Origin of the sequence: Brucella sp. NBRC 113783, from assembly GCF_040372265.1 — a bacterium.
GTDB classification, from domain to species: domain Bacteria; phylum Pseudomonadota; class Alphaproteobacteria; order Rhizobiales; family Rhizobiaceae; genus Brucella; species Brucella teleogrylli.
The window spans coordinates 1-57,671 of the sequence record NZ_BAABRX010000007.1 but is presented as its reverse complement, the minus strand read 5'-3'; the positions used below and the strand labels follow the sequence as shown (position 1 = coordinate 57,671).

The following is a 57,671-nucleotide window of genomic DNA, read 5'->3' as shown; positions in this document are numbered from 1 at the left end:
GGCACGCCATCATTGGTTCAATCAGTGAACGGTGAAGTACTGGTCGGGATGCGACTGTACGTCGTCGGCACTGGTGTTCACGAGGGTAACGCTGTCGCCATTGCCGAGATCGACAACGACATTGCCACCAACCTGCGTGACGCGATCGGCAAGATCGTCCGCGGACGAAATGTCGAGGCCATTGATACCCTTCTGAATCTGAAGGATGTCCTCGCCAGGATTGAAGTCGAGAATGACGTCGTTTCCGCCGCCACCATTGAACAGGAACGTGTCGCTCCCGTTGCCCCCGATAAGGATGTCGTTTCCGGCGCCGCCATCAAGGATGTCGTTGCCGTTGCCGCCATACAGGATATCGTTGTGCGCGCCGCCATAGAGCAGGTCACTGCCGTTGCCGCCCTGGAGAATGTCATCTCCATTGCCGCCAAACAGCACGTCGCTGCCATTGCCGCCGCTCAGGACATCGTTTCCTTCATTGCCGTAAAGAATGTCATTGCCATTCTCGCCGAATAGGGTGTCGTTCCCCGTACCGCCGAAAAGAATGTCGCTGCCATTCCCACCGAAGATGGTGTCATTGCCATCCCCTCCGAAAACGAGATCATCACCGCCATGGGCACGGATGAAATCGTCAAAGCGGGAGCCGAACAACACGTCGTCGTAGGCGCCGCCTTCTAGAGTGGCCATCTGCTTCTCCTTGTGTTCCGTTGGGTTTCACAAGCCGGAATGCTCCGACCATTATGCTCGTAGTAGTCTGATACGTATCTTTGATAAATACAACATCGGAAAATGGTATAATTATAGAAATGCCGTGTAACAATTTATTACGGAAAATTTATATTCCAGAATTGTGAACTTCTTTTAAAATTACTTTTGTATCAAATATAATTTGTATTTGGATTATATTTAAGCGCAAATTGCTTCAAAATTTGAAACGTCACGGAATTGTCAAGAAAATGCCTGTTTTTCAAAACGATGCCGCCGCGCATCGTTTCCAATGCGCGGCGGCGATAGAATTTGAAATTGCGTACTTAATTCAAACTATACTGTAGAACGCATTTTCTAAATGTCCGGGTAAGAACGCGCAGTTTCGACCTTAATCCTCGCGGAATGCGCGGTTCAGACTGTCGGTGATCGGCGAAACAATATAGTCGATTGCGCGGCGTTCCTTGTGCACGATGATGACTTCGGCGGGCATGCCCGGATACATACGGGCTGTCGGATTGGCGGACAAAGAATCCGGATTAATCTCAGCGCGGGCCACGAAATAGGCCGTGTTGGTTTTGTCGTCGATCGTCTGGTCGGCGGCGATATAGGTCAGTTTGCCATCGAAGGGCGCCATGGACCGCTGATTATAGGCAGTCAGCTTGATCTGCGCCTTTGAACCCACCGCAACGCTGTCGATATCGTTGGGGCTGACTTTCATTTCCACCAGAAGCGGTTCATTTTCAGGAACGATATCCATGATCGCTTCGGCGGGAGAGATGACCCCGCCCGGTGTGCGCAGGCGAATATTGGCGACGATGCCGTCCTGCGGGGCGAGCACCTCAACGCGACGCATCACGTCTTTCGCCGCGATGATCTGCTCTTCCGCGTCAGAAAGTTCGACCTGACTGGTCGTGATTTCACCGGCAATCTCCGATTGCAGGTCGCTTTCAATGCCGGAAAGGGCGAATTCTGCGCCTGCCTTGGCTTGTTCGGCTTTGGCCTTGTCGCCGGTATATTCACCCCGGTCGCCCGCAAGCTGGCTCAACCGGGTCTCGATTTCGGTCAGCTTGGATTTCTGCGCAAAGCCTTTTTCGACCAGGCTGGCGATTGCCTTGCGTTGCTCTTCGATCAACGCGATCTGGCGGTCGGTGGCGGCGATCTGCGCCGTCGATGCCTTGGCCTGTTCGGTATATTGCTCGATGGTTTTCTGCTGAATATCGATCTTGCTACGCTTCTGGGTCTTCCGCTTTTCGAAGAAGATCTGCTCGGCGCGCATGGCATTTTCTGCGTTCTCGCCACCTTCCGCGAATTTATCGGGGAAGGTGATTTCGGTTTCACCGGCCTGCTCGGCCCGCAGGCGCGCCAGTTTGGCGATGAGGCCGATCCGACGGCTTTCCAGCGATTTCAGCTGTGAGCGGGCCTTGGTGGCATCGAGACGAAGCAGTGGTTGGCCAGCCTTGACCAGATCGCCTTCCTGCACCAGCAACCGGTCGAGAATGCCACCTTCCAGATGGCTGATCGTCTTGCGCTTGGAATCGACGATGACGGTTCCGTTGGCGACAGCGGCACTGCCGAGCTCGGCAGAATAGGCCCAGGCGAAGAAGCCGCCAAAAGCGACGCCGATAGTGGCGAGGCCCGCGATGATCAGGCGGCGCAGCGGAGACTGGTTGTCCTCGCGTTCCAGATCATAGGCCCATTCGGGTTTGACGCTGCCGAAGCGGGTAAGTGCCGTGTGGTCTGACGATTCTGCACGCGGCGCGAGCAAATTCGAAACACGGCGCGGAATGACGGATTTTCCGGTCATGAGTTTACGGCTCCTGCCTGCGGATTATTGTTGCCGGGCGTCAGCGACGCCACAACGTCGGTGCGCGGGCCGAACTGGGTGATACGGCCGTTTTCCAGCACCAGCAGCTTGTCGGCAACCTGCATGATGGTCGGGCGATGGGCGATCATGATGACAATGGCACCGTCGTCGCGCGCATGTTCGATGGCGCGCATCAGGGCGCGTTCGCCGATGGCGTCGAGATTGGAATTGGGTTCATCAAGCACGATCAGACGCGGGCGATTATAGAGGCAGCGCGCAAGGCCGATGCGCTGGCGCTGGCCGCCCGAAAGCGTCAGCCGCCCATCACCGACCGGCGTGTCGTAGCCGAGCGGCATGCGCCCGATCATCTCGTGCACATCGGCAAGACGGGCGGCTTCCAGCACACGATGTGGATCGCTGTCGCCCATGCGCGCAATGTTGTCCTTGATTGTGCCGTCCAAAAGCGAAACCGACTGCGGCAGGTAACCGGCGATCTCGCCGAACGAACCGCGCTCCCAAAGATAGACATTGTTGCCGTCGAGGAAGACACCGCCCGAGGTGGGTTTAACGATGCCGATCAGCAGGCGCGCAAGTGTGGATTTACCTGCAGCCGAGGGGCCGACGACGCCCAGCACTTCACCGGGCGAAATTGAAAAGGAGATGCCCTTGATGATCGGAACTTCAACGCCGGGCGCGGCATAAATCAGCTTGTCGATCACCAGATCGCCATTGGGGCGCGGCGTCGGCATGGTCTGGCGCACGGCGAGGTTTTCAGACAGGAGCGACTGAACGCGCTTCCAGCTTGCTATGGCGCTGACCCACTGACGCCAGTTCTCAACGATGCGGTCGAAAGGCATCAGCAGGCGACCGATGATGATGCTGGTCGCGATCATCGCGCCGGGGGTGATTTCCTGCTGCATGGCAAGCAGCGTACCGATGCCGAGCGAAGCAATCTGGATGATGAAGCGCGCTGTACGTGCAATAGACGACAGGGCTTTCACGCGGGTGCCGCCGAGGTCGAGCACTTCGAGCGCCTGCATCTGCACAGTGCGCCAGCGACGGGCGAGAGCAGGCAGCATGCCCATAGCCTCGATGACTTCCGCGTGGCGCAGGCTGCTACCGATTTTCGTCACGGCTTCGATATTGGCCTGATTGGCCTCCTGAATGAGATTACGCGTCAGGAGATCGGTCAACAGACCGCAGGCAACCAGAATGACGACCGCTATCACGCCGATCACGCCGAGCATCGGATGGAGCAGAAACAGGACGCCGAGGAAGATCGGCGACCATGCCGCGTCGAGCGGGGCATTGATGGCGGGCGAGGTCAGGAAGCCACGCAATTCGGTCAGGTCGCGCAGGGTCTGCGTCGCTTTCGGCAGCCCCTGATCGACCGAGGCCTGAACGGCGGCGGTCAACACGGCCAGGTTGAGACGGCGCACAAGCGCGGTGCCCATGGCCTGAAACGACAACGCCCGGATAAACTCCAGAACGCCGAATACGATCATCGCGCCGACCGCGAGAATCGTCAGCATGGTCAGTGTATCGAGACTGCGGCTGTTCAGGACGCGGTCATGAACCTGCAACATGTAGAGCGGTACGGTGAGTTGTAGCAAATTGATACAGGCACTTAAAAGCACCGCATAAAGCAGCCCTGACAGGAACACGCGCCGGGCCCGGTAAATTAGGCTTTTCGGCGAAATCCCCACTTCATCGGTGGCTTTTTTGCCGACGGAGCTCTTGCCATTTGGGTTCTTTTGGCCAGTATCGTTCATACGCGGTCTGCCTTGGTATGGTCACAGGTCGTGGATATCCCTAAAGAGAGTCACCCTTCTATCAGTATTATTCAAGTAATACCGCTCAGAATGTGACGGAAAAAAGTTATTACGGCGGGGAAATGCGAAAGGAGACAAGAAAATCTAATTGAAAATTTCTTCAAAATTTGAAGTAAAATTGAAAATGGAGAGTAAGAGATGCAAAAACTTCTGCACGAGGGAGTGGAAGTCGAAACATCAATTGACGGATACTCAGCCGTCGATTTTCCTGAAGTAACCGCCGAGAAACAGGAACGCAGAAATCCGGTGCATACAGTCGTTATTACACATTTCGAACTGGCCCGGATGATTGAAAGAGTGAACCGCCGCTTTGTGAGCCTTCTGAAGACGGAGCTTACCAAGCTGGGGGTAGAGGACATTGGCCCGGCACAGACGCTTGTTCTGATGGCGATCGGCGATGTTGAACTCACTGTGGGTGAACTACTGGATCGCGGGCATTATGTCGGGTCCAACATTTCCTATTATTTAAAGCAGCTTACCGATGGTGGTTATGTCGATCGTGTCGCCTCCCAGCGAGACAAAAGGTCGGCGCGCATTCGTCTGACAGACAAGGGCGAACGCCTTTGCATGAACCTGAGAAACGCCAGCAGGGACTATCATCATATCCTTGCTCGCGATGACGATGATCTTAGAAATCTCGAAATCGCATACCAGACTTTACACAGGCTGGAATTGCTGTGGGGCAACGCCGCACGGTATGGCATTTGATGTTGATCGACGAAAAACGACCAAAAATCGTACACGTTTTGTGACATGCATATAGCTTTTGTGCACAGACGTGGATTTGGTCAGTTCGCTGCTTTCGCCGGACATCTGGCCGAGAGCGGACATGATGTAAGCCTGATTTGCGAAACGGTGGACCGTCGCCTCCCTGCGGTCCGCGTCATTCGCCACAGAGTTGAATCTGGTCCTCGCACCGATGGTGCGATGGCCAGATATCTCGAGGTTCCGGATCATCATACCCGGATCGGTTACCGTGTCGCCGAAACGCTTGAAGCGATGGCGCGATACGGTCAACCGCCGGACATAGTCATCGGTCATATCGGCTGGGGCAGCATGATGTTCGTCAAGGACGTGCTGCCCTCGACGCCGGCGCTTGGCTATTGCGAATTTTTCTATCGGGCGCATGGTGCGGATGTCGGCTTTGCGCCCGACGACAAGCCTGATGTGGAGATGCGGAAGCGGCTGCGGCTTAGAAATATGGCGCAGCTCGTCACGCTTGAAAGCATGGATGGCGGTTTCAGCCCGACACACTGGCAGAAGAGCTTATATCCGAAGGCTGTGCAAAATCGCATCGCCGTCGTGCATGAGGGCGTCGATACCAAGGTTTTCTATCCCGACCGCCATGCATCTTTGCAGCTAACCGACGGTCGCGTTTTGAAGGCCGGAGAATCGCGCGTCATCACCTTCGTGTCGCGCGATCTCGAACCCTATCGGGGCTTCCCGCAGGCGCTGGAGGCCGCGGCGAAAGTCATTCGCCAGAACAAGGACGCCATCTTCGTCTTCGTCGGCGGAGACGGGGTCAGCTATGGAACGCCGCCGCCGGGTGGAGGATCATGGCGCGAACATCTGGTGTGCAATCACGACTTGCCGCCCGACAGGGTGGTGTTTCTGGGGGCCATCCCCCATGCAGATTTGCGCAAGCTCTACCAGATATCGACAGCGCATATTTATCTGACCTATCCGTTCGTGCTGTCCTGGTCGGTGATCGAGGCCATGGCGTGCGGCGCCCTCATCATCGGGTCCGACACGCCGCCGGTGCGCGAGGTGATCCGTGCCGGTCAAAATGGTCTGCTTGTTCCATTTTATGACACGGATGTGCTGGCTCAAACAGTGCTGGATATCCTAGCCCACCCCGATGCTTGCCTTCAAATGCGCGCGGCGGCACGCAGAACCGTCGAAAATCGCTTTCGGTTGTCGGAATGTTTACGTCAGCAAAAAACGTTGATCGACGCAGTATTGAATGTTCGATGAGCAGTATGTGGCGACAATCGGGCATTCAAGGGTTTGTTTTATAATATAATAGCCCGCAATTCTGCGTATTTACGACGTATAATGAATATAGATGCATATTGTTTCAAATTTTGAATTAAACCGCTTCCAATTATTCGCAATATTATCATATAGTTGATGCTATATCCCTGTTGACAATACATTGTCTGTATTTTCTCATTGTACTTGTAAGCCGAACCTCCCAATCGGCCATCAGACAATGGACGACTATGTTGAGCACACCACTTCCTGCGATCTCGGGGCGGAAGAACCGCCGCTATGCCATTGCTTCGATGCGTGATCGTGAAGCGCTGGAGGCGACTTCTCTGGGCGACGTGACTGCTTTCGTCGAAGGCGACGGCAAGCGTCTGCGTCTGGCGAATACATTTCCACTCATCGCGGTTGCCGCTTCCGATGAAGGCGCCCACGAACTGAACGCTATACTGCAGCAGCTTTATCGCATGCGCACCATACCGGAAGTGCCGGTTGTGCGCGTCGATGAGGCAGGGCCTGAAACCGTGCCCATGCTGGTGACCCAGCTGCTGGAAAGCAGTCTGGACCGCCTTGTCGGGCATGTCAGCAAGGTGCATGCAGAACTTGCCATGCTGCGACGTGAGCGCGAAACGATGTTCGAGAACTATCGCGCTATCGAAGACGCCTTTCATGCGCGCAACTGGGATTCTTCCACCGAGATATTCAGCCACGCGCCTTTGGTCGATCCCAAGGACGAAGGCTTTGCGCGCCTGCTGCGCGAATCTGAAATCGAACAGCTTTTCCCGGTGTCGAGCTATGCCGTGTCGGGCTTTGCGCTGCATTTCCGCGATCTGCCCGCCAACCGTAACGGTCAGCTGATCGTCACCCTGGACTATCTCGAAAACGGCGAGGGTATCGCCGAATGGCTGGTGCCTTATGGCACGCTGCATTCGGAGTGGAACTTCTTCTCGCTCCCGAAAGCCTGTGACGGCAGCCATCGAACGTTGCGGCTTCGCATCGCGGCGACGGGCGGCGTGCCGCCAGAAATCTCGCTGGGCAATGTGATCGCCAATGAGCGCTATGCCGCGCGTGCGCGCATTCCGCATGCCGATCTCGACATGCGCCCACTGGCGCTGCGGATTTTCACCGGTCTGCCGGGTGTGCGTCCGGCATCGCTGCCAAACGCCATCGTGCCGACATCGATGATCAACGGTCGCAAGGTGGATGATTACCGTCTGCCGATTGAATTGCTGCGCAATGTCACCAATGTTTCGGTGACACCGCTTACGCCGGATTTCCCGACGGTACGTTTTCTGGAACACGAAGACGCTATCGGTTGCCACCCGCTTGCAGAGGGGATCACCGCCGCTGCCATCCGCCGCGTGGTCGCGCCGGGGACCGTGCGGATTTCGGCCCGTGCTGTGATCGATCACCCCGAGGGCCAAGCTTGCGCTGTCGGTCTGCTGCTCGTCAATCTGGCATCGGATGCGCAGGAAGAAATCGGTGCGCTGGCTTCCATGGACCGGCGGCGTTCGCAGGTGCTGTTCAGTGGCTGGTCGGAAGTGGCGCCCAATCGTCCCATCGACATCAATTTCATGCTGGAAGAACCCATCGACCGCACGATGGACCTCATCGTGCTGAGCAAGGCGGCAGGCGATTCCGTCGATTTCTCATGGCTGAAAGTGTTCAACTTCCGGCTGGTCAAGCACATCGAAGCCAGTCCCGCCCAAGAGGTGCTGAAAGAGGCCGCGAATGTACGATAGATCGAAGGATTTGATCGTCATCGCCATGCCGCTCTACGGCCATGCGGCGCTGGCGCTTGAGGCACTGGAATCGATCCTCGCGTCACAGACCGTGTTCCGCACGCAGATTGTTGTGTCGGTCGATGGCGATCCGCGCCGCGAGGTATTCGACAGTCTGGCGTTTTATTCCGCAGCCCATCCGAATATCCATGTGATATTCGGCGAAAACGCCGGCCCGGGCGGCGCGCGCAATCGCGCTGTTGAATACATTCTCGACGAGATGCCGGACGTCAAGGCGGTCTATTTCGTCGATGCCGACAATCGTGTGCAGCCGCACACCATCGATACGCTTTACCGCAAGCTTCTCGCGTCGAATGCGGGCTGGGTCTACACGAATATCGATACGTTTTCGGTCAACTGGCGTGCCCATTATGGCGACAGCTATTCGCGGCTCATCCACTGCATCACGGACAATATCTGCGATACGGGGTCGATGATATCGGCGGATGTGTTCCGCAGCGGTGTGCGCTTCGATGATGACCGCCAGAACGGATTTGAAGACTGGGAATTCTGGCTTTCGGCGATTGAGGCAGGCTTTGTTGGTACGCCGTGCCATGACACCGGCTTCGAATATCGTCTGCGCGCAGAAAGCCGCTTCAAGGAAGCCAATCGCGACCGTTCCGGTTCGATCAATTTCCTGCGCAAGCGACATAAGGCGCTGTTCCGTCGTCCTACTCTGGTTGGTTTCGAGCATGAGGAATGCCCGCGCTATGGCGTCATTCGCGCAGGCGAGGGAACCGTCAGTTTCTTCACCGATCCGAGCCTCGGTGCGACCGATCTCAAATTCGATGATGCGATCCGGGCCTTTTGGGGCAGTGTGTCGGAACCCGATAATTTCCATTTCCCGCCATTCCTCGCCTCATCCAATACCGAGACGCTGAAACTGCTGGCGCGCTCACGCTTGTTCCCGAACATTCTGTCGCGATTGGAGAAGCTCGCTGAGCAGGCCAATATCGTTTTCGTGGAACTGACGAATGTCGAAAACGAGCGGCGGATCGATACGGAAATCATGCCATCCGGTACGCGACAGCCGCATGCTGATCTGATTTTCGTTTCGACCCGACTGATCCGGGACATTATCGAGAACGATGCGCTGAACTGGTTCGCCTCGCTCGGCACGCAGCAATTGTGGCCCACATCGGCGCGTATGAAAGTGCGCTTTCCATTCCCGCGGGTGCGCCAGCGTCGCGCTTTGTCGCGACCGGAACAATCCATGCTCAATCTGGTCACGTCGATTGCCACAAGCCCGCTCAAGCAGAGCGCGGCAATGCGCTGGACGTGGCGTCCGCGCCGTCTGCCCGCTTTGTCGGACATGTATCAGGTGCTGCGTGACGAGCTGGGCGGCGGGCCTGTCCTGCCGCTCGGCCATAATCCAGCGAAGAAAAAGACGGCTGCCGTTCTGGTTCCGAACGCATCGTTTGGCGGCGCGGAAAAGGTGGCCTATGCCGCAGGCCGCGAATTGAAGAATCAGGGCTTTGAAACCCATCTCTTCGTCCTCGGCAATGAACGCATGGACGTGCTGGACGAGTTCGACCAGTCCTTCGATTATCTCCATTTCTGGAAGGATGGTATTCCGGCCTGGGGCGATACGAACCGTTTTCTGGGGCAGGATTTCATCACCGAGGATCATCCGCTCGACTGGAGCATTCTCCGTGGTCAGCTTTCAGGCTTCGATCTGGTCGTGAACAACCACGTCATGGCCGCACATCCGCTGATGGGCAAGCTTCGATCCGAGGGAACGCGCACGGCCTGTTATCTCCATGTGGTGGACGAAACGGTCTTCCGCCGTCAGGCTGGACAGCCTTATGCGGCCATCGCCTTCGAACATGCCTATGATGCGTTTCTCACCTGTTCGGATCAGCTGAAAATCTACCTGCACAGTTTTGGCGTGCCGTTCGAGAAAGTGTTCTCGGTGCCCAATGGCGCCAGCTTCTCAATCGATGCGAAGCAGCGCGCGCAGGTGACAGCAGCCCGCAAGGAAGGCCGAAAAGGCCGACCTCTGCGCATCCTCTATATGGGCCGCCTTGACCGCCAGAAGGGCATCGACCGGCTGCACGACGCGATCATGAAGCTGCGAGAGCAGGGCATTTCCTTCGACGCACAGGCAATTGGTGGAGAGATTCTGTCCGACGATCCGAGCGCATCCTGGATGACGAAGCTGCAAGAGGCGGGCGTTCGCGTGTCGCCGCCGGTCTTCGACGGCAAGGACATCGCAAACCATCTTGCCTGGGCCGATGTGCTTCTGATGCCTTCCCGTTGGGAGGGCGCGCCATTGATGATCGCGGAAGCGCAACAGCTTGGCTGTGTGCCGGTTGCAACAGCGGTCGGTGCGGTTGACGAGCTCATTAATCATGGCCGTGACGGCATCCTGATCCGCAATGGCAATGATGCGCAGATCGTCTCCGACATGACGCGTATCCTGACCATTCTTGCGCAGGACAGTGACGCCTTGATGCGCACGGCTGAAGGCGCGCTTGCCTCGGCGGCGCACCGCACATGGAGCGCTGCGTTTTCCGACTTCACGGACTGGGCCAATGAAATCAGCCCTGTCTATCCGAAATCCCGGTCTTCCCAGCCGGACGTTGCAGATGATGCCAGCGCGATTGCCGTTCTCCCCGGCCGCGCAGTTGCCTGATCATACCAGAAAGGTCGACCTATGAGCCGCCCAGCCAACCCACGAATTCTCGTCACCGGCATTCCGAGCCATTTGACCCGCCTCATCCAGCGCGCGGACAAAGCGCAGGTTTATTATTCGGAAAAGCAGCGGGATTCGGAATCCAAGGATAACTTTATCCAGGAACTGAAGAACATCAGCAACACGGGTAATTATCTGATTGGAGAGGGCGCCATGACCGCCCTTCTGCCATCTGCAAAACATGTTCCCTTCTGGCATCTTTATAACTGCATCAATAACGGGACTGGTCTCGAAGAGATCAACAAGGAATTCGACATCTGCGTCTTTACCTGCGCCAATCTGTTGCGCAAGGGCCTGTCAGCGGATGCTGAAGCACTCGTCCTGTCCAAGCTCGACATGCCGGTGGTGATGCTCGGTATCGGCATTCAGAATCGTCCGGACATTGAAGGTGAAGACGGTCTGCCAGCAGGCACGAAGAAGCTTCTCGAAGTCCTGAAATCCCGTGAGCATTATTTCCTCACGCGCGGCGAGAATGCCGCCGGTTATCTGCGCGATCAGGGCTTTTCCTATGTTCGCCCGGTTGGCTGTCCGTCGCTCTATTTCCGTCCCGACAATATGCGCAAGGCAATCAGCCGCTTGCCGGATGTGAAAGTGGGCGAGGGTCGCACCGTCTTCACCGGCTATATGGGCGCGGAACTGGAAACCATCGGAGACATGAATGCACTTAGTTCCGATGATGGTCGTTCGGCCTATGTCGTGCAGGATGAGCTTTTGCATTTCGACATGCAGCTTGAGCCAGACGCCAATGGCCGCGCCTACGATTCGACCACAGGCGAACTGGTCGGCCCGCTCACCTATAAGGGCTCCGGCGATCTCAAGAAGAAGATCAGCGTTCACGCTTTTCTCGACACCAATCAGTGGCGTGCCTGGTGCTCGACCATGGATTTCTCCTTCGGTCGCCGTTTCCACGGCAATGTCATTTCCATGCAGGCTGGCGTGCCGAGCCTGATGGTGGCTGTCGATGATCGCATGCGCGAAATGCTGAATTTCTCCGGCCTGCCGAAGATCGACGCCCGCGATCTCAACGCCGCCAACGACCGGCGCGCATTCGTGAGCGATCATATTGCGGCGATGAACATCCCCGACGTGATCGAAAAATATTCGGACCGCGAACGCAACTTCCGAAGCGCCCTTTCAGAAATCGGCATTGGATAGCTCCCAATCCACGAGCCGTTTTATAACTCCAGCGAAGATGGATCATCATGCGCATAATGATTACCGGCATTCCGTCATATTTGATGCGGACCGTCGAAAGTGTTTCCGGGGCGAGCGTGAAGCATCGCCCCTATTTCGAACCTATCCGCACGAAGAAGGATGTGATCGATCAGGTCAAGAAGATTGCCAATACAGGTAATTATCTTATCGGTGAGGGCGCAGCCAACGCCGTGCGCGGCCACGACGTGACCTATGTTCCGTTCTGGCATCTCGCCAACAGCCTCAATTCACCGGACACCTATGCAAAGCTCAATGAGAGCTTTGATCTTTGCCTGTTCGCCTCGGCGAATCTCTTGCGCCCGGGCTATGCGGCAACGACCGAATCCTTCGTCTTTGAAAAGCTGAACATGCCGATTGTCGTCATGGGTATCGGTATTCAGAAGAAGGAAAATCTGAAGGAAGAGCTGCCGGAAGGCACGCGCCGCTTCCTTGAAATTCTGCGCCGCAAGGAAAGCTTCTTTCTGACCCGTGGCCATTTCACGGCGGAATTCCTGAAGGATGCGGGCATGAAATATGTCCGTCCGACCGGCTGTCCATCGCTTTATTATGCACCGGACCAGATGAAACGCTCGCTGAGCCGTCTGGCTGATCCAAGCCTTGCGGACGCGCAGAAAATCTCTTTCGGCGGCTATCTCGGCAGCGTTGCTGATACGATTGTGGACGCGCATGCGCTGCTCGAAAAGGACAGTGTCGCAAGCTATGTCCTTCAGGACGAAGTGATCGTCTACAACATGAACATGGCGGGTGAAGACCACTCCGAAGCCTATGATCAGGCGGCAAGCCGCATCACGGCGCCTGTCGAATACAAGCATATGGAAAAATGGCAGCGCAAGAATGAGCTGCTGGTGTTCTTCGATACGCACAAATGGCGCAGCTGGATTTCCAGTCAGGATTTCGGCTTGAGCCGCCGCTTCCACGGCACGATCATCGGCATGCAGTCCGGCATTCCGGGGCTGATGATCGCCGTCGATGACCGAATGCGCGAAATGCTGGGTTTTGTCGGTTTTCCGCATATTGATGCCAGCGTGTGGAACCGTGAACCGCAGAAAAAGGCTTACCTGCGCGACTTCCTTTCGAAGATCGATGTGCCCGCCGCCATCAATCGTTATTCGGAATGCGAAGCCAATTTCAACGGCGCGCTGAAGGATATCGGTATCCGATGAAACTGACGGTCAGGAGCACCGGGGGCAGCAAACGGGCAATTGCAGCGCTTTTGGGTGCTGTCCTGCTCAACATCGTGCCGAACGGTGCTCTTGCCGATACGCGCTTCGGCGTCAACCGGGTCAATATGGCCTGGTTGCCCGCTGGGGAGCGCGAACAGATCTTCGACCAGATGGTGAAGAATGGCGTTGTTGCCGTGCGGCTTTCGCTGACGCGGCCAATCGACCAGAGCATTGATGCAGTGCGGCTTGCGCATGAGAAGAAGCTCGCAGTCCTGCTGGAAGTTTCGCTGAACAATGTGGACTTCTATCCGGAAGGCACAAAGCCGCGTTCAGGGCGAGGCCGTATCTGGGACATGTACCGGCTATCGGATATTGATCCGAAACGCTTTCAGACAGCGATTGGTGATGCGTTGCAGAAAATCGACGCGCTTGGCGTGAAGCTGATCGGTGTCGAGACCGGCAACGAAATCAACTGGGGCGCCTATAATGGCGATCTGGCCATTCTGCCGAAGGAAAAGACAAAGACCGCTCGCTCGCTGAGCGAAATGGAAGAACTGCCTCTCGTGGAGAAGGGCGCGGAGAAATATGTCGAACTGCTGCGCGTCGTTCGTACCGAACTGGCGAAAACCAGACACAATGCGGGCGCAAAGGTGGTTTCAGCGGGGCTTTCGGATATCCCCTTTGCCGACGCAGATCGACGCGGGATCGATACGGTCGATCCGGCGGCCTTCACCGATCTTCTGAAAAAGCACGGCCTCGATACGGTGGCCGATGGCTACGGGATTCACATTTATCCCGGCAGCAGTGGAACGCGGGCGGCGCGGGCCAAGCATGTCGATAAGGCGCTTTCCTTCTGCGGCGGTGCCGATGGAAAGCCGTGCTGGATCACGGAATGGGGCTTTGCCAACAAATCCAAGGCCTGCCCGGCAGATGACAATAACCGCCAGCAACTGGTCGAGAAAGCGCGGGAACGCTTTCGCCAGATGATGGATAGCGGCCAGATCGCGGCTGCTTATTATTTCGATTGGGATGAGGGAAATTACGGCGTCTGGCGCTGCGGGGCTCTGACCCCTGCAGGTCAGGCCGCAACGGTGACGAAATGAAACTCAAGACTGTAATCATTGGCGGTTCCAACACCGTCATGCTGCCCGGCTATCTGCCGACCCTGCTTTCAACCATGGCGCGACGCGGGGTGGAGTTGGATATCGTTGCCGATCTGGCGGTCGGCGGTACGACGAGCGCGCTCGGTCTTTATCAGCTGAAGATTTTCGAGCAGCTGGAAGACTGCGAATTGCTGCTGATCGAATATGCGATCAACGACGCTTTCGTCTATGGCGACGAGCGCAGGCCCTTCCGCCATTGGGCGCGGTTCTATGAAGGGATTATCCGCTATGCATTGGAGCGCAATCCGAACCTGCGTATCGCAACGCTCGTCTTCGGTGCGCGCAACGGGTCTTTCCTCAATTCGGTTCCGTCTATCGATGCGGGCATCAATTACATCTCGCAATGGTATGGCACGATCTGCGCCGATGTTTCGCGCATGCTGATGCAGCAATATGGTCGCGATGCCGTGACCAACCCGTCTTTCTATCTCGATCAGGGGCATTATTCGCGGCCCATCGCCACCACCATCGTCGCCAACCTGATTGCTGATGTGCTCGAACCGGCGCTCTCCGCGCCCCATCGTCCAAAGGCGCTTCCCTTTGCAATCGATCCCGACCACTTTGCCAATGCACGCGCCTTAAGTGGCGAGCAGCTATGCAAGCGGCTGGGGCGTGTTCCGGTGGAATATAGCAACCGCCGCTTTTCCATTTCCGCCCTGAACCTCGGCAATGAGCGTATGCGCTTTGAAGTGGACAACGGCCAGTTGCTGGCGGTCGGCTATGTCTGCGATCCACGCATTCCGCCGCTCGATGTCAAGATCCGCGACGAGCTGCACCGCGCAGCGATGATGAAGGGTGGTGTGCGCGACGGAACGTACAAGTTTCTCGTCTCCATGCTGAGCTTCGAATTTCTCTACGGCACCAATCTTCTCGACGCGCGGGGCAATGTCGCGTTGACGCTTTCCGGTGCGGATAGCGATGTCGAACACAAGCTGCATGTGCCGAAGGATAGCGTTCGTCAGGATGAACTGCCAGCCGAACCTGTTCTGCCGATCACCGGCATATTGTTTTCCGGCAATCTGAAAGTCATGTCGCTGGAGAAAAAGACTGAGGTTCGCGAGGTCGTCGCGGAAGCGGCGCAATAAGCGCTATTCCACGAAAATCTTCACGCTTGCCGCGCGGCCTGCGGCGTCGATCACGGTCAGGGTCGAGTAGCCCGTGCCGTCCGGTTGCCATGTGGCGGTGCGGCGGCGTTCCGGCTCTGCCACGGGCTTGCCGTTGGCGAGCCAGCGAAACGGTGCGCGCCCGCCCTGCAATTTCAGCACCAGCGGCGATGCGGTTTCAGTCAGTGCTTTTAACTCCACATGCGCGCCATCGGGCGGAAAAATGATGCGCGGTGCGGGTTCGGTTGCGGCTTTCAGCACAGGGAGCGGATCGCTCGCCGACGAAAACCGTGTCTGCGTAACAGGCAAATCGGCACGGGCCGTGCGGAATGTTCCGGCTGGCGCGCGCGGCAATGGCACGGAAACCACGCCCGACTTGACGAAAGCATCGAACAAAATTGGCGCGGCGGATGCATAACCGGCAAGCCCTGGCACGGAACCGCCATCGGCGCGCCCGACCCAGACGCCGAGAACATAACGCCCGTCATAGCCGACCGACCATGCATCGCGATAACCATAGGATGTGCCGGTCTTGTAAGCGAGGCCACGGCGGGGTGCCCCTTGAGGAGGCACGACACCGGCCAGAATATCGCCGATCTGCCATGAGGCTTGTTCTGTGAGAATAGGGCCGGACGGTTGCGTCGGCTCTGCCATTTCGGTTCCGTCGCGCAAGGCGGCTCCACGTCCGCCATTGGCAAGGCCGGTATAAAGCTGCACCAGATCGCGCAGGCTGATCCCGGCGCCGCCAAGCCCGATGGCGAGACCGGGTGATTCGTTCTTGGGCAGTTGCAGGCTGACACCCGCCTGCCGAAACCGCGTGGTCAACCGGGCAGGACCGATAGCGTCCAGCAGGCTGACGGTCGGGACGTTCAGCGACATTTGCAGCGCCTGACGGATACTGACATCGCCCTGATAGCTCATGTCAAAATTGCGCGGGCGATAACCGGCAAAGTCCTGCGGGCGGTCTTCGATGATGGTTTCCTGCGCAATCATGCCCTGTTCGAAGGCCAGCCCGTAGATGAATGGCTTGAGCGTCGATCCAGGCGAGCGCACGGCGCGCGTCATGTCGATCCAGCCTTGCCGTCTGCCATCGAAATAATCCGCGGACCCGACTTCGCCGAGAATATTGCCGTTGCGGCTATCGGCCAGCACCATGGCCACTGACACTGTGGGTCCAAGTTTTGATGCCGCCTCGCGGGCCGATGCTTCGAGACCCCGTTGGACGGATTTCTTCAGCGTCAGTGTGTGGCGGGCTTCTGTCGGCGCTTTCTTGAGCGCCAGATCTGTAAAGTGTGCCGCAAGGGCGGGTAAAGCATGACGGGCGGCGGAGATCGCCTCGCGCTTGCCGCGTTCGGCTTCGTCGTTGGTCAGAACATCGGCCTGAACCATTCGCGTCAACACGCGATCACGCGCCATGCGTGCGGTGCTGGCGGCGCGGTCCGGACGACGACGTTCCGGCAATTGCGGCAGCGCGACGAGCATTGCGGCTTCCGATGTGGTGAGCCGCAGTGGCTCCTTGCCGAAATAGGCAAGCGATGCTGAGCGCACGCCTTCCAGATTGCCGCCATAGGGGGCAAGTGTCAGATAACGCTCTAATATCTGGTCCTTGCTCAAACGGCGCTCGATTTGCATGGCGCGGGCAAGCTGGCGGAATTTGGAGCCGAAGCTGCGGCTTTCGCGTGGTTCGATGAGCCGGGCCAACTGCATGGAGAGGGTGGAGCCGCCGGACACGATGCGTTGGTTGCCTGCAAGCTGCACCGCTGCGCGCGCCAAGGCCCAGAGATCGATACCGCTATGATCGTAAAAGCGCTTATCCTCATAGGCGATCAGCATTTTCACGAATTTCGGATCGACATCTTCAATGCGTGTATTGAGACGCCAATAGCCGTCCGGTGTCGCATAGGCGCGCAACAATTCACCGTCACGGTCCATCACTTCCGTGGAAATGGTCAGGCGTTCAGGCAAGGGTGGAGGAAAAGCGCGGTCGAGCCAGTCAAGGCCGACCGTCGCAACGGCGGCGATGCCGAGAACTACGGCACCGCCAATTGCTATTTTCCAACGCCGTTTCATATCTTATCCGAAAGCCCGTCCTACGGCGCAGTGACCTCCATCATGCCAGTCGCCGTGCGCGCAGCATATTGCGGGCGATACATGTCCTCGACGGTCGCCGCCGGATGGGTGTAAAGCCCCGGCGTCACTGCACGTACGACATAGGCAAGAACAATCTGCTTTTTCTCACCTGCCGAGCGGTCAAACGCAGCGACGAAGCGATCATCGCGGAATTCGAGATGCGCGGCCTGCGTGCTTTCGAGCCATGGGAAGTTGCCGAGATCGGCACTCGAAACGAGGCCCGGATTGTCGAGTTCCAGACCGGCTGGCAGAAGATCGGTGACCAGCAGGCGCGACTGCCATTGTTGCAGATCGTCGATCTTCAACACCACGACGAAACGCTCGTTCTGATTGATGCTGGTGATGTTGGCTTCCTGTCCATCGAGCGTGTAATAGGCACGCTCGATGTTGAAGCCTTCGCCACCGGCAGGCAGCGATTGCGCGGGCGGCGCAACGGCTGTTACAACCGCGTCCACTGCATCACTGCCCCTGTTTGTCAGAACAAGCGGTTCAGCTTCCAGCGCGTTGCCATTGACGCGTTCGGAGAAAGCGCCATCATGGGCCGTGCCGTTGATATCGAGATTAATCGCTGCATTGTTCTCCTTGAGACCACGGGCTGCGAGCAGCATCCACGCCTGATCCTGCGTGCTGAGATATTTCGCCTGGTCGCGTTCGTAACCGACCAGCGTGACAAGCGAAGGCAGCACTTTCGGCGCAGGCTTGCTTTCGGCGGCCAGCGCCAGCATGGCCGCGCCATCACGCAGCCGCGAACCATAATCGGAGCGATTATAGTCAAATGCCGTATTGGTGCTTGCCCGGTCGAGAGCGACGTTGAACACCCGGTCCGAACGCTGCTGGTCGCCATAAAGCGCCAGTCCGGCGGCCAGTTGGGCAATCGCCATCGGGCTTGCAAAATTATCGAGCTGCGTATCCGCGTAATAACGCAGATCGCCGACCGAAGCCTTCTTGTTGCGCGCCAGCACATAGAGCGAGTAGGCGATTTCGTTGCCTTTTTCCTTGGCGTCGGTCGTATAGCCGAGCGCATTTTGCAGGTTCGACAGCGACGAGAGCAGGGCTTCCTGCGGAACCACATAGCCCTTCTCGCGGGCACGGGTGAGGAAGTCGGTGACATAGGCGTCAAGCCACAGGTCGCCGGAACCCGGTCCCCACAGGCCGAACGAACCGGACGAAGACTGATAGCTCAGCACGCGATAGATGGCGTCCTGCACGCGCTTTTTCAGTTCATCCTGATCGCCAAGGCCAGCACTTGCTTCGGAGCCTGCCGCCATCTCGCTCAGATAAAGCAAGGGCAGGGCGCGGCTCGTGGTCTGCTCAGCACACCCATAAGGATAGCGATCAAGCGCCATCAGAAGCGACGGCACGTCGAACGCCGCGCTGCGGGTGACGCCGACGCTCACGAAAGCACCGTCGAGCAGGCTTTCGGAAAGCAGGCCGCCATCGATCTTGAGACTACCGCCATTGGCCGGAAGGCTGACCACCTGACGTGTCGTGACTGGCAGATCGACGGGACGCACCGGCAGCGAAAGCTTCTGTTCGATGGCCAGTCCGGCATCATTGGCAAGGCGTATCGTAATATTGCCCTGTCCGGTCTTCTGCGCGTTGAGCGGCACAGCGACGGAATGGCGTTTGCCACCGGCCAGCGCAAGCGTGTCGGGATAAGAGCCGATTTCCGTGCCGAGATTGTCGCTCGTTTCGACGCTAAGACGGTAATTTCCATCGGGCGCGTCCGTATTGGCGATATCGAGGCGCAGTGTCGCCTGATCTCCCGGCGCCATGAAGCGCGGCAGACCAGCCGTAATGACCACCGGATCGCGCACGATCACATCGCTGGAAGCGTGACCCACGGCCTTGACTGTCCAAGCTACGGCCATGACGCGGACAGTGCCGTTGAATTGCGGAATATCGAAATCAATGGTTGCCTTGCCATCGCTATCCAGCTCGACCGGGCCGGAGAAAAGCGCGACCAGCTTTTCAGTCGGCGGGCTGCCTTCAGCTGCCATGTTGCCGCCGTCGCCGCCGGTGCGCAGCTTGCCGGTGGTGCCCAGCGAACCATCGATAAGGCGTCCGTACATATCGCGCAGTTCAAGACCGAGCTGGCGCTGGCCGAAGAACCAGTTGTCCGGATTAGGCGGCTGATAGCGCGTGAGGTTCAAAATGCCGACATCGACAGCGGCGACCATGACATAGGCCTGTTCGCCGCCTGCATTTTCCACAGAAACGGGAACCGAGAGCGTGCCGCGCGGAGTGGCTTTCTCCGGTGGCGTCAGCTTGACTGCCAGTTGCTTGTCGGCAGGATCAACCTTCAGCCATTTGAGGCCAATAGCACGGGCGGGCATGCGGCTTTCTTGCGCGCTGCCCGGACGGAACAGCGTTGCAGTGACGTAAGCGCCAGCACCCCAGTCCTCGCCGACTGGAATGTCTATGGTTGCGCCATCCGCCGAAACGCTTTCGCTGATGGTCGTCAGCAGCTTTTCTGCGCCGATGGTGATCAGCAGTTCACCGGCAAAACGTGGGCTGACCTTCAGCTTGGCGGTTTCACCGGCTGCATAATGATCCTTGTCGAGCGCGATTTCGAGGCCGTCGGGCGTTTCCGTCGAGGTTGCGGCCACATACCAGCCCGCGTCGAATTCGTAGCTTGAAGCCGGACCCGAAGCATCCCCCGTCTCGATTTCAAGACGATAGCGGCCCCAGTCGACCGGCTGAGTGATGCTGGCTTCCACATCGGCCTTGAGGTCGATCTTGCCGGTTGCGATCGACTTGGTGAATGTGACCGGCTCGTAGTTCCAGCTATTGCCGCTGCGATACCATTGGTAATTGCGCTCGACTTTCACCAGCGACCAGACCGCGCCGTCAATGTTGGTGCGGTTGCCCTTGGCGTCGGAAGCGATGAAGCTGAATTTTGCGGTGCCGCCTTGCGGTACTTCATCGCCGGAAAAATCTGGCCGGATACCGATCATCGATCCTTGCGGACGAACGGCAAGGTCAAGCTTGCGTTCCACAGCACGACCGCCGCTTTCGCGCATGCGAACGGTGACGGCTGCATTGATCAGACGGGTGGTGGATGGCAGGTCGTCAATCACGACCGGGAATGTCGCCTTGCCATCGTCGCCAACCTTGGGCAGTTGGTCGAGTGGCAGACGGGTAGCTTCGCCCTGACCTTCATCGGCCAAACCGAAATAATAGCCCTCGAAACGGTCCCAGTCGCGCTTGGTTGAAAGCGTGACTTCGCCTTCCAGCGCCAGACCGGCTGCGGGCGCACCATAAAGGAAACGTCCATCGACGGTCACATTGGCAGCTTCGCCGCTCGCAATTTCCGGCTTGTCCGATGTCAGGTCGAACTCGATGCGGTCTGGCACGAAATCTTGAACCAGGAACATCTGCGATGCGACCGCCGGTTGCTTGGGGTCGGTGTAGATATTCAGGTTCCATGTGCCACGCATGGCATTGGCGGGCAGTGTCAGGTCGACGGAATGTCCACCAACCTTGCTGCTGTCCGAGACGAGGCGGCGGTCTTCCACGCCGTCTGGGCGCGTGAAGATGAAGGTCAGCGGCAGATTGTCCACGGCGAGCGACGCATCGTCCCGGGCAAGGGCAGCGGCATGAACCACTTCGCCTGCACGATAGATGCCGCGTTCGGTCCAGGCATAGACGTCGAGCGCCTTGGGCGCTGCACGACCGGTGACGCCGCGATCTGAGAGATCGAAGCCAGCACGCGCCATATCGAGGAAGACGAAATCGTCTTCGCCCTGATTGGCCATCATGACGGCGGGAACCATGCCGCCGGAGCCGCGGGTGAGACCGGCGGTAAAGGTGGCGCGACCGTCGCTATCGGTTGTCGCTTCACCCAGCACTTCATTGTTGCGGGCCAGCAGCGTCAGCTTGACGCCGGAAAGGGGCTCAGCCGTTTCAAGTGATCGCGCGAAGACATTGATGCCATCCTGACCGGCATAGGTCGAAAGGCCGATATCCGATACGACGAACCATTGCGTTGCCTTGGTGTCATAGCTTTCACCGCTTGCCTTGATCGGTTCTGCCGTTAGCACATAAACGCCCGGTTTGCGCTGCGGCAGTGCTTCATCGATGGGGAAACTGGTGGTGGCTTCCTTGTTCAGCTCGCCGCCAGCCGTTTCGATCTCACCTTCCCAGACGGGCGCGCCCATCTGGTCGGAAACCGTACTGACATCATAGCCGTCGAGCTGACGCAGAAACTGATAACCAGACAGAAGCTGCGCCAAGGAGCGGTCGCCGATGCGATAGAGCTTCACCTTGGCCGCATCCATATTCACGCTGACCAGCGGAATGCCACGACGCGCCTTGGCAGGCAGCACAAAGCTGTCGCCAGTAAAGCGTACCGAGGGTGCGCGGTCCTGCACATAGACAGACAGGGTTACCGGCGCTGGCAGCGTTTCGCCAATGGCGGCAGGCAAGCCGGCGCGGAACGTCACGCTATAGGTGCGGCCGTGTTCCAGACCTTCGACACAAATCTGGCGATCCTTGGCTTCAATCGCCTTGGGCGCAGCGCTATCCAGCGTCACGAAACTGGAATAGTCGGCACCGCTCTTGACCAGTTCTTCGGAAAACTGGGCGCAGATGCGCGGCGACGCATTGTCATTATCGACGCTGTGGTCAACGATGCGGAAACCCTTGCGGGCCTTGAGGTCTTCATAGGCAGCGCGAACGGAAGCTGAATTGACGAGATTGAGGCTCGCATCATAGGCCTGAAGCGCAGGGCGGGACAACTCGCGACGGTCAAGCGCCTGCGCCATCGCGTTCAGCGCGTCGGCGCGCGCGGCCTTGCTGCGCGAGGTCTGATAGCCGTTCCAGGCTGCTGATGTGGCGTCGCGTTTGAACTTGGCCGTCTCTTCGCTGTTGGAAGGCTCGGTCGCCAAAGTGGCGAGAGCAAGCCCGGTCCAGAGCGCGCTGTCGTCAGGAGCAGCACCCGCTGCGGCTGCAAACTTTTCCATCGCCGTGCGCGGGTCGCTGTTGGCGAGCGCCGTGGCTGCATCGGCCTTCAGGGTGCTGAGGCCCTCGCTGCTGTCGGCAGCCAGGATAGAGGTGCGGAAACGGCGCGCTTCGTCGACAAGATTGTCAGCGAAGAAGGTGATGGCCGGTGGGGCACCAATGTCAGCTTTGGCGGTGTCCTTGGCCGCGCCCGATACAACCTTACCCGCAATGGAACCGACAGAGGGATTGAGCTTGTTGAAATCCGTCTTGAGGAAGCACCACTTCACCTTCGGATTATAGGTGAAGGCACGGCAGGCATTGTCACCGAGGCAGGTGCTCTTGCACTGGTCCAGCGTGAGGTTCTTCTGGGTGCGCAGGTCGAAGCCGAAATAATCGCTATCTTCAGTTATCTCGATACGGCGCGTTTCAGCGGCGTTCGAAGGCGCAGGCGCAATCGCAAGCCCTGCGGTCAAACCGGTGATTGCAGCCAGCGTCAGGAAAATCTGTGCCGATAGCGCACGCCCGAGTTGCCGTTTGAAACCGTTAAGCATCTGCCTCTCCTTGCGATTTCATGCCCGACCAATGTCCCCTGGAAGAGCGGAAAGAATCCGCGTCATGTGAAGCTTGCGCACAACCCAGAGTCAAGCTGCTTCGCTAATATATACAATGTTCTATTATCATCACCCGCAATTATGACGGCTGTTCTGCGGCGTGCAAATTGAATGAGACGTGTCGCGATTGAGACTGAGCATTGCTCCCATCGCCGTTACGTTTTCACTTCTGACATCTTCGTTTGTTGTCCAACCTGGAGGAGGTAGACATGAGCAGGAACCGTGGCGTCGTCTATATGCGACCCGGAAAAGTCGAAGTCCGTGATATCGAAGACCCGGTGCTGTCTGCACCTGATGGGAGGAAACTCGGTCACGGCGTCATTCTCAAAGTCATCTCGACCAATATATGCGGGTCGGACCAGCATATGGTGCGCGGTCGCACGACGGCGATGCCCGGACTTGTGCTTGGTCATGAGATTACCGGCGAGATCATCGAAAAGGGCGCAGATGTCGAGATGCTTGATGTCGGCGACATCGTATCCGTGCCGTTCAATGTTGCCTGTGGTCGTTGCCGTTGCTGCAAGGAGCAGGACACAGGCGTCTGCCTGACCGTCAATCCGTCACGCGCTGGCGGCGCCTATGGCTATGTCGATATGGGTGGCTGGATCGGTGGGCAGGCCCGCTATGTCATGGTGCCTTACGCCGATTTCAATCTGCTGAAATTCCCGGATCGTGACCGGGCGATGGAGAAAATTCGCGATCTGACCATGTTGTCGGATATTTTGCCAACGGGCTTTCACGGCGCGGTCAAGGCGGGTGTCGGTGTCGGGTCGGTGGTCTATGTGGCCGGTGCCGGACCTGTCGGCCTGGCGGCGGCGGCTTCCGCGCGAATTCTTGGCGCGGCTGTCGTGATGGTCGGAGACTTCAACAAGGAACGTCTGGAACATGCCCGCAAGGTCGGGTTCGAGCCGATCGACCTTTCCGCCAGCGACCGTCTGGGCGACATGATTGCGGAAGTCACCGGCAGCAACGAGGTTGACAGCGCCATTGACGCGGTGGGCTTCGAAGCCAGAGGCCATAGCGGTGGTGAGCAGCCTGCCATCGTGCTGAACCAGATGATGGAAATCACGCGCCCTGCCGGGTCCGTTGGTATTCCGGGACTTTACGTGACGGAAGATCCGGGCGCGGTGGACGGCGCGGCCAAGCAGGGAAGCCTGTCGCTTCGCTTCGGGCTTGGCTGGGCCAAGGCGCAATCGTTCCATACCGGGCAGACGCCGGTGTTGAAATATAACCGACAACTGATGCAGGCGATCCTGCACGGGCGTTTGAATATTGCCGAAATCGTCAATGCGGAAGTCATTTCGCTTGAAGATGCGGCAGCCGGTTATGAAAGCTTCGATCAGGGTGTGGCGAAAAAGTTCGTCTTGGATCCGCACGGTTTGCTCGGCAAAGCCGCGTAATCCTGCGAAACACAGAAGCGCTGCGCCCCCGCGTGGCGCTTCTGTTGTCGCCTATTCCCCGCAGCTACGTTAAATAAGTGACAGTAGCGACGATGCGGAGATTCCAACTTGACCGATATTCGCCTCAAACGGATCTACGAAGCGCCATCACCTGATGATGGCTACCGGGTTCTGGTTGATCGTGTCTGGCCGCGCGGCATGACCAAGGAGAAGGCCGCCATCAATCTCTGGGCGAAAGATGTTGCCCCGTCCACGGAGCTTCGCAAATGGTTCAATCATGATCTGTCGAAGTGGGGCGAGTTTCAGAAACGCTATCACCGCGAGTTGCAAAATAAATTGCCGGATCTCTCAGCGCTGGTTGCCAAGGCCGGTGATGCGCCGCTGACTTTACTCTATGGCGCGAAGGACGAGGAACACAATCAGGCCGTCGTGCTGCATGAATTCTTGCAGACTATCTGAGGCCGAGTTTTGAAATTTTAGAACGACAGCGCAATCAGATCGCTACGGATCTGGTCGCCATTGCCTTGCGACAGGTTCTTTTCGATTTCCGCATGCGTGGAGGTCCAGATGGGGACAGCGGCAGCCAGTGCCGCTTTGCCTTCCGGTGTCAGTTGCAGCAGGCGCTCACGCCGGTCAGCGGGATTGACCAGTATTTCCACCCAGCCCTGCCTTTGCAGCGGCTTTAAAGCGGCGGTGAGGGTGGTCTGATCCATTGCCAGCAATTCGGCAACCGGCTTCATTGGCGGCGGCGAGGGCCGATTGAGCGACATCATCAGGGAGAATTGCCCATTCGTCATGCCAGCCGGACGAAGTGCTTCGTCAAATCGCCGTGCAAGTGCGCGGGCCGCGCGCTGAACATGCAGACAAAGGCAGGTGTCTTTGACTAAAAGGGTCGTTTCAAAAGGAACTTCGGCAGCGTTTGACATGATCCATTAATATTGATATCAATGTAAATCGTCAAGCTAATATCCTATAAAAACTGGGCGTTTTACCATCCGGGGGCGGAGGAGGACTTGCATCATGAATGAAGTCGTATCCCGCGAAGTCTGGCTGGAGGCGCGGCGCGCGCTTTTGGCCAGAGAAAAGGAAGCGACGCATCTTCGCGATCGCGTCAATCAGGAAAGACAGGCGCTGCCCTGGGTCAAGGTGGAGAAAGACTATGTCTTCGACACCCCGACAGGACGCCGAACGCTGGCAGAGCTTTTTGACGGACGCAGCCAGCTGGTCGTCTATCACTTCATGTTCGGGCCGGAATGGGAGCAGGGCTGCGTCGGCTGTTCATTCCTGGCCGACAATCTCGACGGCGCGCTGCCCCATCTCAACAATCACGATGTCACGCTCATTGCCGTTTCGCGTGGGCCGCTTGCGAAGCTTGAAGACTACAAGCGCCGCATGGGCTGGCACTTTCCATGGGTGTCGTCCTATGGCGGTGATTTCAACTTCGATTTCCATGTATCGTTCGACAAGGCCGAGATCGAAGAAGGGCGCGTCTTCTACAATTTCGACAAGCTGCCGCCGGAACAGGCGCATGATGAACTGCCCGGTATGAGCGCCTTCATCAAGGCCGACGACGGCACGATCTACCATACCTATTCCAGCTATGCGCGCGGCATTGAGGAGTGGATCAGCACACTCATGATCCTCGACCGCGCACCCAAAGGACGCAACGAAGACAGCACCATGCATTTCGTGAGGCGCCACGATGAATATGCCGCGCCTGCAGCAAACCACAGCTGCTGCAGTTGAACGCCAAAATCAAATTCTGGGAGGAATGACAATGAATAACAGAGCATCACCGTTCGTCTGGTACGAACTGATGACTGAAGATGCCGCCGAGGCCGCAAATTTTTACGGCAAGGTCGTCGGCTGGAACACGAAAGACTCAGGTGTTCCCGGCGTGAACTACACGCTGTTTGAAGCACCGGGTTGTGCGGTTGCCGGTATGATGGCGCTTTCCGATATGCCGAGCGAAAATTGTGACACAAAGCCCGGCTGGCTTGGCTATATCGGCGTGGCCGACGTAGACGCCATGTCCGAGAAGGTCACAGCCGCAGGCGGCAAAATCCTGCAACCGGCTCATGATATCCCAAGCGTCGGGCGATTTGCTGTCGTGGCAGACCCTCAAGGCTCGGTCTTTGCGCTGTTCGAGCCGAAAGACCCGCCGGAGCCTCCGGCTGATTTCGGTTCGCGCAAGGTGGGCCATCCGAGCTGGCATGAGCTTTATGCCAAGAATGGCGAAGAAGCCTTTGGTTTCTATGAGAAAGTGTTTGGCTGGAAGCTGGCGCGCGACTTCGATATGGGCGCAATGGGCAAATATAAGATCTTTAGCGTAAACGGAGCAGATGCGGGCGGCATCATGACCGCACCGCCGAATGTGCCAAGTGGCTGGGGCTTTTATTTCATGGTGGATGGAACGAACGCTGCTGCCGAACGTGTGAAATCGCTGGGCGGTACGGTGACATTCGGACCAACGGAAGTCCCGAATGGCGAGTGGATCATCCAATGTCTTGATCCGAAGGGCGTTGCCTTCTCGCTGGTTTCAGCGACACAATAAAGAGCGTGCGCAAAAGCGCATAAACTTCTAAATCCATAGGCGGCTTCTGGTTTTACGTCAGAAGTCGTCTTCGTGATGATAATGGCGCAGATAGGCGAACGCTGTTCCCACCAGTATCGGCAGAATCAGAATTCCGGTCCAAAATATGATGTTGCTCATTTTCTCCCTCCCTGTTGCCCTCAAACCGAAACAAGAGCCTGAGACAGTATGCGGGCACTTCGAACAACGTGGAAAGCGGACATTTGTTCCAGCCACGGCTGTCGTTGCGTAAAGCTATTGCCATTATGCCTGCGTTTGAGTAGAAGTGCGAATACATCAAGAGTTGGGGAGACGCCCAACGCCAACCTGCCGCTCCGGGCAAGGTGGTACTCCCTGAAAAAGGAGGATGTGGCCAAACCGGCAACTATGCGGATAAAGCCACTCGCGTCGACCTGACAGAACTAGGGACCGACGCGATCATGCCGATAAAAATTCCTGACGATCTGCCAGCAACCAGTGTTCTCCAGGCCGAGGGCGTTATGGTCATGCGCGAGGCGGATGCCGTGCGTCAGGACATTCGGCCCTTGCGCATCGGCCTGCTCAATCTCATGCCCAACAAGGCGACCACGGAAACGCAGATCGCCCGCCTTTTAGGCGCGACACCGCTTCAGGTGGAACTGACGCTCGTGCGCATTACCAATCACGTCGCGCGCCACACCTCCGCCGATCACATGCTCTCCTTCTATCGCCCATGGGAAGATGTGCGTGACGAACGCTTCGATGGCTTCGTAATCACCGGTGCGCCAGTGGAACGGTTGAACTTCGAAGAAGTGACCTATTGGGATGAATTGCAGCGCGTTTTCGACTGGACGCAGACCCATGTGCATCGTTCTTTGAACATCTGCTGGTCGGCGCAGGCCGCCGTCCATCATTTCCATGGTATGGGCAAGTATGAACTTCCGGCCAAGGCCTCCGGTGTCTACAGCCAGCAGAACCTTGCCCCGGCCTCGCCCTATCTGCGCGGATTTTCGGACGATTTCACCATTCCGGTTTCGCGCTGGACGGAAGTGCGCAAGGAAGACATTCCGCAGGATAGCGGCCTGAATGTTCTCGTCGATAGCGCTGAATCCGGCCTTTGTCTGCTGGAAGACCCACGCCATCGGGCGCTGCACATGTTCAACCACGTCGAATATGACACGACGTCGTTGGCCGACGAATATTTCCGCGATATTCAGGCTGAGCCTGAAACCAAGGTGCCCGCAAATTATTTCCCGGACGACGACGCGACCCGCCCGCCGCAAAACCGCTGGCGTGGCCACGCGCATCTGCTGTTCGGCAACTGGATCAATGAAATTTACCAGTCGACGCCGTACGATCTGGAAAATATCGGCAAGAAGTGACTGCCGCTGAATAAACAAAACCCCGGAATGGAAATTCCGGGGTTTTGTTTGGGATGAAGCACTATCAGCTGCCGACCCGTTCCAGCCAGCGATGCCATTCTGCTTCGGAGCCATGGAAAACATTGAGATCGATCTTGTTGCTCACGCCCTGAGACAGGCCCGATCCAGAATATTGCCAGAACAGCCATGGACGGCCCGGATAGACCTTCGATGGGTGTTGTGCCACAGCGCGCAACCAGAACGGATAGTTGGTGAACGCACCTTTCAGATTGTCATCGTAGAAATCCGGAGCGGTATAGATGACCGGGCGCTTGCCGTAATGGCGCTCCAGCTTGTCCATGAAGACCTGCATCTTTTCACGCACCTGTTGCGGCGACGGGCGGCGGCGGCAGGCGGAATCGCCATTCCATTCCACGTCGATCACCGGCGGCAGTGCGTCGGGGTCTTTCGGCACGTTGCGGATGAACCAGTCAGCCTGTTCGCTGGCGACACGGCACCAATAGAAGAAGTGATAAGCGCCGCGCTTGATACCGGCGGCCTTGGCCTCGCGCCAGTTCTTGCGGAACATCGGGTCGAGATGATCACCGCCGTCTGTGGCCTTGATATAGGCGAAGTTCGCGCCTTGCGTGCGCAGCTTCGGCCAGTCGATATCCCCCTGCCAGCGCGACACGTCTACGCCATGCACGGCGAGTTTGCGCGGCGATGCACGGCCAAAATTGATCGGCTTCGCATCGCGGAAGCGATGGCTGTAGATTCTGGAGCGATCTTGTGCCGTGCGCGCTTGCGGTTCCAGACGCACTGCCGGATAGGCCGCCACCTGCGGTGCAGGCATGCGCGGTGCTTCGGTTTGCGGCACGGGTGTAGGTATCTGCGCGACGGGGCGCTCCTGCAATGGCCCGCGCGGTTGCGGCGCAACCGGCGCAGGCGGCTGCACCTTGAACTGTCCGCCGTCTGGAACAGGTCCGGCCCAGGCAAGCACCTCTTCTTGCGGGGGGAGTGGCTGCGCGCGTGGCGCGCTTGCTGTTTCGGTTACGGCTGCGGGCGGAACCGGCCTCACAACAGAACTGGTCATCTCCGCCGAGGGTTTCGGCTGGAGCATGATGCTGTCGATGCCGGAACTCGATGTGCAGCCCGACAGGGCGGCGCAAGCGAGCGCAATGGCAGACACGACCAAAGAACGCGAAGGCGAAGAACGCATGGGCACCCGTACTCAGAACAAATGGGCTGCAACGCTCTCCCGAGTCATTGCTCAGGTCAGATTACCTGCAAAAACTGAATCCAAAGTTTACGAAAGTGCTAACGCACGATGTTCAAATTGAGCTTTCGAGGATTTTTATCAGCGCTGTTGCAGATTTCTCCAGAGAAGCTTCTTCAAAGCCTGAGAAACCGAGGATAAGTCCCTGTCTTGGTTGGAAAATGCCATAGAGTGGCGACAGAGGCTGAACCTTTATACCGCTGTCGGCGAGTTTATTTGCAAGCATCACATCGTTTTGCTCGTCTGAAAGCGCCAGCAAAAGCGTCAGCCCGGCGGGGGGCGCTTCAATGCTGAAAAGCGACGGTTCACCGGGGGATAGTGCCGCAATAAGCTTGTTACGACGCGCCGCGTAGAGACGGCGCATTCGCCTGATGTGCTGGGCAAAAGCGCCAGTTTCGATGAATTGTGCCAGTGCCGGTTGCGCAAGCATCGACGGCGGCGGCAAAAGTTCGCGCCGGAGTGTGCGATACTTTTCCGTCAAATGCAGAGGCACGATCAGGAAGCCGAGCCGCAAGACGGGTGAAAATACCTTCGAGAAACTGCCGATATAAAGAATGCGGTCGCGGTCGAGCGACATAAGGGCCGGAAGCGGCTGACCGATATAGCGATGCTCGCTGTCATAGTCGTCTTCGATGATGAATGCGTCGCTTTCGCGCGCCCAGGCAATGAGATCGAGCCGTCGCGCCAGCGGCATGGTTACACCCGTCGGATGATGGCGGGCCGGTGTTACAAAAGCCGCACGTGCCTGCATCGCGCTTTGTCGCCCGGCGGCCACATCAAGACCGTTGTCATCGACCGGCACGGAAACAACATCGATTCCCTGACCGCCGAGAATGTTACGGGCAGGCGAATAGCCGGGCTCCTCCATCCAGATTTTGTCGCCTGGTTCGAAGATGGCTGCCCGGAGAAGCGAAAATGCGTCGGTACTGCCGCCGGTAATCAGAATTTGCCCTGCATCCACCGCCATGCCGCGCCATTCATGCAGATGGCGGGCAAGCGCGACACGCAGCGGAAAATAGCCGAATGGATCGTTGCCGTTCAGCAGGTTGGTGTCAGGCTTGCGCCAGATGCGCCCAAGCAATTTGCCCCATTCCGCATGTGGAAAGTGATCGCTGTCGAATACACCTTGCTGAAAGGGCTGCGGTGTAAGTGTTGCCTTGGTGGTCGTCTTCGCTGTCGGGGCGCTGCCCGTTGGCCCGGTTTTCAACGTTACATCCGGCAATTGAGCGGCAATGCGCGTCCCTGAACCGTGCCTGCCTTCCAGATAACCTTCCGCGATCAGCTGGTCATAAGCCGCAAGCGCTGTGGCGCGCGAGACGCCCAGTTCTTCCGCAAAAGCGCGGGTCGAGGGAAGGCGACTTTCAGGCTTCAGCCTTCCGGTCAGAACGGCCTGCCTTATCTGTTCTGCAAGCTGAACGGCGAGAGGCGTAGCGCTCGTACGGTCAATCCCGAATTCCGGTATCGATGCGATAAGTGGCATGGTTCAGTATCTTATAAGTGGTTATTTTCAACATACCACTATGACGGCATTTTGCATGCATCGAAAGTGCAAATGCAAACAGGACCGACCAGCATGACGAATGCCCCAACAGAAAGAACCAGAGTGAAGCGCCTGCATGATCGCGGCCGCTATGATGCGGACAGTGTTCACGCGATCATTGATGCTCAGCCGCTCGCCCATGTAGCCTATGTTTTCAACGGCGCGCCCTATGTGTCGCCGACGCTCGTATGGCGGGAAGGCAATTTCATTTACTGGCACGGATCCTCGGCAAGCCGCATGTTGGAAGCTTGTGAGGAAGCGGAAGTCTGCGTCAGCTTCGCAACATTGGACGGGTTGGTGCTGGCGCGTTCTGCCTTTCACCATTCCTGCAATTATCGTTCCGTGATGGCTTTCGGTACGGCGAAGAAAATTACCGATGTTGTGGCGAAGGAGCGACATTTGCGCAACTTCGTGAATGGGCTTTTTCCTGATCGCTGGGAAGGGCTACGCCCGATGATGGCCAAGGAACTGAAGGCGACCATGCTGCTGGAACTGGAACTGAATGAAGCGTCAGCGAAAGTCCGCTCCGGTCCACCCAAGGATGACGAGCCGGATTATGCGCTACCGATCTGGGCGGGCATCATTCCGGTGACGACACATCTGGGCGAACCGATTGACGATGAGCGTCTGTTGCCGGGCGTAAAAGCGCCCCAAAATGTGCTGCAATTCGGCTATCTGGCGGATGCTGCGGAATAAGTCCCGGATCTCTAACAGGGCTTATGCAGTCTTGGAGTGTATAACGGCAAATTGGTCGAGCGTCTGGGCCTGATCGGCACGGTGTTTGACGCTTTCGATCTGCTTCATGAGTTCGGCGATCTTCTCAGGCTGGGAAACGCCGCACTCATAAATCTGGATGATTTCGCGGACCAGCTCGTCCTTCAAAGGCGAGGTGATCGGGCAGCAACCGATGGCTGCGCAGGACTGAATATAGGCCTGTTGCAACCTTGCCAGTTCGTCGGCCTTGAAACGTCCGAAGTAATAATCCCTCGAAAATGGCATTTCCATGCATTCCGCAATGTGACCGGTGGGGGCTTGCCACCGCAAGTCTGTGTTCGAAAACTTTCCAGTTTGCTAAAGCTCACTATAGCATATGACCATAGATAGTAACCGGCAATCGTTTACGTCTTCTAAAATATTTGAATTTTTTTGGAATAATTGTTGCATAAATAAGTATTGTTTTAATCAATAATGCATCTCTTACTGATGCCTGCTTTTATGGAATAGACGTCAACGCAGGAATGCAGCATTCGCTTCCGTCGTCATGGCCATGGCTTGCATGAGTGCAGCCGCGTGCAACAACCGGTCTTTTTCCGCAGCTCTGGCAGCTTCCGATGCGGCCAGAATCTGGCCTGCGCCAGCCGTGGTGGTTTCAATCAGCATTACAGGCTCGAAAACCGCCAATGTCCGCAGCATGTTGCGGACTGCTAGGCGGACATCCGGCTGGGGATGGTCGGTGAATTGTGCCAGTTCCAGTGCCGCAGAGCCGAGGTTCAGGACGGCCAGCATACCGCGCAAATCCTGATGCGCCTCAGGTGATGCGGCAGAGGTCTCGGTTATGAGCAGACGCGAGATACGGTCAGCACTTTGGCTGATCCACGCCTCGATGGAGATGGAACGTGGCGCCGCACCGATCTTCTTCAGGCTGTCGCGCATGGCGCGCTTCATGCGGCGCTGCGCGGCATAGTCGTTCGGTGGAAAAAGCAGCGAGAAGACAAGCGTGCCAATACCGATGCCGAGAAGCAGCGCAAGCACGCCATTCAGAAAGGACGTGGCGTCGGGTCGCGTGAAATTGTCAGGGCCAATCAAATCCCAGAAAAAAATGGCGAATGCCGATCCTTTGGCGATGGTAGACGGATTGCGCATGGCAAGCCCGGCGCAGATCAGAACGGGCGCTATGACGATGGTGAAGGGGAGGAACCCCCAAATGACGGGCAAAACGCCAAAATTCATGATGGCCGCCACGATTGCGGCAATCGCCGAGCCTTTCAAAAATTCCGTTCCGCTGGCAACCGGGTTTGGCCGGGTTGCGAAAAGCGCGTTGACCACACCAACCACGATGACGAAACCTGGACCGGATGGCCATGCGGTGAAGATCCAGATCGCGGATGCTGCGGCCAGCGCCACAAATGCGCGAATACCGTTGATAAACGCTGCCGTGTGATCGACATGGTAGGAAAGCCGTACACGGTTCGCTTTCGGATGCGCGGTGTCGAGTTCGGCTTCGATGGCGAGTGCCTGTTCCTGAAAACCGAGCATGCTTCTTAGGCGATACAAAAACATCAGCCGCCCGGAAGTGAGATCGGTATTGCCGCTCGTTTCTTCTTCCGCCGTGCGCATGATCTTTTCGCGCAGAGCTTCGAGATCAACGGTTTCGTCGCCATCGGCGATCTGCGCCATGGCGTTTTTGGCTTCCAGCAACAATGGATCGCCGCTCGTGGTTTGTGATGGCATTTCCAATATGGCGCGCACAGCCGATGCCTGTTGCAGCGTGACCACCATCGCCTGCCTGAGATAGCCAACGCTGCGCCTGACCGTGACGGAACTCGCGGCCTTGTACTCAATGGCCGTATCGAAGGCGATGGCATTGCGATAGGCGGTTTGCAGCGCGCCGGTTCCGGCTTCACCGCCCAGCATTTCTGCGCAGAGCTTGGCCGTCTGCCGCATGAATTTTCCAAGCTGCGCACGTGCTTCCTCAAAGGGATTATCGGTGCTGAACAGCCAGGTGATGATGGCTTCGGTCACGATGCCCAATGCAATGTAGATCAACCGCGATACAGCGATTTCAAACACATTTTCCGGGTCGGACAAAGAGTCGATGGCGACGATGGCAGCCGTATAGCCGGCAAGCACCGCGCCATAGGAGCGGAAGTTGCGCAGGCCCGTCGAAAGCGCAGTACAAAGGCCGATCCAGCCTGCGAGCACCAGCAGAAACAGAGTGGGTGTCTGGATGAAGATTGCCGTGAGCAACACCGCGACCACGACGCCGATTGCCGTGCCCATGAGGCGATAGATGCTCTTGGAAACGCTCATTGCACGGCTGCTTTGAGCGACAATCCAGACCGTCATGGCGGCCCATTTCGGGTCATCCATATTCATCAGGAAGGCAATATAAAGCGCGATCAGCGATGCGGCGGTGGTCCGTACCGCAAAAATGAGATCGTTGCGCTTGATGATCATGATGACCGGAAGAAGCTTTTGGCGGTGATATTGCGCATCCTTCGACGCGCGGGCTACGATTGACGTTGATAGCGGTTTTGCACCCGCGTCAAGCATGGAACGGAACACGGTGTCTTCACATTGTCGCGGGTGGACGATATGAGTGCCGTCGTTCAGAGGATTTGGGGATGCAGTTTTGAAAATCGGCGTTGTTACCGTTTCCGACCGCGCAAGCCGTGGCGAATATGAGGATTTGAGCGGCCCGGCCATCGAAGCATGGCTGAAGAACGCCATCGTCACGCCTTACGAAACGGTGAAGCGCGTCATTCCCGACGGGATGGCGTCGGTACGCGATACGCTGATCGCGCTTTGCGATGATGAGGCTTGCGATCTGATCCTGACGACGGGCGGCACGGGGCCAAGCCCGCGCGACGAGACAACAGAAGCCATGCATGCCGTTCTGCACAAGGAATTGCCGGGTTTTGGCGAGTTGATGCGCCGCGTCAGCCTCGAACAAACGCCGACAGCTATTCTCTCGCGCCAGACGGCGGGCAGCCGCGGCAAGAGCTTTATTCTCAACCTGCCGGGCAAGCCTGCATCCATCGCAATGACCTTGCAGGCGGTCTTTCCGGCTATCCCATACTGTCTTGATTTGATCGGTGCTGGCCGTATCGAAACCGACCCGGCGGTCGTCAAGGCACATCGTCCGGGATAGAAACGGGCCAAGCGATTCCCAGTTTGGCCGGGAGTCTACATTCCAATTCGTCCGTTGTCATCACGACGAATTGCGCAACCCTGCTTTGCACTTTTATATGATTTCAATGCTTGCATTTCCCCAAAGTCGCGCTGAATAATAGCGGAAAAAGGGGTACTCAGTGAAGCCATTTGATGAAATGCTCAACCATGGCGGGAATGTCCGGCCACCTTACGAATTTCTCAAACAATGGCTCGACGGCCAGGATTCTGGCAAGCTTCTGCAGAAATCTCAGGACGCAGAAAGCGTCTTTCGCAAGACGGGCATTACTTTCGCGGTTTACGGGGATCAGGAAGCAGCCGAACGGCTTATCCCTTTCGATATCATCCCGCGCATCATTTCCGGTCAGGAATGGCGGCGTCTTTCGCAAGGCATCGAACAGCGCGTCATGGCGCTTAACGCGTTTCTCGACGATATTTATCATCGGCAGGAAATTGTCAGGGCAGGGCGCATCCCGAAAGAACTGATCACCAGGAACGAGGCATTTCTGCCCGAGATGATCGGCTTTCGTCCGCCCGGCAACGTCTATACGCATATTATCGGCGTCGATATCGTGCGCACCGCAGAGAACCAGTTCTACGTGCTGGAAGACAATGCCCGCACGCCGTCCGGTGTTTCCTATATGCTGGAAAACCGCGAAACGATGATGCAGCTGTTCCCGGAGCTGTTCCAGAACGTCAAGGTTCGCCCGGTTGAGAACTATCCGCAATTGCTGCGCCAGTCGCTGGCGAGCGTCGCGCCTCCCGGTACGCAGGGCGTGCCGACCGTCGCGGTTCTGACGCCCGGCATTTATAATTCCGCCTATTTCGAACACGCGTTTCTGGCCGACCAGATGGGCGTCGAACTGGTGGAGGGCAGCGATCTGCGGGTGGTTGATGGGCGCGTCGCCATGCGAACCACGCAGGGCTATCGCGCCATCGACGTGCTTTACCGTCGCGTGGACGACGCCTATCTCGATCCTCTGACGTTCCGTCCGGATTCGACACTTGGCGTCGCAGGTATCATGGATGTCTACCGCGCGGGCAATATCACCATTGCCAATGCACCGGGCACCGGCATTGCCGACGACAAGGCGATCTATTCCTATATGCCGGAAATCGTAGAGTTCTATACGGGCCGCAAGGCGATCCTCGAAAACGTGCCGACATGGCGCTGCTCGGAACCGGACAGTCTGGCCTATGTGCTCGACAATCTGGCCGATCTTGTCGTCAAGGAAGTGCACGGTTCCGGCGGTTACGGCATGCTGGTGGGGCCTGCATCCACCAAGGCTGAACGCGAAGCCTTTGCGAAAAAGCTGAAGGCGCGTCCGCGCAATTATATCGCGCAGCCGACACTGGCGCTTTCCACCACCCCGATCTTTACCGAAAAGGGTCTCGCGCCGCGCCATGTCGATCTGCGCCCGTTCGTGCTGGTTTCCGACCGTATCCGCATCACGCCCGGCGGTTTGACCCGCGTGGCGCTGAAGGAAGGATCGCTGGTGGTGAATTCCAGTCAGGGCGGTGGCACCAAGGACACCTGGGTTCTGGACGACTAGAACTGAAGCAGAAACGAATTTGTACGCAAAATCCGGCATTAAGACCGGCGCGTGAAGATGGAGCCTTAAAGGCTCGATAAGGGGAATGAATTCATGCTTTTAGGCCGCACGGCAAACGGGCTTTTCTGGATGTTCCGCTACATTGAGCGGGCGGAAAATATGGCTCGCCTGGTGGATGCCGGATTGCGTATGGCTCTGACCAAGACGTCCGACGCGCCGGAAGAATGGTCTTCCGTGGTGGTGTCGGCGGGCGCCAGTCAGGCCTTTTCCGCAAGATACGATGCGTATAATGCGGCGAATGTAGCCGATTTCCTGCTGCGTGATACCAGCAATCCGTCAAGCGTGATGTCTTGTTTTGAGACGGCGCGTTCCAATGCGCGCATGGTGCGCACCGCTTTGACGCGCGAGGCGTGGGAAAGCGTCAATGAAGCGTGGATGCTTTTGAAGAAGTCGCTGAGCAAGCCGCTCAAGGAAAGCGACCTGCCGCCGCTTCTCGACCAGATCAAGCGCGAAACGGCACTGATCCGCGGAGCCTTTCACGGGACCATGCTGCGCAACGAGATTTTCGATTTTGCGGGCCTGGGCACATTCATTGAACGCGCCGACAACACCGCGCGCATCCTGGACGTGAAATATTATGTGCTGCTGCCGGCCATTTCCTATGTCGGGACAACGCTCGATAATTATCAGTGGGAGTCGATCCTGCGCTCGGTCTCGGCGCATCGCTCCTATCGCTGGGTCTATGACGGGGATTATCGTCCGGCGCATGTCGCGGATTATCTGATCCTGAACGGACGCATGCCACGCTCGCTTAATTATTGCTATCGCAGCATCAACGAGCATCTGGATTTTCTGTCCAAGGACTATGACAGCCATGCTACCTGTCATGAAACAGGGGAGAAAATCTTTTCGACACTGCAAAATCAGGACATAAGTGCAATCTTCGATGTTGGTCTGCATGAATTCCTGACGGACTTCATCAAATGCAACAACCGGCTCGGCAACGAGATCGCTGAAACCTATAATTTCAATTGAGGTCCTCGCTTGCAGCTCAATATCCGGCACGTTTCGCATTATGTTTATGAACATCCGGTGCCCTATGCGGTGCAGCGTTTGCGTTTGCGCCCGCCGACCGTGCCGGGACAGATGGTGAAGCACTGGGAGCTGACAATCGAAGGCGGCGAACCGGAAGTCTCCTATATCGACGGTTTCGGAAACAAGACCGACCTGGTGCAGCACCAGCGCAATACCAGCGAGATTATCATCACCGCCAGCGGCACTGTCGATGTGGAAGACGGTGTCGGCGTACTCGGTCCGGTCTATGGCTATGCGCCCTTATGGCTGTTCGAACGCGAAACCGAACTGACTCTGCCGGGCGAGGGCATTCGCGCGCTCGCGGGCGAAGTTTCAACCGGGCAGGAGCGGCTTGCCCTGCTTCACGAGTTGATGAACCGCGTCCATGGTTCTGTCGCCTATATGCCCGGCACAACCAGCGTTTTCACCGATGCGGAAACGGCGCTCGGCGCGGGCAAGGGCGTCTGTCAGGACCATAGCCACATCTTCCTGTCTGTCGCGCGGCTGCTCGGCATTCCGGCGCGGTATGTCTCCGGCTATCTCATGATGGAGGGCGTGGAAGACCAGACTGCAAGTCACGCCTGGGCGGAAGCGCATATCGACGGATTGGGTTGGGTTGGTTTCGATGCGGCGAATAATATTTGCCCGAATGATCGCTATGTGCGTCTGGCGACCGGGCTCGATTATCGCGATGCGGCTCCAATTTCAGGCGTTCGGCTTGGTGGAACGGTCGAAAGCCTTGCGGTTCACATCAATGTAGGGCAGTGATCGGACGAGAACGATGATATCGCCTGCCGGATACTGCCGATGACCTATTGCGTTGGAATGAAAATCGATCGTGGCCTTGTGTTCATGTCCGACACCCGGACGAATGCGGGGCTCGACAATATTTCGAAATTTTCTAAGATGCGGAGCTGGTCGAAGCCCGGTGACCGCGTCATCGTCCTGCTCTCGGCTGGCAATCTTGCCACGACGCAATCAGTCGCCAGTTTGCTGGAAGAACGGATGAAGGCGCCCGCTGACCGTCACCCGTCGGTGTTCGACGCGCCGTCCATGTTTCAGGTTGCACGGCTGGTTGGTGATACGGTCAAGGAAGTGATTCAGAGTTCTGCTACCGGCGGCCAGAAGGCAGCGGATGCGTTCGGCGCTTCGTTCATTCTGGGCGGGCAGATCAAAGGCGGCCAACCGCGACTGTTCTATATTTATCCCGAAGGCAATTTCATCGAAAGCTCGGTCGATACTCCGTTTTTCCAGATCGGCGAGAACAAATATGGCAAGCCCATTCTGGTGCGCGCTTATCAGCCGGATATGAGCTTCGAGGATGCAGTGAAGCTGCTGCTCGTCTCGTTCGATTCCACGCTGAAAGCCAATCTCTCTGTCGGCCTTCCGCTGGATATGCAGATTTACGAAACTGATAGCCTCAAGACCGGCGTGCAACGGCGCTTCGAGGCAACGGACCCTTATTACCAGACGGTATCCGAAAGCTGGTCCGAAGCGCTGAAATCGGCGCTCGTACAGTTGCCGCCATTCTGTTTTGAAGACTAAATAGGAAAATTCAGTTGTCTAAAAAAGACCGGGCATCAGAGGATGCCCGGTCTTTTTTCGTTAGTCTTTCGTCACGGTCTGAATGTAGTTCGCGTCGGCGACCATGTTGAAACCGTGCACGTTGGCACCGGTCACAGCCGTTTCGATCTGCTGGTAAAGGATCGCGAACGGGCTCGTTTCCTGAAACTTCTTCTGAAGATCATGATACATCGCTTCACGCTTGGCAGTATCGCGCTCTTCGGCGGCAGCCATGGTTTCAGCAGTCAGGTCTGGAATATCCCAATGCGCCTGCCAGGCATTGGTGCGCATGGATACATCCTCGCCATTGTTAGGATTGTTGGTGAAGGTCACCGCATTGGTGTGCGGATCCCAATAATCCGGCCCCCAGATGCCGAGAGCCAGCTGATGCTTGCGCGCACGCACCTTGGTCGTCGTCAGCTTGCCGTCGCCTTGCAGGATTTCCACGTCGATACCGGCATTGCGCATGGTCTGCTGGATGTTTTCGGCAATGCCGACGCCTGGCTGCGTATTGCGGACATCGAGCGTCACCTTGAAGCCGTCTTTCAAACCGGCTTTAGTAAGCAGTTCCTTGGCCTTGTCCACGTCGTAAGTGAAAGGCTTGTCATCCACCGCGCCAAACATGCCAAGCGGCAGGAAGGACTGATGGGTGCGACCGATACCCTTGATCAGCTGGGATTCAATGGTGTTGTAATCAATGAGATATTTGATTGCCTGGCGCACTTCCGGCTTTGCAAGTTCAGGGACATTCTGGTTTGCAACCAGATAATAGACGCGTCCCTTGGGGGCGGCGAGAACGTGATACTTGTCGTCCTTGCTCAGCGTTTCAAGGTCACCCGGTTCCAGATTGCGCGCAATGTCGATATCGCCCGCCTGCAAAAGCAGACGCTGCGAGCTGCCTTCCTTCACATGACGATAGATGACGCGCTTCATCGCAGGCTTGGCATCGGCATAATTCTCATTGCGTTCGAGAAGCAGCACTTCATTGGCGCGCCATTGTTTCAATGCGAACGGACCAGAACCGGCATAATTGCCCTTCAGCCATTCATAGCCAAAGTCGGTTTCATAAGGGTGAGCGTCAGTCTTTTCAGTCTTCTGCTCGTGTTCCTTGACCAGTTTGCTGTCCACGATGGATGCAACGCTGGAGGTGAGGCAGTTCAGAACGAAGCTTGGCGCAAACGCCTTTCCGGTGGTGAAAACCAGCGTTTCGTCATCGGTCGCCACGATATTCTGATCGGCATTATCGCGCGTCAGGCCAAACTGGCTCAAGATGAACGCCGGGCTCATGTCCATTTTGATCGCGCGTTGCAGCGAATAGGCAGCGTCCTGTGCCGTCAACGGATTGCCGGAGGCGAATTTCAGGCCTTTGCGAATCTTGAAGGTGATCGAGCGCCCATCCTCCGAGAACGTCCAGCTTTCGGCGATCTGCGGGATGATCTTGGTCGGGTCTTTAGTATCGGTCGTCACCAGACGCTCATAAGTGCTGGTGAGCACTTCCGAGGTGGTGATTTCGAAGATTTCCGCAGGATCGAGCGAGATGACGTCATCAATTCCCATGGCGATGACCAGCGTATCGGCTGGCGTGGCCGCCTGCACAGCCTTTGGTGCCGCTGAAAGCAGCAGGCCAAAAGCCAGTGCGGCGGGAATTGTGCTGCGCAACAGGCGTCGCACAAAGCCAGACTGGAGGCTCGTTCTGGAGGCTGTATCGCGCGGGCGACGATGATTGAAGGACAGGATTCCGGTGGTCATGCAACTTCCCCTTCGGTCACGACGAATGTTTGGGCCGGACCATGCATAGAAAATGCGCCTCATTTTTTGAGCAAGCGGCGGTTCACGACTCGCTTTGGCGCGTCGCCATTAGATTCCTATTTTGGGAAGGTTCACAATATAGAGTGCGTTGATAAGGCAATATTGTGCCCGCAAAAAGAAAAGGCCAGAGAAAATCTCCGGCCCTGTCTCGTATTTTTAAATTCGGGATCAGCCGAATACCTTGAAGCGCTCGCCGTCATCCATGAAGGTCTTTTCGCCGAAAGGCTGTTCATTGGAACCAAACGGCATCTGGGCGCGCAGCTTCCACGACGACGGAATATCCCAGGTCTTGGCGACTTCCGCGTCGATCAGCGGGTTGTAGTGCTGAAGGCTGGCGCCAATACCGGCGTCGGAGAGGGCAGTCCAGACCGAATGCTGCGCCATGCCGCCCGACTGTTCCGACCAGACCGGGAAGTTGTCGGCATAAAGTGCGAACTGCTCCTGCAGGCCCTTCACGACGTTCTGGTCTTCGAAGAAGAGAACCGTGCCAGCACCGGCTGCGAAGCTGTTGAGCTTGCCTTCCGTCTGCGCAAAGGCATCGGCAGGAACGATCTTGCGCAGTTCTTCCTTGGCAATGTTCCACAGCTTGTCGCTTTCAGCGCCAAACAGGATGACTGCACGCGAGCTCTGCGAGTTGAACGATGAAGGCGTGTGCTTGACGGCTTCGCGGATCAGTTCCGCAACCTGCTCCTTTGCGAGCGGGAGGTTCTTGCCAAGAGCATACTGGGTGCGACGCTTCTTGATGGATGCGAGATGGCTGTTGTTCATTCGTTCTAATCCTGATGTTGCAGTAGATTGCGAACTTCCCGACACATCTATCGATGCAGAATGTCCAGAAGTTACATTCATGACGTGCCCCAAGATATTGGGGTCAAACCGTTCAACGCCAGCCCGCTTTTCAGAGACACACTGTCAACAAATTGGGATAGTGAAGCCGCCATTGTTTCCATATTGATCAGCGATAACGGGGCGGAGCCTGTGCGTTGTGGGGAAATTCCCAGCCAAACCGGGGTTTACATCTTGGGCACGATGTTGGAATCTTATTAAATTGGTGGGATTATGGGAAGGACGACGGAACCTGTTCAGAGGGTGAAACCGTCGCGAAATGGGATAGGTCACGATAGTTTGAAGTCTTTTGTCATTATCGGTGGCGGCGCGAGCGGCGTCATTCTTGCGGCGCAAGTGCTGGAGCGCTCGCGTGATGCGATGGTTCGCATTTTTGAGCGATCCGGCCAGATCGGCAGGGGAATCGCCTATTCGACGGAAAATCCCGGCCACCTTCTCAATGTTCGCGCCAGCAATATGAGCGCTTTTCCCGGCAATCCCGATCATTTCCTGAACTGGCTTCACACGCGGCAAACGACGGCAGGCGCTAAAATCGCCAATGAATGGCAACCGCAGTCATTCGCACCTCGCAGGCTTTATCGCGATTACCTGAACGATCTTGTCGAACAATACCGTGCAGGCGACGCACCCAGACTGGTTGTCGATCAGCGCGAGATTGTCGATGTCGTACTCGACGGCGGCAAGCCTGCCGTGGTCACTGAAAAAGGCGAGATTGTTTCCGCAGATGCGGTGATTGTCGCGACGGGCAACGAAATGGCGATTGCCGTTTCTGGCGCGAATGTTGCCGAATACTGGTCCAGTAGCGGCTATTTCGACATTCCGGCTGATGCGCCGGTGGCGATTTTCGGGACTGGACTGTCGATGGTCGATAGCGTGCTATCGCTGCTTGATCGTGGGCATCAGGGAACCATTCATGCGATCTCCCGGCGCGGACTGGTGCCTGCGCGCCATGCGGCGGTGGAGCCGTTTGACGTTGATACCGATTCGTTATTCGTCGCGTCCGGTATTGTCGGTCTGTTGCGTCGCGTTCGCGCTTTGATGCAGGAGGCCGACACTGCGGGTTCGAACTGGCGCGCTGTCATGGATGCGCTGCGACCGCACACGCAGCATATCTGGACGCGGTTGCCGCTGGCGCAACGTGAAAGTTTTCTGCGTCATCTGCGGCCCTGGTGGGACACGCACCGTCATCGTATGGCGCCCGCTGTCGCTGATCGGATCGACGCAGCGCGCGCCTCGGGGCAGCTTGAAATTGCAGCAGGTCGGCTTCTTTCCGTGCAGGAAAACGAAACGGATATGACGATCCGCTATCGCGAGCGTCATACGGGTTCGTTCCAGCGGCTGAAAATCGCGACGATCATCGATTGCCGTGGCGGAAACCCAAGGTTTTCAACGACACGCAATCTCGCCTTGCTTGGCCTTATGGAGCATGGGCTGGCAAAGCCCGATGCGCTTGATCTCGGTCTGGATGTCACCAAGGATTTCCAGCTGATCAATGCGCGCGGTGAACCGTCGGGCTCGTTCTTTGCTATCGGTCCGGTGACGAAGGGCGTCTTCTGGGAATCGACAGCCGTTCCGGATATTCGCGTTCAGGCGGCCAGGCTGGTCGAGACCTTGTTTGAAGGGGAAGCCTGAAACGAATCTTTCGACCAGCGATGCCGTGCTGCTGATCGTTCACCGACAAGATTTTCGTGGCAAGTTGCCCTTAAAGGCAAGGTTGCAGGGGCTGATATGCGGCGAAAGAAAGAGATTCGCGTGGAATTGGCGGCCAAAAAGTCAGAAAATTGCGATAAGCCTCTGATTTGTCCCATATAAACTATCGAAAGCTATTGCCAATATATTGGCTGGCCGGTCATAATAACGACATCGGAATATATGATTCCTCACAACATCTGATCGGGGCATTTCAGTTGCTGCTCGCCTGAGCCGCGCATGCGCCGGATCAGTTGTAAAGCGTTTCCTGCAAAAGTGCCTGACGGTTTTGCGCCCGGAAATTACGACAAAGTGGAGCGCATCTCCAAAAGTGTGAACAGCTTTCGGACCAGATGTGTGTGATTATAGACAGTAAGAGCGGATTGGAGGCCTTGGGCGCATGACGATGGACGGCAGAATGCTTTTCCTGCTTGTCCTTCTTCCTTTTATTGGCAGCGTCATCACGGGTCTTTTCAGGGGCGCGGACCGAAGCGGTTCCGCCTGGTTCACGGCAGCCATCGCTCTCGTCGCCTTCATTGTCACAGCCAGTCTTTATCCCATCGTCTCGGACGGGAAAGTTTTGCGCGGCACAGTCGATTGGCTGCCCGCCTACGGTCTCAATGTGACATTGCGCATGGACGGTTTCGCTTGGCTGTTTGCCATGCTGATCACCGGCATCGGCCTTCTGGTCGTGATTTATGCGCGCTATTACATGTCACCTGACGATCCGGTACCGCGTTTCTTCTCGTTCCTGCTCTCCTTCATGGGATCCATGCTGGGCGTCGTTCTGTCCGGCAATATCATCGTGCTTGCGGTTTTTTGGGAACTGACGAGTATCTTCTCGTTCCTGCTCATCGGCTACTGGTATCATAATGCCAGTGCGCGCGATGGCGCGCGTATGGCGCTGACGGTCACCGGCATTGGCGGCTTCTGTCTGCTGGCGGGCATGCTGCTGCTCGGTCATATCGTCGGCAGTTATGATCTCGATGTCGTGCTGGCAGCGGGCAACGAGGTTCGCACCCATCCGCTATATACCGTCGCGCTCATCTTGATCTTGCTTGCGGCTTTCACCAAAAGCGCGCAGTTTCCGTTCCATTTCTGGCTGCCGAACGCCATGGCTGCGCCAACGCCCGTTTCGGCCTATCTCCATTCGGCGACCATGGTGAAGGCAGGCGTGTTCCTGCTGGCCCGCCTGTGGCCGGTGCTCGCCGGAACCGAGGAATGGTTCTGGATATTGGGTTCTGCGGGCCTGATCACGCTTTTGCTTGCTAGCTTCTTTGCTGTGTTCCAGCAGGACCTCAAAGGGCTGCTCGCCTATTCTACGATCAGCAATCTGGGTCTGATTACGGCGCTGTTGAGCCTCGGTAGTCCGCTTGCTGCGGTGGCCGCGATCTTCCACATGGTCAACCATGCCATTTTCAAGGCGTCGCTCTTCATGGCGGCAGGCATCATCGACCATGAAACCGGAACGCGCGATATGCGTCGCCTGAGCGGATTGTTCCGATTAATGCCCTATACGGCGACACTCGCCATGGTGGCGAGCGCTGCTATGGCTGGCGTTCCGCTGCTGAACGGTTTCATTTCCAAGGAAATGTTCTTTGCCGAGGCGGTTGAAACGCATCTTGCGTCCTGGCTCGACACGATCACCCCTTACGTGGCGACGCTCGCCAGCATCTTCACAGTGGCCTATTCGATCCGCTTCATTTACTCGACCTTCTTCGGCCCGCCGCCGCATGATCTGCCGCGAGAGCCGCATGAACCGCCGCACTGGATGCGCCGCCCTATAGAACTTCTCGTTCTGCTCTGCCTTCTGATCGGCATCGTTCCTGGCCTGTCCATTGGTCCATTCTTGCATTCGGCGGTGCGCTCGGTGCTTGGCGATGCGACGCCGGAATATAGTCTCGCAGTCTGGCATGGTTTCAATCTGCCCCTGATGATGAGTATCGCCGCGATGATCGGTGGCGTACTTCTGCACTGGTGCTTGAAAAACTATCTGACAACCAGCGAGGATGGACCGCCGCTGTTCCGGCACCTGCAAGGTCAGCGCATTTTCGAGCGCGTACTGGTGACGTTGTCATGGAACTGGGCGCGTAAGGCTGAAAATTTCCTCAGCACGCGCCGCTTGCAGCCGCAATTGCGCATCATCGTGGCGGTGGCCGTTGTGGTTGCTGCATGGCCGCTGATTGAGGATGGTCTGCGCTCGGGTCTATTGGGGCCGCAGCCGGTTGATCCGATTTTCGCCGGCCTCTGGCTTCTTGGCTGTGCCTGCGCCGTGGGCGCTGCCTATCAGGCTAAATTCCATCGTCTCGCCGCCTTGATCCTGCTTGGCGGGGCGGGGCTCATGACCTGCATCACCTTTGTCTGGCTTTCCGCGCCCGATCTTGCCGTCACGCAGCTTCTGGTGGAAATCGTCACGACGGTTCTGCTTTTGCTCGGTCTGCGCTGGCTGCCGAAGCGTTGGGAAGATCCCGATCCGGTTCCGGTGAAGATCGGCCCACGTATCCGTCGCTATCGCGATCTTGTGCTGGCTGTTGCTAGTGGGGTCGGCGTTTCGATCATTGCCTATGCGATGATGACGCGCCCGTCGCCTAACAGCATCGGCGATTATTTCCTGCAAAACGCCTATTCGGGTGGCGGCGGCAAGAATGTCGTCAATGTCATTCTGGTCGATTTCCGCGCTTTCGATACATTCGGTGAGATCGCCGTCCTCGGCATTGTCGGCCTGACGGTCTTTGCGTTGCTGCGTCGTTTCCGTCCCGCGCCGGATTCTACCGGCTCGACCGCGCAGCAGAAGATTCAGGACGCCTATGACGAGGCCATGCCCGACCGCAAAGCGGGCGAGACGCTGAACGATTATCTGGCCGTGCCGTCGGTCATCATGCAATGGCTGTTTCCGGTCATCATCGTTTTGGCCGTGCATCTGTTCCTGCGTGGGCATGATCTGCCGGGCGGCGGTTTTGCGGCCGGTGTTGCGCTGGCGATTGCCTTCATCCTGCAATATCTGGCTGCTGGAACGCGCTGGGTTGAAGACCGGCTGCGCATTCTGCCTTTGCGCTGGATCGGTGTGGGTCTGCTCAGCGCTGCGGCAACCGGTTCGGGTGCATGGCTGTTCGGCTATCCGTTCCTGACCTCGTTCTTCCAGTATGTGGACATACCCCAGGTTGGAAAATTGCCGGTGGCAAGCGCGTTGCTGTTCGATTTCGGCGTTTTCGCGCTTGTTGTGGGCGCGACGGTTATTGTCTTGATCGCGCTGGCGCACCAATCGATCCGTAAACATCGCGTCGAGAAACTCGCCGCAGCGACTGCGAAGGAGGAGAACTGATGGAGCTGGTTCTTGCTCTCGCAATCGGGGTGCTGATGGCTTCCGGCGTCTGGCTGGTGCTGCGTCCGCGCACGTTTCAGGTGGCGATTGGCCTGTCGCTGATCTCCTATGCGGTCAATTTGTTCATCTTCTCGATGGGGCGGCTGCGTTCCAACGCTGCGCCGGTGCTGGACTCCGGAGTGGACGTACAGGCGGCCCAATATACCGATCCGGTGCCGCAGGCGCTTGTGCTGACGGCAATCGTTATCGGCTTCGCCATGACGGCGCTCTTCCTTGTCGTGTTGCTCGCCTCGCGCGGCCTGACACGCACCGACCATGTCGACGGCAAGGAGAACTGATGATGGATTGGAAATCACACCTCATCGTTGCTCCGATCCTTCTGCCGCTGGTAACGGCGGCTGTGCTGCTGTTGATCGACGAGCGCAGCCGCAAGCTGAAGATGGCGATCAACTCGCTCTCGACGCTCGGCCTGATCGGCATTGCCTGCATGCTGGTCGGCATGGCCAGCGAAAAAGCACCGGAAGCCATCGTCTATCTGATCGGCAATTGGCCCGCACCGTTCGGCATCGTGCTGGTGCTCGACAGGCTGGCGGCGTTGATGCTGTTGCTGGCAAGTCTGCTCGGAATGGCCGCGCTCAGCTTCGCGCTGGCGCATTGGCACAAGGCAAGCCCACATTTCCATACGATTTTCCAGCTTTTGCTGATGGGGCTGAACGGCGCGTTCCTCACCGGCGATCTGTTCAACCTGTTCGTTTTCTTCGAAGTTATGCTGGCCGCTTCCTACGGTCTGGCGCTGCATGGCTCAGGCCCGGCCCGCGTCAAGGCGGGGTTGCATTATATCGCGGTCAATCTGGTGGCGTCGTCGCTGTTCCTGATTGGCGTGAGCCTCATCTACGGTGTTACCGGAACGCTCAATATGGCGGACCTTGCGCAGCGGATCACGCAGGTTGCGCCCGAGGACCGTATGCTGCTGGAAGCCGGTGCGGCGGTGCTGGGCGTCGCTTTCCTGATCAAGGCTGGCATGTGGCCGCTTAATTTCTGGTTGGCGCCGACCTATACGGCAGCCGCAGCGCCGGTTGCCGCGATCTTCGCGATCATGAGCAAGGTCGGCATTTATGTGCTGCTGCGCCTGTCGCCGCTGATGTTCGGGCTGGATGCCGGCTCGTCTTACGGTTTCGGCAATGACTGGCTCTATTTCGGCGGCATGGTCACGCTGGCCTTCGGCCTGATCGGCGTGGTCGCGTCGCAGGCCATGGGCAGGCTCGCAAGCTACAGCATTCTTGTTTCGTCGGGCACTCTTCTGGCTGCCATCGGCAGTGGCAACACCGCCATGGCCGGGGCGGCGCTGTTTTACATGGTCAGTTCCACGCTGACGATTGCCGCATTCTTCCTGCTGATCGAACTGGTCGAACGCGGACAGGACGCCGCAGCCAACGTTCTTGCGGTGACGATGGAAGCCTATGGCGATGACGAGGAAGAAGAAGAGGAAGAAGAGGTCGGCGCGGTCTTGCCCGCGACCCTTGCCATCCTTGGCACGTTCTTCGCGATCTGCGCCATTTTGCTGATCGGCCTGCCGCCATTCTCGGGTTTCATCGCCAAGTTCCTCATCCTTGCTGCAGTCTTCAACGGTGACGGGGCGGCGCCGCAACTCGCCATGCCGGTCAGTCCGGCAAGCTGGGCGCTGATTGCGCTGATTCTCCTGTCCGGCCTTTCGGCGCTCATCGCCATGACGCGTACCGGCATCCGCACCTTCTGGGCCTCGCTCGAAGGCAATGTGCCACGTGTTCTGGTGCGAGAAGTCGTGCCGATTGCAGGACTTCTGGGGCTCTGCCTTGCGCTGACAATCGCAGCCGGTCCAGCCATGCGCTACATGGATGAAACGGCGCGTTCGCTACACAATCCGTCCGATTATATCAACAGTGTCCTGAAAGCACCCAAGGTCGAATATGAGCCGTCCAAGGCAACGGACGCGCAAGCGGCGGGGGTAGAATGAAAAAGATCCTGCCATATCCGCTGATGTTCGCGGCGCTTGTCCTGTTCTGGCTGCTGCTGAACGGTTTCACCCGCGCGCAGCTTATCCTTGGCGCGATTATCGCGCTGTTCGCCTGCCAGATCATGACGGCGCTTCAGCCGCAGAAAAACCATCTGCGCTCTATCCCGACGATGTTCCGGCTTTTCGTCACGTTCAGCCTCGATATTCTGCAATCGAATATTACCGTCACGCGCATTATCCTGTCCAACCGCAAGCGGCGTCCCGGCTTCGTGGTTATCCCACTGGAGCTGGAAAACCGTACAGCGCTGGCGGTTCTCGCCTGCGTGGTAACAGCCACCCCCGGCACAGCGTGGGTGGATCATCATAGCGCGCGCCGCGAACTGACCATTCACGTGCTCGACCTTGAGGAAGCGCAGGTTTGGCGTGATCTGATCAAGCAAAAATACGAAAAGCCGCTGATCGCGATTTTCGGCGCAGCAGACATCGTCGAGAAGGAGAAATCCGCATGAGCGCCGTTATCATCTTCTGGGCTCTGCTCGCTGCACAATTGATGTTGATCGGCGCTATTGGCTGCGCGGTCTACCGTCTGCTTATCGGACCCCGCGCGCAGGACCGCGTGCTTGCCACCGATGCGCTTTATCTCAATGCACTGCTGCTGCTGATTACTTTCGGCATTCGCACCGGCAGTGTTCTTTATTTCGAAGCAGCACTGATTATCGCGTTGCTCGGCTTCGTCGCCACTGTCGCGCTCGCCAAATTCCTGATGCGCGGGGAGGTGATCGAATGATCCATGCAGCCGAAATCCCGCTCTGGGCCGCCATCCTCATTTCGTTTTTTCTCGTCGCCGGTGCTTTCCTGACGCTTGTCGGATGCATTGGCCTTGTGCGTTTCAAGACCTTTTATGAACGCATCCACGCGCCGACCATCGGCTCGTCTTTTGGGGCTGGGGGAATCTTGATTGCTTCAATCATATTTTTCTCCATCTTGCAATCGAAGCCGATTCTGCATGAAGTGTTGATTACCGTCTTTGTGGTCATCACAACGCCGGTGACGCTCATGCTGCTCAGCCGCGCCGTGATCCATCGCGACACGACGCAGGACAGCAAGGAGCTGCCTTCATCTTCCGACCCCGATTGAGGCCGGCAGACATCATGCTTGAGGGTGCGGAAAGGGCGTTTTCGGCTTTTCCGCAGTGCAGAACGGGGAAATTCAGCGGCTTCTTTCCAGAAGGGCCGCCATCGTTTTTCGGACGGACGGATTGAGCTTTTTCGGGTTCGCTTAAAGACTCATATCCTCTTGTTCGGTCACGATATTCGCTCTTTCCCGAATCTGAAGCATATTGCCTGCGGCCTGTTGGGTTCGGAAGGAGCGGCTGGTGGCATTTGGAGGAGTGCTTACTGGCTGCGGCCAATTGTCCGGATGCGGCGCATCGATGGTCAGACGGATTGAAGGTTTTCATCATTTAGATTATCTGGATTTCAGTAATTTCTGAAAATTCAGAAAGTACGGGAGAGAGAATTTTGGAATTGTCGCCAATCGTTCAGTCGTTCGTGCTCCACTTTGGAGAGATGGGCAGCCGTTGGGGCATCAATCGCACGGTGGGGCAGATTTACGCGCTGCTCTACCTGTCGCCCCAGCCGATGTGCGCCGACGAGATCGTCGACGCACTCGGCGTGTCACGCTCGAATGTCTCCATGGGCATACGCGAACTGCAAGGCTGGAATCTTGTGCTGCTGAAGCACATTCCCGGCGACCGTCGCGATTTCTTCACGACGCCGGATGACGTCTGGCAGATTCTGCGTACGCTTGCCGAAGAGCGCAAGAAGCGCGAGATCGATCCGACACTGTCGGTTCTGCGCGAAGTGCTGATGGAAGCGCCGCAGGATGACAGCGACCGCTACGCTCAGGAGCGCATGAAAGACATGTACAGCCTGATCGAGCGGCTGACCAATTGGTACGACGACGTGAAGAAGCTCGATACCGACCGTCTTACAAGCCTTCTGGCGCTGGGCGCGAAGGTGACCCGCTTCCTCGAAACCACCGACAGGATTGTGGCTTTGGGGCGCGGACGAACATCGGCCAAGAAGGAGCCAAAGCGAGATTGACATCTGATGTCCCCCAAACGGAGCAACTGGCGGAAAATCTGACGCCAGACGACGGAAAGGCGCAAAGCGGCAAAGGCCGCCCACGGTCTTCCAAGCGTCGTTCTCAGCGCCGGACGGTTCCGGCCATGCTTCGGCGGGGGGCAAATCTTCAGGCACTGGCAGCGCTTTTGTGGCTGCCGCAGGCCGGGCTGATAGCCTATGCCAGCGGGCGGCTCGCCGATACCGGTTTCGACAATCGGATTTACTATGCGGCACTTGGCATATTCGTGCTGGGTTGCCTGCGCAGTCTGATTGACGGTGCTGGTGCGGCCAAGGCGTTTGACGCTGCCCGTGCTGAACTGACAGCCTTGCGCGAGCGCGCTTTTGCAGCGCTTTCCAGCCGGTCGCCGCTCGACACCGCCCGGCCATCGTCGGGTGAAGCTGCAAGTATTCTCGCCGAACAGGCGGAAATGGTCGTGCCTTATCTGTCGCGTTTTGTGCCGGTGCGCATTCGGGTCATGCTGGTGCCGCTGGCGATCCTGCTGGCCGTCTTCTGGTTTTCGTGGGCGGCGGCGCTTGTTCTCCTGATTGCAGCACCGCTGATTCCGATCTTCATGGCGCTCATTGGCTGGCGGGCAAAAGCTGCCAGCGAAAAGCAGCTGGTGGCGCTTGGCGGCATGAATGGTTTTCTGCTGGACCGGCTGCGCGGTCTGACGACCATCCGCAGTTTTCATGCCGTGGATGCGACAGCCACGCGGCTGCGTGATAATGCCGAGACCCTGCGTACAAAGACAATGAAGGTTCTCCGGATTGCTTTCCTGTCGTCCGCAGTGCTGGAGCTTTTTGCAGCGCTTGGCGTTGCCATGGTCGCCGTCTATATCGGGTTTCACCTACTTGGCACCTTGCAGTTCGGCGCATGGGGACAGAAGCTGACGCTGGGCGAAGGCCTGTTCATCCTGTTGCTTTCTCCTGCTTTCTTCGAACCTTTGCGCGACCTTTCCGCCGTCTGGCACGACCGTGCGTCAGGTGAAGCTGCAATCGATGCATTGGAGAATCTGAGCCGTCATGCTATGCCGGTTGTTGGCGGCAGCGGTGTCGCGGCGAACGAACTGACGGAAACAGACCCGACCGTTCAACTACACGATGTCGGTTTTCAATATCCGGCAGGGCCTGCGGTTTTAACAGGCTTCAACCTGGCAATCGAAGCGGGCGAACACGTCGCTCTGCTTGCGCCAAGTGGTTACGGCAAGTCTACCATTCTGGCGTTGATTGCCGGACTGGCTGCGCCGGAGACCGGCGCGATAAGAATTGGCGGAATCGCCATGGCTCCTGAAAATGCAATGTCCCTGCGCCAACGCATGAGCTGGATCGGCCAAAAGCCGCATATATTCGCGGGCTCCGCGCGCCACAATATCACGCTCGGACGCGAAACCACTGTCAGCCCCACCGCCTCGATCATCGAAGATATGGCGCTGGCGCATGTTGTGGGCATCACCGGCAATGGTGTTATCGGCGAGAACGGTGCCGGGCTTTCTGGCGGCGAGGCGTTGCGGCTTGCACTGGCGCGCATCGCGGTCGATCCTAAGGCCGATATTATCCTTGCCGACGAGCCGACGGCCCATCTCGACCAAGAGACGGCCAAGCATATTGCGGACAGCCTGTTGCGATTGGCCAAGGGCAAGACCCTGATTGTCGCTACCCATGATGAGGGACTGGCGCGCAAAATGGACCGCATCATACGCTTGGCTGACAATCAAGATAGTGATCCGTTGTGGCAGAGGAGGGCAGCCGAATGAACGGTCTGCAAGCACTCCGCCCGATCCTGCGCCTGTTTTTCAGAACCAAAGGTTCCGCCCTTTATGCAGGCATTGCCGCGGCTACGGTCACGGTGTTGGCTGGCATCGCGCTGCTCGGTCTTTCCGGTTGGTTCATTACGGCAACCGCCATTGCGGGCCTCAGCCTTGCAACCGCCATCGTGTTCGACGTTTTCGCACCAGCTGCCGGTATAAGGTTTCTCGCGATCGTGCGCACAGGCGCGCGTTACCTCGAACGCCTTGTCACCCACGACGCCACACTCGCCATTCTGGCGGCGCTGCGCGAAACGCTGTTTCGCAGCTGGGCAAAACCGGCAGCGGCCAATGCGCTGTTGAAGCGCCCGGCACGGCTTCTGTTCCGCTTGACTGCGGATATCGATGCGCTGGATTCGCTTTATCTGCGTGTCGTCGTGCCGATTGGCGCCGCGCTCGCAACCGCGCTTGTGGCTGGCATAGCGCTTGCACTGTTGCACCCGCTGTTCGGACTTGCTGTTGCACTTCTCCTTCTTCTCGTCGGATTGAGCCTGCCGTTATTGGCTGCACGACGTTCGGAAAAGCCGATGCGCAGGCGCGCCAAGGGCACGGAAGCATTGCGCGCCCGCACGGTCGATCTTGTTGCGGGCCAGACGGAACTGCTGATGGCCGGGCGGATGCAGGGACAAAATGAAGCGCTTATCCGGGCTGACAGTTATGTGGCGGCGTCTGACCGCACACTGAACCGCGTCGAGATCAGAACCGGCGCGGGGCTTGGGGTGGCCCATGCCGCACTTTTGGCTGGCGGCCTTATTGGCGCTGGCTGGCTGGTGCAGGCGGGGACAATCGGCGCTCCGGTTGCAGCTTTGGCGATGCTGGTTATTCTTGGCGCAATGGAGCCTTTCGCGGCGCTACGGCGCGGCGCGATGGAACTTGGCCGCACCATTCTGGCTGCCCGGCGCGTTGGCCCGCAATTGCGTGATGAGAAGGTGGTTGCCGGTCTACCTACGCCGCCGGATGGTTTGGCAATACAGCTTCAAAACCTGTCTGTTCGCCATGACGATGCAGCCGTCGATGCCCTGAAATCCATCAATCTTACCGTCGAAGAGGGCGAGCGCGTCGCCATCGTTGGCACCAGCGGTGCAGGGAAATCGACGCTGTTCAACGTGCTCGCAGGTGAAATCGCGGTGAAGGACGGCAGCGCTAGAGTGCTGGCCAGTTGTTTGCTGACCCAGCGCACAGAGCTTTTTCAGGATAGCCTTCGCGATAATCTGCGGCTCGCCAAACCGGACGCCGATGATGCGGCGCTGATGCAGGCTTTGCAGACCGCTGGTCTCGGAGAATTCGTCGAAACCCTGCCGAGCGGTCTCGACACGATGCTGGGCGAGGGCGGTCTGGGATTATCCGGCGGGCAGGCGCGGCGTCTTGCTCTGGCGCGCCTGTTATTAAGCGAATCGTCCTTATGGCTTCTCGACGAACCGACCGAGGGGCTCGACGGGGCGACGGCCGAAGATGTGCTGGCGCGGTTGCGGGCGCAGTCGGGCGGACAAACCTTGCTTGTCGCCACACATATCCAGCGCGAAGCGCGGATTTGCGACCGGATCATTGTTTTGAATCAAGGCGCTCTAGTTGAGTCTGTGCGCATGAGTGACCAGCGTTTCGGTGAGATACTCAATACCATGAGGTAAGCCGGGCGGGCGAAGGTCCATCTATCAGGGGCTTTGCCAACACATGAGAATGGAAACGGCGGGCGGTCTTTATCCGATCTTCGTTTCAAACGGGCAATGTCATGACCACGCCCGTTACGCGAAAGCGCGTCGCGTCTGCCAATTAATGCGACGTGCAAAATGAACTCGTTTTGGTCGCATTCTGCGATGCCGGGGATTTTTCCGGCCGCAAATGCTCTAGGAGGGCCGGGGATTACCGGCTGAAAAAGATGGAACTCGATATTGTCTCCCTGTCGCGATTGCAGTTTGCAATCACGGCACTTTATCACTTCCTCTTCGTACCTCTGACGTTGGGTCTTTCCGTGCTGCTGGCCATCATGGAAACCGTTTATGTGATGACGGGGCGACTCATCTGGCGACAGATGACGAAATTCTGGGGTACTCTGTTTGGCATCAACTTCGCGATCGGTGTCGCGACGGGCATTGTGATGGAATTCCAGTTCGGCATGAACTGGAGCTATTACAGCCATTATGTGGGCGATATTTTCGGCGCCCCGCTGGCCATTGAAGGCCTGATGGCCTTCTTCCTCGAAGCGACCTTTGTGGGTCTGTTCTTCTTTGGTTGGGACCGTCTTTCCAAGGTGGGCCATCTGATCGCGACCTATGCCGTCGCGGCGGGATCGAATTTCTCCGCCTTGTGGATTCTCATCGCCAATGGCTGGATGCAGAACCCGGTCGGATCGGCCTTCAATCCCGAAACCATGCGCATGGAAATCACCGATTTCTTCGCGGTTCTGATGAACCCGGTGGCGCAGGCCAAATTCGTACATACGGTTTCAGCCGGTTATGCGACTGCATCGGTGTTCGTTCTGGGGGTTTCCGCCTGGTATCTCCTGAAAGGACGCTCGGTTGAGCTCGCCAAGCGTTCGATGACGGTTGCCGCATCGTTCGGTCTGGCCGCTTCGCTTTCCGTCGTCGTTCTGGGCGATGAAAGCGGTTATCTGGCCAACGAACACCAGAAGATGAAGATCGCCGCCATCGAAGCTATGTGGGAAACGGAACCGGCACCCGCGCCGTTTACCGCTTTCGGCATCCCGGACCAGCAGGCGCGCGAAACCCATTTCGCAGTGCAAATTCCGTGGGTCATGGGGTTGATCGGCACGCGTTCGCTAACTACGCCGATCCAGGGCATCAACGAACTGGTTCAGAATGCGGAGAACCATATCCGCAACGGTATCGTCGCCTATGATGCGTTGCAGAAAATCCGTGCCGCTGGCGACACCAGTGCGGTGCCACAGGATGTGAAGGACGTTTTCGCCGACAACAGCCAATGGCTGGGCTATGCGCTTCTTCTGAAGCGTTATGTGGACGATCCGCGCACGGCTACCGACGAACAGATCACCAAGGCCGCAAACGACACGGTTCCGGGTGTTCTGCCGCTGTTCTGGGCATTCCGCATCATGGTTGCCATCGGTTTCGCCTTGATCTTGCTGACTGGCACGTTCTTTGTGCTGTCGGCGCGGCGCAAGCTTGATCAGCATCGCTTCCTTTTGAAAGTGGCGGTCTTTGCAATTCCGCTGCCGTGGATCGCTGCCGAAATGGGCTGGATCGTCGCCGAATTCGGACGTCAGCCATGGATTATCGAAGGCATTCTGCCGACAGCAGTTGCCGTCTCCAATCTCGGCGCGTCGACGGTTCTGCTCACCATCATCGGCTTTGTCGCGATCTACACAGTCCTGTTCATCATCGAAATGGGCCTGATGATCCGCGCTATCAAAGCCGGGCCGGAACCCGACAGCAAACCTGAAGCCATGCTTGCACCTGCCAGCATTGCGCCAGCGGAGTAAGGACCATGATACTCAGCGAATTGTTGGACTATGAAACCCTTCGCATCATCTGGTGGGTACTGCTCGGCGTGCTGCTGATCGGCTTTGCCGCGATGGACGGGTTTGATTTGGGCGTGGATATTCTGATGCCGCTCGTCGGCAAAACGGATGTCGAGCGTCGCGTCATCATCAACACGATCGGCCCAGTCTGGGAAGGCAATCAGGTCTGGCTGATCCTCGGCGGCGGCGCAATCTTCGCCGCCTGGCCACCGCTCTATGCGGTGTCCTTCTCGGGCTTCTATCTGGCGATGTTCGTTATCCTGTTTGCCCTCATCCTGCGCCCGGTTGGTTTCAAATACCGCTCGAAGCGTGAGGGCAAGGCATGGCGTCGCGGCTGGGACATTGCCCTGTTCATCGGCGGGTTTGTACCGGCTCTGATCTTCGGCGTCGCAGTCGGCAATGTGTTGCAGGGCGTACCGTTCCGTCTCAACGATGATCTCCAGATATTCTATGAGGGTTCGTTCTTCGGTCTGCTCAACCCGTTTGCACTTGTGTGCGGCGTGTTGTCGGTCACCATGCTGTCGATGCATGGCGCCTCGTGGCTGGTCCTCAAAACTACCGGAGAAATTCAGCAACGAGCGCGGCGTTATGGCAGCATCGCCGCACTTCTCACGCTCGTTCTTTATGCTCTGGCCGGTGTTGCCAGCTGGTTCTGGGTGTCGGGCTACCGGATCACAAGCGCCGTCGTTACCGATGGACCTTCCAATCCGCTGCGCAAGACGGTGGAGCTGGATCACAGCGCATGGTTTGCCAACTATGCGAATTATCCGATCCTGCTGATTGCTCCGGCGCTTGGCATTCTGGGCGCGATTGCGGTGTTTCTGACACTGCGTGGCGGACGTGAAGTTGCTCCGCTTCTGCTGGGCAAGCTCACGATCTTCGGCATCATCTCGTCGGTCGGTGTGTCTATGTTCCCGTTCATTCTGCCGTCTTCGCTCGATCCCCGGGCAAGCCTGACGGTTTGGGATTCGTCTTCCAGCCACATGACCTTGTTCATTATGCTGGTCGTAACGCTCATCTTCCTGCCGATCATCGTTGCCTACACGTCCTGGGTTTACCGGGTGCTGTGGGGCAAGGTGGACAAGGATATGATCGAAGACGAGAGCAACCACGCTTATTGATCGGGCAGCGGGGGGGGTTTGCGCCCCCGCCCTTTAAAAAAAAAAAACAAATCAAAAATTTGTATTTTTAAAAGGTTATTTGCTTTTCCCGCCCCGCAACCTTACCTCTGCTCAAATAAAATTTGTATT

Annotated in this window: 43 protein-coding genes and 1 riboswitch; of the genes, 31 read left to right on the top strand and 12 right to left on the bottom strand. The window is 57.5% G+C overall.

Annotation, left to right across the window (positions count from 1 at the left end; genetic code table 11):
• Positions 1 to 21: 21 nt before the first annotated feature.
• From ABWW11_RS19145 to ABWW11_RS19135, 3 genes are all read right to left on the bottom strand, one after another.
• Complete coding sequence (locus ABWW11_RS19145) at positions 22 to 681, bottom strand: calcium-binding protein (protein ID WP_109367448.1); 660 nt, start codon at positions 679 to 681, stop codon at positions 22 to 24.
• A gap of 409 nt (positions 682 to 1,090) precedes the next feature.
• Positions 1,091 to 2,506, bottom strand: coding sequence for an HlyD family type I secretion periplasmic adaptor subunit (locus tag ABWW11_RS19140; RefSeq protein WP_109367447.1), 1,416 nt, complete (start codon positions 2,504 to 2,506; stop codon positions 1,091 to 1,093).
• Positions 2,503 to 4,278 (bottom strand): type I secretion system permease/ATPase, encoded by a 1,776-nt coding sequence (locus ABWW11_RS19135; RefSeq protein ID WP_109367446.1) that lies wholly within the window; start codon positions 4,276 to 4,278, stop codon positions 2,503 to 2,505. Before ABWW11_RS19135 ends, ABWW11_RS19140 begins: the two co-directional genes overlap by 4 nt.
• Positions 4,279 to 4,476: 198 nt before the next feature.
• On the opposite strand from ABWW11_RS19135, the gene ABWW11_RS19130 reads away from it, so the two are divergent.
• The 8 genes from ABWW11_RS19130 (at position 4,477) to ABWW11_RS19095 (ending at position 15,426) form a co-directional block, all read left to right on the top strand.
• Positions 4,477 to 5,046 (top strand): MarR family winged helix-turn-helix transcriptional regulator, encoded by a 570-nt coding sequence (locus ABWW11_RS19130; protein WP_109367445.1) that lies wholly within the window; start codon positions 4,477 to 4,479, stop codon positions 5,044 to 5,046.
• Between the two features lie 45 nt (positions 5,047 to 5,091).
• Positions 5,092 to 6,312 (top strand): glycosyltransferase family 4 protein, encoded by a 1,221-nt coding sequence (locus ABWW11_RS19125; protein ID WP_319080403.1) that lies wholly within the window; start codon positions 5,092 to 5,094, stop codon positions 6,310 to 6,312.
• Positions 6,313 to 6,560: 248 nt separating this feature from the next.
• Positions 6,561 to 8,066 carry a DUF6212 domain-containing protein gene (locus ABWW11_RS19120; protein WP_109367443.1) on the top strand — a complete coding sequence of 502 codons (1,506 nt, stop codon included), beginning with the start codon at positions 6,561 to 6,563 and terminating at the stop codon, positions 8,064 to 8,066.
• Positions 8,056 to 10,740: a glycosyltransferase gene (locus tag ABWW11_RS19115; protein WP_109367442.1), complete on the top strand. Its 2,685-nt coding sequence runs from the start codon at positions 8,056 to 8,058 to the stop codon at positions 10,738 to 10,740. Before ABWW11_RS19120 ends, ABWW11_RS19115 begins: the two co-directional genes overlap by 11 nt.
• A gap of 21 nt (positions 10,741 to 10,761) precedes the next feature.
• Positions 10,762 to 11,955 carry a polysaccharide pyruvyl transferase family protein gene (locus ABWW11_RS19110; RefSeq protein WP_109367441.1) on the top strand — a complete coding sequence of 398 codons (1,194 nt, stop codon included), beginning with the start codon at positions 10,762 to 10,764 and terminating at the stop codon, positions 11,953 to 11,955.
• Positions 11,956 to 12,002: 47 nt separating this feature from the next.
• On the top strand, positions 12,003 to 13,178 hold the full coding sequence (locus ABWW11_RS19105) for a polysaccharide pyruvyl transferase family protein (RefSeq protein WP_109367440.1): 1,176 nt from the start codon (positions 12,003 to 12,005) through the stop codon (positions 13,176 to 13,178).
• Positions 13,175 to 14,281 carry a glycosyl hydrolase gene (locus tag ABWW11_RS19100; protein WP_235858989.1) on the top strand — a complete coding sequence of 369 codons (1,107 nt, stop codon included), beginning with the start codon at positions 13,175 to 13,177 and terminating at the stop codon, positions 14,279 to 14,281. The genes ABWW11_RS19105 and ABWW11_RS19100 overlap by 4 nt, the downstream gene beginning before the upstream one ends.
• On the top strand, positions 14,278 to 15,426 hold the full coding sequence (locus ABWW11_RS19095) for an SGNH/GDSL hydrolase family protein (RefSeq protein ID WP_109367439.1): 1,149 nt from the start codon (positions 14,278 to 14,280) through the stop codon (positions 15,424 to 15,426). The genes ABWW11_RS19100 and ABWW11_RS19095 overlap by 4 nt, the downstream gene beginning before the upstream one ends.
• Positions 15,427 to 15,429: 3 nt before the next feature.
• Here the strand turns inward: ABWW11_RS19095 and pbpC are convergent, their stop codons facing one another.
• Together pbpC and ABWW11_RS19085 are read right to left on the bottom strand one after the other, a co-directional pair.
• Positions 15,430 to 17,514 (bottom strand): penicillin-binding protein 1C, encoded by a 2,085-nt coding sequence (gene pbpC / locus ABWW11_RS19090; RefSeq protein ID WP_109367438.1) that lies wholly within the window; start codon positions 17,512 to 17,514, stop codon positions 15,430 to 15,432.
• A 20-nt stretch (positions 17,515 to 17,534) separates the two neighbouring features.
• Complete coding sequence (locus ABWW11_RS19085) at positions 17,535 to 23,069, bottom strand: alpha-2-macroglobulin family protein (RefSeq protein ID WP_109367437.1); 5,535 nt, start codon at positions 23,067 to 23,069, stop codon at positions 17,535 to 17,537.
• 269 nt (positions 23,070 to 23,338) lie between these two features.
• Here ABWW11_RS19085 and fdhA point away from each other — a divergent pair, with 269 nt between their 5' ends.
• Both fdhA and ABWW11_RS19075 read left to right on the top strand, forming a co-directional pair.
• The gene (gene fdhA, locus ABWW11_RS19080; RefSeq protein WP_109367436.1) at positions 23,339 to 24,529 is read left to right on the top strand and encodes a formaldehyde dehydrogenase, glutathione-independent; all 1,191 of its coding nucleotides are present in this window, start codon (positions 23,339 to 23,341) and stop codon (positions 24,527 to 24,529) included.
• Positions 24,530 to 24,637: 108 nt separating this feature from the next.
• Positions 24,638 to 24,988 (top strand): DUF488 domain-containing protein, encoded by a 351-nt coding sequence (locus tag ABWW11_RS19075; protein WP_109367435.1) that lies wholly within the window; start codon positions 24,638 to 24,640, stop codon positions 24,986 to 24,988.
• A 17-nt stretch (positions 24,989 to 25,005) separates the two neighbouring features.
• Here ABWW11_RS19075 and ABWW11_RS19070 read toward each other — a convergent pair whose 3' ends face one another.
• Positions 25,006 to 25,455 (bottom strand): MarR family winged helix-turn-helix transcriptional regulator, encoded by a 450-nt coding sequence (locus ABWW11_RS19070; protein WP_109367434.1) that lies wholly within the window; start codon positions 25,453 to 25,455, stop codon positions 25,006 to 25,008.
• Positions 25,456 to 25,546: 91 nt separating this feature from the next.
• On the opposite strand from ABWW11_RS19070, the gene ABWW11_RS19065 reads away from it, so the two are divergent.
• The 3 genes from ABWW11_RS19065 (at position 25,547) to metA (ending at position 28,462) form a co-directional block, all read left to right on the top strand.
• The gene (locus ABWW11_RS19065; protein WP_180917898.1) at positions 25,547 to 26,275 is read left to right on the top strand and encodes a DUF899 domain-containing protein; all 729 of its coding nucleotides are present in this window, start codon (positions 25,547 to 25,549) and stop codon (positions 26,273 to 26,275) included.
• Positions 26,276 to 26,306: 31 nt separating this feature from the next.
• Positions 26,307 to 27,083 carry a VOC family protein gene (locus ABWW11_RS19060; protein WP_109367432.1) on the top strand — a complete coding sequence of 259 codons (777 nt, stop codon included), beginning with the start codon at positions 26,307 to 26,309 and terminating at the stop codon, positions 27,081 to 27,083.
• 307 nt (positions 27,084 to 27,390) lie between these two features.
• A riboswitch (SAM-I-IV-variant riboswitch) is annotated at positions 27,391 to 27,500 on the top strand.
• Positions 27,501 to 27,541: 41 nt separating this feature from the next.
• Positions 27,542 to 28,462: a homoserine O-acetyltransferase MetA gene (metA, locus tag ABWW11_RS19055; RefSeq protein WP_109367994.1), complete on the top strand. Its 921-nt coding sequence runs from the start codon at positions 27,542 to 27,544 to the stop codon at positions 28,460 to 28,462.
• 64 nt (positions 28,463 to 28,526) lie between these two features.
• Here metA and ABWW11_RS19050 read toward each other — a convergent pair whose 3' ends face one another.
• Both ABWW11_RS19050 and pdxR read right to left on the bottom strand, forming a co-directional pair.
• Positions 28,527 to 29,660: a glycoside hydrolase family 25 protein gene (locus ABWW11_RS19050; RefSeq protein WP_109367431.1), complete on the bottom strand. Its 1,134-nt coding sequence runs from the start codon at positions 29,658 to 29,660 to the stop codon at positions 28,527 to 28,529.
• Positions 29,661 to 29,772: 112 nt separating this feature from the next.
• Positions 29,773 to 31,197, bottom strand: a complete 1,425-nt coding sequence (gene pdxR / locus ABWW11_RS19045; RefSeq protein WP_109367430.1) for a MocR-like pyridoxine biosynthesis transcription factor PdxR — start codon at positions 31,195 to 31,197, stop codon at positions 29,773 to 29,775.
• A 93-nt stretch (positions 31,198 to 31,290) separates the two neighbouring features.
• Between pdxR and ABWW11_RS19040 the strand changes: the two genes are divergently transcribed.
• Positions 31,291 to 31,953 (top strand): pyridoxamine 5'-phosphate oxidase family protein, encoded by a 663-nt coding sequence (locus tag ABWW11_RS19040; RefSeq protein ID WP_109367993.1) that lies wholly within the window; start codon positions 31,291 to 31,293, stop codon positions 31,951 to 31,953.
• A gap of 21 nt (positions 31,954 to 31,974) precedes the next feature.
• Here the strand turns inward: ABWW11_RS19040 and ABWW11_RS19035 are convergent, their stop codons facing one another.
• Positions 31,975 to 32,256 carry a hypothetical protein gene (locus tag ABWW11_RS19035; protein WP_109367992.1) on the bottom strand — a complete coding sequence of 94 codons (282 nt, stop codon included), beginning with the start codon at positions 32,254 to 32,256 and terminating at the stop codon, positions 31,975 to 31,977.
• A gap of 228 nt (positions 32,257 to 32,484) precedes the next feature.
• Positions 32,485 to 34,542 (bottom strand): FUSC family protein, encoded by a 2,058-nt coding sequence (locus ABWW11_RS19030; protein ID WP_167836103.1) that lies wholly within the window; start codon positions 34,540 to 34,542, stop codon positions 32,485 to 32,487.
• Between the two features lie 67 nt (positions 34,543 to 34,609).
• On the opposite strand from ABWW11_RS19030, the gene mog reads away from it, so the two are divergent.
• The 5 genes from mog (at position 34,610) to ABWW11_RS19005 (ending at position 39,320) form a co-directional block, all read left to right on the top strand.
• Positions 34,610 to 35,128, top strand: coding sequence for a molybdopterin adenylyltransferase (gene mog / locus ABWW11_RS19025; protein ID WP_109367991.1), 519 nt, complete (start codon positions 34,610 to 34,612; stop codon positions 35,126 to 35,128).
• A 160-nt stretch (positions 35,129 to 35,288) separates the two neighbouring features.
• Positions 35,289 to 36,701, top strand: a complete 1,413-nt coding sequence (locus ABWW11_RS19020) for a circularly permuted type 2 ATP-grasp protein (RefSeq protein WP_109367428.1) — start codon at positions 35,289 to 35,291, stop codon at positions 36,699 to 36,701.
• Between the two features lie 93 nt (positions 36,702 to 36,794).
• A complete protein-coding gene (locus tag ABWW11_RS19015) occupies positions 36,795 to 37,736 on the top strand; it encodes an alpha-E domain-containing protein (protein ID WP_109367427.1) in 942 nt (313 codons plus the stop codon).
• A gap of 9 nt (positions 37,737 to 37,745) precedes the next feature.
• A complete protein-coding gene (locus ABWW11_RS19010) occupies positions 37,746 to 38,543 on the top strand; it encodes a transglutaminase family protein (RefSeq protein WP_121538823.1) in 798 nt (265 codons plus the stop codon).
• A gap of 39 nt (positions 38,544 to 38,582) precedes the next feature.
• A complete protein-coding gene (locus ABWW11_RS19005) occupies positions 38,583 to 39,320 on the top strand; it encodes a proteasome-type protease (RefSeq protein WP_121538824.1) in 738 nt (245 codons plus the stop codon).
• Between the two features lie 60 nt (positions 39,321 to 39,380).
• Here the strand turns inward: ABWW11_RS19005 and ABWW11_RS19000 are convergent, their stop codons facing one another.
• Together ABWW11_RS19000 and ABWW11_RS18995 are read right to left on the bottom strand one after the other, a co-directional pair.
• Positions 39,381 to 41,087: an ABC transporter substrate-binding protein gene (locus ABWW11_RS19000; RefSeq protein WP_235858990.1), complete on the bottom strand. Its 1,707-nt coding sequence runs from the start codon at positions 41,085 to 41,087 to the stop codon at positions 39,381 to 39,383.
• 228 nt (positions 41,088 to 41,315) lie between these two features.
• Positions 41,316 to 41,915 carry a nitroreductase family protein gene (locus tag ABWW11_RS18995; RefSeq protein WP_109367424.1) on the bottom strand — a complete coding sequence of 200 codons (600 nt, stop codon included), beginning with the start codon at positions 41,913 to 41,915 and terminating at the stop codon, positions 41,316 to 41,318.
• A gap of 357 nt (positions 41,916 to 42,272) precedes the next feature.
• On the opposite strand from ABWW11_RS18995, the gene ABWW11_RS18990 reads away from it, so the two are divergent.
• The 12 genes from ABWW11_RS18990 (at position 42,273) to cydB (ending at position 57,542) form a co-directional block, all read left to right on the top strand.
• Positions 42,273 to 43,625 carry an FAD/NAD(P)-binding protein gene (locus tag ABWW11_RS18990; RefSeq protein WP_319080405.1) on the top strand — a complete coding sequence of 451 codons (1,353 nt, stop codon included), beginning with the start codon at positions 42,273 to 42,275 and terminating at the stop codon, positions 43,623 to 43,625.
• 457 nt (positions 43,626 to 44,082) lie between these two features.
• A complete protein-coding gene (locus tag ABWW11_RS18985; protein ID WP_319080406.1) occupies positions 44,083 to 47,004 on the top strand; it encodes a monovalent cation/H+ antiporter subunit A in 2,922 nt (973 codons plus the stop codon).
• Complete coding sequence (locus ABWW11_RS18980) at positions 47,004 to 47,342, top strand: Na+/H+ antiporter subunit C (protein WP_121538830.1); 339 nt, start codon at positions 47,004 to 47,006, stop codon at positions 47,340 to 47,342. The genes ABWW11_RS18985 and ABWW11_RS18980 overlap by 1 nt, the downstream gene beginning before the upstream one ends.
• A 2-nt stretch (positions 47,343 to 47,344) precedes the next feature.
• A complete protein-coding gene (locus tag ABWW11_RS18975) occupies positions 47,345 to 48,997 on the top strand; it encodes a monovalent cation/H+ antiporter subunit D (RefSeq protein WP_109367420.1) in 1,653 nt (550 codons plus the stop codon).
• Positions 48,994 to 49,506: a Na+/H+ antiporter subunit E gene (locus ABWW11_RS18970; RefSeq protein WP_109367419.1), complete on the top strand. Its 513-nt coding sequence runs from the start codon at positions 48,994 to 48,996 to the stop codon at positions 49,504 to 49,506. The genes ABWW11_RS18975 and ABWW11_RS18970 overlap by 4 nt, the downstream gene beginning before the upstream one ends.
• A complete protein-coding gene (locus ABWW11_RS18965) occupies positions 49,503 to 49,784 on the top strand; it encodes a K+/H+ antiporter subunit F (protein WP_109367418.1) in 282 nt (93 codons plus the stop codon). The genes ABWW11_RS18970 and ABWW11_RS18965 overlap by 4 nt, the downstream gene beginning before the upstream one ends.
• Positions 49,781 to 50,134, top strand: a complete 354-nt coding sequence (gene mnhG / locus ABWW11_RS18960) for a monovalent cation/H(+) antiporter subunit G (protein ID WP_078337010.1) — start codon at positions 49,781 to 49,783, stop codon at positions 50,132 to 50,134. Before ABWW11_RS18965 ends, mnhG begins: the two co-directional genes overlap by 4 nt.
• Before the next feature lie 383 nt (positions 50,135 to 50,517).
• Positions 50,518 to 51,102 (top strand): GbsR/MarR family transcriptional regulator, encoded by a 585-nt coding sequence (locus ABWW11_RS18955; RefSeq protein ID WP_171317289.1) that lies wholly within the window; start codon positions 50,518 to 50,520, stop codon positions 51,100 to 51,102.
• A complete protein-coding gene (cydD, locus tag ABWW11_RS18950) occupies positions 51,099 to 52,877 on the top strand; it encodes a thiol reductant ABC exporter subunit CydD (protein ID WP_121538832.1) in 1,779 nt (592 codons plus the stop codon). The genes ABWW11_RS18955 and cydD overlap by 4 nt, the downstream gene beginning before the upstream one ends.
• On the top strand, positions 52,874 to 54,556 hold the full coding sequence (gene cydC, locus ABWW11_RS18945; protein ID WP_319080407.1) for a thiol reductant ABC exporter subunit CydC: 1,683 nt from the start codon (positions 52,874 to 52,876) through the stop codon (positions 54,554 to 54,556). The genes cydD and cydC overlap by 4 nt, the downstream gene beginning before the upstream one ends.
• A 248-nt stretch (positions 54,557 to 54,804) precedes the next feature.
• Positions 54,805 to 56,382 carry a cytochrome ubiquinol oxidase subunit I gene (locus ABWW11_RS18940; protein WP_109367414.1) on the top strand — a complete coding sequence of 526 codons (1,578 nt, stop codon included), beginning with the start codon at positions 54,805 to 54,807 and terminating at the stop codon, positions 56,380 to 56,382.
• Between the two features lie 5 nt (positions 56,383 to 56,387).
• A complete protein-coding gene (cydB, locus tag ABWW11_RS18935) occupies positions 56,388 to 57,542 on the top strand; it encodes a cytochrome d ubiquinol oxidase subunit II (protein WP_109367413.1) in 1,155 nt (384 codons plus the stop codon).
• The last annotated feature ends 129 nt before the right edge of the window (positions 57,543 to 57,671 follow it).

What these genes read in the sequence shown, in the direction of transcription:
- ABWW11_RS19125 (WP_319080403.1), top strand. Translation starts at nt 5,092, where the DNA reads ATGCATATAGCTTTTGTGCACAGACGTGGATTTGGTCAGTTCGCTGCT.
- ABWW11_RS18980 (WP_121538830.1), top strand. Translation starts at nt 47,004, where the DNA reads ATGGAGCTGGTTCTTGCTCTCGCAATCGGGGTGCTGATGGCTTCCGGC.
- metA (WP_109367994.1), top strand. Translation starts at nt 27,542, where the DNA reads ATGCCGATAAAAATTCCTGACGATCTGCCAGCAACCAGTGTTCTCCAG.
- ABWW11_RS19145 (WP_109367448.1), bottom strand. Translation starts at nt 681, where the DNA reads ATGGCCACTCTAGAAGGCGGCGCCTACGACGACGTGTTGTTCGGCTCC.
- ABWW11_RS19120 (WP_109367443.1), top strand. Translation starts at nt 6,561, where the DNA reads ATGTTGAGCACACCACTTCCTGCGATCTCGGGGCGGAAGAACCGCCGC.
- fdhA (WP_109367436.1), top strand. Translation starts at nt 23,339, where the DNA reads ATGAGCAGGAACCGTGGCGTCGTCTATATGCGACCCGGAAAAGTCGAA.
- ABWW11_RS19135 (WP_109367446.1), bottom strand. Translation starts at nt 4,278, where the DNA reads ATGAACGATACTGGCCAAAAGAACCCAAATGGCAAGAGCTCCGTCGGC.
- ABWW11_RS19070 (WP_109367434.1), bottom strand. Translation starts at nt 25,455, where the DNA reads ATGTCAAACGCTGCCGAAGTTCCTTTTGAAACGACCCTTTTAGTCAAA.
- ABWW11_RS19005 (WP_121538824.1), top strand. Translation starts at nt 38,583, where the DNA reads ATGACCTATTGCGTTGGAATGAAAATCGATCGTGGCCTTGTGTTCATG.
- ABWW11_RS18970 (WP_109367419.1), top strand. Translation starts at nt 48,994, where the DNA reads ATGAAAAAGATCCTGCCATATCCGCTGATGTTCGCGGCGCTTGTCCTG.
- ABWW11_RS18965 (WP_109367418.1), top strand. Translation starts at nt 49,503, where the DNA reads ATGAGCGCCGTTATCATCTTCTGGGCTCTGCTCGCTGCACAATTGATG.
- ABWW11_RS19140 (WP_109367447.1), bottom strand. Translation starts at nt 2,506, where the DNA reads ATGACCGGAAAATCCGTCATTCCGCGCCGTGTTTCGAATTTGCTCGCG.
- pbpC (WP_109367438.1), bottom strand. Translation starts at nt 17,514, where the DNA reads ATGAAACGGCGTTGGAAAATAGCAATTGGCGGTGCCGTAGTTCTCGGC.
- ABWW11_RS19040 (WP_109367993.1), top strand. Translation starts at nt 31,291, where the DNA reads ATGACGAATGCCCCAACAGAAAGAACCAGAGTGAAGCGCCTGCATGAT.
- ABWW11_RS19105 (WP_109367440.1), top strand. Translation starts at nt 12,003, where the DNA reads ATGCGCATAATGATTACCGGCATTCCGTCATATTTGATGCGGACCGTC.
- ABWW11_RS18975 (WP_109367420.1), top strand. Translation starts at nt 47,345, where the DNA reads ATGGATTGGAAATCACACCTCATCGTTGCTCCGATCCTTCTGCCGCTG.
- ABWW11_RS19110 (WP_109367441.1), top strand. Translation starts at nt 10,762, where the DNA reads ATGAGCCGCCCAGCCAACCCACGAATTCTCGTCACCGGCATTCCGAGC.
- pdxR (WP_109367430.1), bottom strand. Translation starts at nt 31,197, where the DNA reads ATGCCACTTATCGCATCGATACCGGAATTCGGGATTGACCGTACGAGC.
- ABWW11_RS19095 (WP_109367439.1), top strand. Translation starts at nt 14,278, where the DNA reads ATGAAACTCAAGACTGTAATCATTGGCGGTTCCAACACCGTCATGCTG.
- ABWW11_RS19100 (WP_235858989.1), top strand. Translation starts at nt 13,175, where the DNA reads ATGAAACTGACGGTCAGGAGCACCGGGGGCAGCAAACGGGCAATTGCA.
- ABWW11_RS18985 (WP_319080406.1), top strand. Translation starts at nt 44,083, where the DNA reads ATGACGATGGACGGCAGAATGCTTTTCCTGCTTGTCCTTCTTCCTTTT.
- ABWW11_RS18940 (WP_109367414.1), top strand. Translation starts at nt 54,805, where the DNA reads ATGGAACTCGATATTGTCTCCCTGTCGCGATTGCAGTTTGCAATCACG.
- ABWW11_RS19035 (WP_109367992.1), bottom strand. Translation starts at nt 32,256, where the DNA reads ATGCCATTTTCGAGGGATTATTACTTCGGACGTTTCAAGGCCGACGAA.
- cydC (WP_319080407.1), top strand. Translation starts at nt 52,874, where the DNA reads ATGAACGGTCTGCAAGCACTCCGCCCGATCCTGCGCCTGTTTTTCAGA.
- cydB (WP_109367413.1), top strand. Translation starts at nt 56,388, where the DNA reads ATGATACTCAGCGAATTGTTGGACTATGAAACCCTTCGCATCATCTGG.
- mnhG (WP_078337010.1), top strand. Translation starts at nt 49,781, where the DNA reads ATGATCCATGCAGCCGAAATCCCGCTCTGGGCCGCCATCCTCATTTCG.
- ABWW11_RS18995 (WP_109367424.1), bottom strand. Translation starts at nt 41,915, where the DNA reads ATGAACAACAGCCATCTCGCATCCATCAAGAAGCGTCGCACCCAGTAT.
- ABWW11_RS19060 (WP_109367432.1), top strand. Translation starts at nt 26,307, where the DNA reads ATGAATAACAGAGCATCACCGTTCGTCTGGTACGAACTGATGACTGAA.
- ABWW11_RS19085 (WP_109367437.1), bottom strand. Translation starts at nt 23,069, where the DNA reads ATGCTTAACGGTTTCAAACGGCAACTCGGGCGTGCGCTATCGGCACAG.
- ABWW11_RS19115 (WP_109367442.1), top strand. Translation starts at nt 8,056, where the DNA reads ATGTACGATAGATCGAAGGATTTGATCGTCATCGCCATGCCGCTCTAC.
- ABWW11_RS19130 (WP_109367445.1), top strand. Translation starts at nt 4,477, where the DNA reads ATGCAAAAACTTCTGCACGAGGGAGTGGAAGTCGAAACATCAATTGAC.
- ABWW11_RS19000 (WP_235858990.1), bottom strand. Translation starts at nt 41,087, where the DNA reads ATGACCACCGGAATCCTGTCCTTCAATCATCGTCGCCCGCGCGATACA.
- ABWW11_RS19050 (WP_109367431.1), bottom strand. Translation starts at nt 29,660, where the DNA reads ATGCGTTCTTCGCCTTCGCGTTCTTTGGTCGTGTCTGCCATTGCGCTC.
- ABWW11_RS19015 (WP_109367427.1), top strand. Translation starts at nt 36,795, where the DNA reads ATGCTTTTAGGCCGCACGGCAAACGGGCTTTTCTGGATGTTCCGCTAC.